Source organism: Streptomyces sp. NPDC002018, from assembly GCF_042890865.1.
GTDB lineage: Bacteria > Actinomycetota > Actinomycetes > Streptomycetales > Streptomycetaceae > Streptomyces.
Genome location: NZ_JBIASO010000026.1, coordinates 1 through 57,671, shown reverse-complemented (window position 1 = coordinate 57,671; position 57,671 = coordinate 1). Strand labels below are relative to the sequence as shown.

47 protein-coding genes and 1 riboswitch (1 of these 48 running past the window's edge) are annotated in these 57,671 nt (G+C 70.1%); of the genes, 23 read left to right on the top strand and 24 right to left on the bottom strand.

Features of this window, described 5'->3' with window-relative positions; translation table 11 throughout:
- The 3 genes from pheA to ACFYYH_RS30900 all read left to right on the top strand — a co-directional run.
- On the top strand, positions 1–800 hold the 3' portion of the coding sequence (gene pheA / locus ACFYYH_RS30910; RefSeq protein WP_388557994.1) for a prephenate dehydratase. It extends 136 nt beyond the left edge of the window; only the last 800 of its 936 coding nucleotides appear in the window; its start codon lies off the left edge, out of view; the stop codon is at positions 798–800.
- Between the two features lie 669 nt (positions 801–1,469).
- The gene (gene serS / locus ACFYYH_RS30905) at positions 1,470–2,747 is read left to right on the top strand and encodes a serine--tRNA ligase (RefSeq protein ID WP_388557991.1); all 1,278 of its coding nucleotides are present in this window, start codon (positions 1,470–1,472) and stop codon (positions 2,745–2,747) included.
- 134 nt (positions 2,748–2,881) lie between these two features.
- Positions 2,882–3,685 carry an HAD family hydrolase gene (locus tag ACFYYH_RS30900; protein ID WP_388557988.1) on the top strand — a complete coding sequence of 268 codons (804 nt, stop codon included), beginning with the start codon at positions 2,882–2,884 and terminating at the stop codon, positions 3,683–3,685.
- A 414-nt stretch (positions 3,686–4,099) separates the two neighbouring features.
- On the opposite strand, the gene ACFYYH_RS30895 is transcribed toward ACFYYH_RS30900, so the two are convergent.
- From ACFYYH_RS30895 to ACFYYH_RS30875, 5 genes are all read right to left on the bottom strand, one after another.
- Positions 4,100–4,795, bottom strand: a complete 696-nt coding sequence (locus ACFYYH_RS30895) for a hypothetical protein (protein WP_388558053.1) — start codon at positions 4,793–4,795, stop codon at positions 4,100–4,102.
- Between the two features lie 299 nt (positions 4,796–5,094).
- Positions 5,095–5,814, bottom strand: a complete 720-nt coding sequence (locus ACFYYH_RS30890) for an ABC transporter permease (RefSeq protein WP_388557985.1) — start codon at positions 5,812–5,814, stop codon at positions 5,095–5,097.
- 25 nt (positions 5,815–5,839) lie between these two features.
- Positions 5,840–6,751, bottom strand: coding sequence for an ABC transporter ATP-binding protein (locus ACFYYH_RS30885; RefSeq protein ID WP_388557982.1), 912 nt, complete (start codon positions 6,749–6,751; stop codon positions 5,840–5,842).
- Positions 6,748–7,701: an ABC transporter permease gene (locus ACFYYH_RS30880; RefSeq protein ID WP_388557979.1), complete on the bottom strand. Its 954-nt coding sequence runs from the start codon at positions 7,699–7,701 to the stop codon at positions 6,748–6,750. The genes ACFYYH_RS30885 and ACFYYH_RS30880 overlap by 4 nt, the downstream gene beginning before the upstream one ends.
- Positions 7,691–8,842: an ABC transporter ATP-binding protein gene (locus ACFYYH_RS30875; RefSeq protein ID WP_388558050.1), complete on the bottom strand. Its 1,152-nt coding sequence runs from the start codon at positions 8,840–8,842 to the stop codon at positions 7,691–7,693. Before ACFYYH_RS30875 ends, ACFYYH_RS30880 begins: the two co-directional genes overlap by 11 nt.
- A gap of 250 nt (positions 8,843–9,092) precedes the next feature.
- On the opposite strand from ACFYYH_RS30875, the gene ACFYYH_RS30870 reads away from it, so the two are divergent.
- The 4 genes from ACFYYH_RS30870 (at position 9,093) to ACFYYH_RS30855 (ending at position 13,802) form a co-directional block, all read left to right on the top strand.
- Positions 9,093–9,923, top strand: coding sequence for a M24 family metallopeptidase (locus ACFYYH_RS30870; RefSeq protein ID WP_388557977.1), 831 nt, complete (start codon positions 9,093–9,095; stop codon positions 9,921–9,923).
- On the top strand, positions 9,920–11,986 hold the full coding sequence (locus tag ACFYYH_RS30865) for an SDR family oxidoreductase (protein ID WP_388557974.1): 2,067 nt from the start codon (positions 9,920–9,922) through the stop codon (positions 11,984–11,986). Before ACFYYH_RS30870 ends, ACFYYH_RS30865 begins: the two co-directional genes overlap by 4 nt.
- Before the next feature lie 92 nt (positions 11,987–12,078).
- A complete protein-coding gene (locus ACFYYH_RS30860) occupies positions 12,079–12,972 on the top strand; it encodes a metal-dependent hydrolase (protein WP_388558047.1) in 894 nt (297 codons plus the stop codon).
- 275 nt (positions 12,973–13,247) lie between these two features.
- Positions 13,248–13,802: an RNA 2'-phosphotransferase gene (locus tag ACFYYH_RS30855; protein WP_388557972.1), complete on the top strand. Its 555-nt coding sequence runs from the start codon at positions 13,248–13,250 to the stop codon at positions 13,800–13,802.
- 115 nt (positions 13,803–13,917) lie between these two features.
- Here the strand turns inward: ACFYYH_RS30855 and ACFYYH_RS30850 are convergent, their stop codons facing one another.
- Positions 13,918–14,820 (bottom strand): LLM class flavin-dependent oxidoreductase, encoded by a 903-nt coding sequence (locus ACFYYH_RS30850; RefSeq protein WP_388557969.1) that lies wholly within the window; start codon positions 14,818–14,820, stop codon positions 13,918–13,920.
- A 22-nt stretch (positions 14,821–14,842) separates the two neighbouring features.
- Positions 14,843–15,736: a DUF72 domain-containing protein gene (locus ACFYYH_RS30845; RefSeq protein ID WP_388557967.1), complete on the bottom strand. Its 894-nt coding sequence runs from the start codon at positions 15,734–15,736 to the stop codon at positions 14,843–14,845.
- A 235-nt stretch (positions 15,737–15,971) separates the two neighbouring features.
- Between ACFYYH_RS30845 and ACFYYH_RS30840 the strand changes: the two genes are divergently transcribed.
- Positions 15,972–16,817 (top strand): Cof-type HAD-IIB family hydrolase, encoded by an 846-nt coding sequence (locus ACFYYH_RS30840; protein ID WP_388557964.1) that lies wholly within the window; start codon positions 15,972–15,974, stop codon positions 16,815–16,817.
- Between the two features lie 119 nt (positions 16,818–16,936).
- On the opposite strand, the gene ACFYYH_RS30835 is transcribed toward ACFYYH_RS30840, so the two are convergent.
- From ACFYYH_RS30835 to hisC, 5 genes are all read right to left on the bottom strand, one after another.
- Positions 16,937–18,715: a GAF domain-containing sensor histidine kinase gene (locus ACFYYH_RS30835; RefSeq protein WP_388557963.1), complete on the bottom strand. Its 1,779-nt coding sequence runs from the start codon at positions 18,713–18,715 to the stop codon at positions 16,937–16,939.
- A gap of 226 nt (positions 18,716–18,941) precedes the next feature.
- On the bottom strand, positions 18,942–22,733 hold the full coding sequence (gene cydD / locus ACFYYH_RS30830) for a thiol reductant ABC exporter subunit CydD (RefSeq protein ID WP_388557960.1): 3,792 nt from the start codon (positions 22,731–22,733) through the stop codon (positions 18,942–18,944).
- Positions 22,734–22,801: 68 nt separating this feature from the next.
- Complete coding sequence (gene cydB, locus ACFYYH_RS30825; protein ID WP_388557958.1) at positions 22,802–23,800, bottom strand: cytochrome d ubiquinol oxidase subunit II; 999 nt, start codon at positions 23,798–23,800, stop codon at positions 22,802–22,804.
- Between the two features lie 14 nt (positions 23,801–23,814).
- Complete coding sequence (locus ACFYYH_RS30820; RefSeq protein ID WP_388557955.1) at positions 23,815–25,323, bottom strand: cytochrome ubiquinol oxidase subunit I; 1,509 nt, start codon at positions 25,321–25,323, stop codon at positions 23,815–23,817.
- A gap of 343 nt (positions 25,324–25,666) precedes the next feature.
- Entirely contained in the window at positions 25,667–26,749 is a 1,083-nt protein-coding gene (hisC, locus tag ACFYYH_RS30815) for a histidinol-phosphate transaminase (protein WP_388557952.1), read from the bottom strand.
- A gap of 436 nt (positions 26,750–27,185) precedes the next feature.
- On the opposite strand from hisC, the gene ACFYYH_RS30810 reads away from it, so the two are divergent.
- From ACFYYH_RS30810 to ACFYYH_RS30800, 3 genes are all read left to right on the top strand, one after another.
- Entirely contained in the window at positions 27,186–28,298 is a 1,113-nt protein-coding gene (locus tag ACFYYH_RS30810; RefSeq protein WP_066951829.1) for a LacI family DNA-binding transcriptional regulator, read from the top strand.
- 322 nt (positions 28,299–28,620) lie between these two features.
- Positions 28,621–29,709, top strand: a complete 1,089-nt coding sequence (locus ACFYYH_RS30805; protein WP_388557949.1) for a metallophosphoesterase — start codon at positions 28,621–28,623, stop codon at positions 29,707–29,709.
- A gap of 147 nt (positions 29,710–29,856) precedes the next feature.
- Positions 29,857–30,684, top strand: coding sequence for a hypothetical protein (locus ACFYYH_RS30800; RefSeq protein ID WP_388557946.1), 828 nt, complete (start codon positions 29,857–29,859; stop codon positions 30,682–30,684).
- A gap of 182 nt (positions 30,685–30,866) precedes the next feature.
- On the opposite strand, the gene thiC is transcribed toward ACFYYH_RS30800, so the two are convergent.
- Positions 30,867–32,660, bottom strand: a complete 1,794-nt coding sequence (gene thiC, locus ACFYYH_RS30795; RefSeq protein WP_388557943.1) for a phosphomethylpyrimidine synthase ThiC — start codon at positions 32,658–32,660, stop codon at positions 30,867–30,869.
- A riboswitch (TPP riboswitch) is annotated at positions 32,653–32,799 on the bottom strand. (Overlaps the previous gene by 8 nt.)
- 71 nt (positions 32,800–32,870) lie before the next feature.
- On the opposite strand from thiC, the gene ACFYYH_RS30790 reads away from it, so the two are divergent.
- Positions 32,871–34,334: a YibE/F family protein gene (locus tag ACFYYH_RS30790; protein WP_388557941.1), complete on the top strand. Its 1,464-nt coding sequence runs from the start codon at positions 32,871–32,873 to the stop codon at positions 34,332–34,334.
- Between the two features lie 70 nt (positions 34,335–34,404).
- Here ACFYYH_RS30790 and ACFYYH_RS30785 read toward each other — a convergent pair whose 3' ends face one another.
- The 3 genes from ACFYYH_RS30785 to ACFYYH_RS30775 form a co-directional block, all read right to left on the bottom strand.
- The gene (locus tag ACFYYH_RS30785) at positions 34,405–34,839 is read right to left on the bottom strand and encodes an SsgA family sporulation/cell division regulator (RefSeq protein WP_388557938.1); all 435 of its coding nucleotides are present in this window, start codon (positions 34,837–34,839) and stop codon (positions 34,405–34,407) included.
- A 662-nt stretch (positions 34,840–35,501) separates the two neighbouring features.
- On the bottom strand, positions 35,502–35,720 hold the full coding sequence (locus tag ACFYYH_RS30780) for a DUF5326 family protein (RefSeq protein WP_388557935.1): 219 nt from the start codon (positions 35,718–35,720) through the stop codon (positions 35,502–35,504).
- A gap of 171 nt (positions 35,721–35,891) precedes the next feature.
- The gene (locus tag ACFYYH_RS30775; protein WP_388557932.1) at positions 35,892–36,209 is read right to left on the bottom strand and encodes a cupin domain-containing protein; all 318 of its coding nucleotides are present in this window, start codon (positions 36,207–36,209) and stop codon (positions 35,892–35,894) included.
- A gap of 14 nt (positions 36,210–36,223) precedes the next feature.
- Between ACFYYH_RS30775 and ACFYYH_RS30770 the strand changes: the two genes are divergently transcribed.
- From ACFYYH_RS30770 to ACFYYH_RS30750, 5 genes are all read left to right on the top strand, one after another.
- Entirely contained in the window at positions 36,224–36,604 is a 381-nt protein-coding gene (locus ACFYYH_RS30770; RefSeq protein WP_388557929.1) for a phage holin family protein, read from the top strand.
- Positions 36,597–37,184: a low molecular weight protein-tyrosine-phosphatase gene (locus ACFYYH_RS30765; RefSeq protein ID WP_388557926.1), complete on the top strand. Its 588-nt coding sequence runs from the start codon at positions 36,597–36,599 to the stop codon at positions 37,182–37,184. The genes ACFYYH_RS30770 and ACFYYH_RS30765 overlap by 8 nt, the downstream gene beginning before the upstream one ends.
- Positions 37,181–38,437 (top strand): cystathionine gamma-lyase, encoded by a 1,257-nt coding sequence (locus ACFYYH_RS30760; RefSeq protein WP_388557923.1) that lies wholly within the window; start codon positions 37,181–37,183, stop codon positions 38,435–38,437. The genes ACFYYH_RS30765 and ACFYYH_RS30760 overlap by 4 nt, the downstream gene beginning before the upstream one ends.
- A 338-nt stretch (positions 38,438–38,775) precedes the next feature.
- Positions 38,776–39,669 carry a LysR family transcriptional regulator gene (locus ACFYYH_RS30755; RefSeq protein WP_388557921.1) on the top strand — a complete coding sequence of 298 codons (894 nt, stop codon included), beginning with the start codon at positions 38,776–38,778 and terminating at the stop codon, positions 39,667–39,669.
- A gap of 52 nt (positions 39,670–39,721) precedes the next feature.
- Positions 39,722–40,201 (top strand): NUDIX domain-containing protein, encoded by a 480-nt coding sequence (locus tag ACFYYH_RS30750; RefSeq protein WP_388557918.1) that lies wholly within the window; start codon positions 39,722–39,724, stop codon positions 40,199–40,201.
- A gap of 34 nt (positions 40,202–40,235) precedes the next feature.
- Here the strand turns inward: ACFYYH_RS30750 and ACFYYH_RS30745 are convergent, their stop codons facing one another.
- Both ACFYYH_RS30745 and ACFYYH_RS30740 read right to left on the bottom strand, forming a co-directional pair.
- On the bottom strand, positions 40,236–41,840 hold the full coding sequence (locus ACFYYH_RS30745) for a globin domain-containing protein (RefSeq protein ID WP_388557915.1): 1,605 nt from the start codon (positions 41,838–41,840) through the stop codon (positions 40,236–40,238).
- 853 nt (positions 41,841–42,693) lie between these two features.
- Positions 42,694–43,335 (bottom strand): HAD family hydrolase, encoded by a 642-nt coding sequence (locus ACFYYH_RS30740; RefSeq protein WP_388557912.1) that lies wholly within the window; start codon positions 43,333–43,335, stop codon positions 42,694–42,696.
- A gap of 173 nt (positions 43,336–43,508) precedes the next feature.
- Here ACFYYH_RS30740 and ACFYYH_RS30735 point away from each other — a divergent pair, with 173 nt between their 5' ends.
- Both ACFYYH_RS30735 and ACFYYH_RS30730 read left to right on the top strand, forming a co-directional pair.
- Entirely contained in the window at positions 43,509–44,447 is a 939-nt protein-coding gene (locus ACFYYH_RS30735; protein WP_388557910.1) for a GNAT family N-acetyltransferase, read from the top strand.
- A 45-nt stretch (positions 44,448–44,492) separates the two neighbouring features.
- On the top strand, positions 44,493–44,945 hold the full coding sequence (locus ACFYYH_RS30730; protein WP_388557908.1) for a GNAT family N-acetyltransferase: 453 nt from the start codon (positions 44,493–44,495) through the stop codon (positions 44,943–44,945).
- A 48-nt stretch (positions 44,946–44,993) separates the two neighbouring features.
- Here the strand turns inward: ACFYYH_RS30730 and ACFYYH_RS30725 are convergent, their stop codons facing one another.
- On the bottom strand, positions 44,994–46,376 hold the full coding sequence (locus ACFYYH_RS30725; RefSeq protein WP_388557906.1) for a serine hydrolase domain-containing protein: 1,383 nt from the start codon (positions 46,374–46,376) through the stop codon (positions 44,994–44,996).
- A gap of 193 nt (positions 46,377–46,569) precedes the next feature.
- Between ACFYYH_RS30725 and ACFYYH_RS30720 the strand changes: the two genes are divergently transcribed.
- From ACFYYH_RS30720 to ACFYYH_RS30710, 3 genes are read left to right on the top strand one after another with little or no spacing between them, the layout of a single operon-like run.
- Positions 46,570–47,946, top strand: coding sequence for a pyridoxal phosphate-dependent decarboxylase family protein (locus ACFYYH_RS30720; protein WP_388557903.1), 1,377 nt, complete (start codon positions 46,570–46,572; stop codon positions 47,944–47,946).
- A 35-nt stretch (positions 47,947–47,981) separates the two neighbouring features.
- Positions 47,982–48,602, top strand: a complete 621-nt coding sequence (locus ACFYYH_RS30715; RefSeq protein ID WP_388557900.1) for a GNAT family N-acetyltransferase — start codon at positions 47,982–47,984, stop codon at positions 48,600–48,602.
- The gene (locus tag ACFYYH_RS30710) at positions 48,599–49,234 is read left to right on the top strand and encodes a DUF6875 domain-containing protein (protein ID WP_388557897.1); all 636 of its coding nucleotides are present in this window, start codon (positions 48,599–48,601) and stop codon (positions 49,232–49,234) included. The genes ACFYYH_RS30715 and ACFYYH_RS30710 overlap by 4 nt, the downstream gene beginning before the upstream one ends.
- A 235-nt stretch (positions 49,235–49,469) precedes the next feature.
- On the opposite strand, the gene ACFYYH_RS30705 is transcribed toward ACFYYH_RS30710, so the two are convergent.
- The 5 genes from ACFYYH_RS30705 to dnaB form a co-directional block, all read right to left on the bottom strand.
- Entirely contained in the window at positions 49,470–51,734 is a 2,265-nt protein-coding gene (locus tag ACFYYH_RS30705; RefSeq protein WP_388557894.1) for a molybdopterin cofactor-binding domain-containing protein, read from the bottom strand.
- A 7-nt stretch (positions 51,735–51,741) separates the two neighbouring features.
- Positions 51,742–52,743, bottom strand: a complete 1,002-nt coding sequence (locus ACFYYH_RS30700; RefSeq protein WP_388557892.1) for an FAD binding domain-containing protein — start codon at positions 52,741–52,743, stop codon at positions 51,742–51,744.
- Positions 52,740–53,378 carry a 2Fe-2S iron-sulfur cluster-binding protein gene (locus ACFYYH_RS30695; RefSeq protein ID WP_388557889.1) on the bottom strand — a complete coding sequence of 213 codons (639 nt, stop codon included), beginning with the start codon at positions 53,376–53,378 and terminating at the stop codon, positions 52,740–52,742. The genes ACFYYH_RS30700 and ACFYYH_RS30695 overlap by 4 nt, the downstream gene beginning before the upstream one ends.
- Before the next feature lie 115 nt (positions 53,379–53,493).
- Entirely contained in the window at positions 53,494–53,922 is a 429-nt protein-coding gene (locus ACFYYH_RS30690; RefSeq protein WP_388557887.1) for an SRPBCC family protein, read from the bottom strand.
- 256 nt (positions 53,923–54,178) lie between these two features.
- Complete coding sequence (gene dnaB, locus ACFYYH_RS30685; protein WP_388557884.1) at positions 54,179–55,657, bottom strand: replicative DNA helicase; 1,479 nt, start codon at positions 55,655–55,657, stop codon at positions 54,179–54,181.
- A 423-nt stretch (positions 55,658–56,080) separates the two neighbouring features.
- Here dnaB and ACFYYH_RS30680 point away from each other — a divergent pair, with 423 nt between their 5' ends.
- Positions 56,081–57,418 carry an MATE family efflux transporter gene (locus ACFYYH_RS30680; protein WP_388557881.1) on the top strand — a complete coding sequence of 446 codons (1,338 nt, stop codon included), beginning with the start codon at positions 56,081–56,083 and terminating at the stop codon, positions 57,416–57,418.
- The last annotated feature ends 253 nt before the right edge of the window (positions 57,419–57,671 follow it).

The following is a 57,671-nucleotide window of genomic DNA, read 5'->3' as shown; positions in this document are numbered from 1 at the left end:
ACGGCGACGCCGCCGCGGCACTCGTACCGATCGAGAACTCGGTGGAGGGCGGCGTCACCGCCACGCTCGACGAGCTGGCCTCCGGCGCGCCCCTGATGATCTACCGCGAGGTGCTGCTGCCGATCACGTTCGCCCTGCTCGTACGGCCCGGCACCGCGCTCTCCGACGTGAAGACGGTGACCGGTCATCCGGTCGCCCAGCCTCAGGTGCGCAACTGGCTGCGCACCCATCTCCCGGACGCGCTGTGGGAGTCGGCGGCCTCGAACGCGGACGGGGCGCGGCTGGTGCAGGAGGGCCGGTTCGACGCGGCCTTCGCGGGCGAGTTCGCGGCGGCCACCTACGGTCTCGAACCGCTGGTCACCGAGATCCACGACGCGGAGAACGCGGAGACGCGCTTCGTCCTGGTCGGCCGGCCCGCGCGTCCCTCCGCGCCGACGGGTGCGGACAAGACCTCGGTGGTCATCTGGCTGGGCGACGACCACCCGGGCGCGCTGCTCGAACTGCTCCAGGAGTTCGCCGTACGCGGGGTCAACCTGATGCTGATCCAGTCGCGGCCGACCGGCGCGGGGATCGGCAACTACTGCTTCGCGGTGGACGCCGAGGGCCATATCTCGGACCGGCGGGTGGGCGAGGCCCTGATGGGGCTGAAGCGGATCTGTCCCAAGGTGCGCTTCCTCGGTTCGTACCCGCGTGCGGGAGTGTCTCCGGGCGATGTGTCGACACTGCGGCCTGGAACCTCGGACACGGAGTTCATCGAGGCGGCGGAGTGGCTGGCGCGCAGCCAGGACGGCCGCGCCTGACGGCCGACCGCCGGCCCCGGGCGGTCGATCGCCGCCCCGTAGGACCCGTGCCATCTCCGTGTGGTCGCACCGCCCGTGTGCCTGTGGACATGGCGCAGAGTTATCCACAGGCTCGCTTCTCGACCTGGGGACAAGTCGACAACCGTGACCGCTCGGGTCGACAAATCGCTCCGATCGCCGACGCCCATCCACAGGCTCCCCACCGGTCCACGTCACCCCAACCCCTGCGATCAACTCGTTGGAGCGAGCAATTCCCACCCGAATGAGTGTGTGAAGCGGGTTTACGAGGGAATTCCCCGGCCCATCCTCGGCCTGCGGAAGGCTCATTTCCGCAATCCACAGATCACTCACACAGCCTGTGGATAACTTGCGTGACCCTGTGTATCACTGTGGACAACGCTCGGCAGTCCCGCCCCCAAGTCCCCTCGCGCACAAGGGGGGTGGGTCAAGCGGACGACCACCGAACGCTTCGTTCCGGCGAATCGCGGTTCCTTTATTGACCAACACGACGAACAGCGCCGAACGCAACGAACACGATGAACACGACGAACACCAGGACGCAGGTATGGAATTTGCTGACATGTTTCTCAATTGCCACAATTAGGGCAAAGAGGCACGCCTGTCGATATCGGGTGGGGCGGTGTCGGCGCGCACCGGTAGCCTGGTGGGGTGATTGACCTTCGTCTGCTCCGTGAGGACCCCGACCGTGTTCGCGCCTCCCAGCGCGCCCGTGGAGAGGACGTCAACCTTGTCGACGCCCTGCTCTCCGCCGACGAGCGGCGCAGGTCGTCCGGCGTCCGCTTCGACGAGCTGCGCTCCGAGCAGAAGTCGCTCGGCAAGCTGATCCCCAAGGCGTCCGCCGAGGAGAAGGCCGAGCTGCTCAAGAAGGCGGAGCAGCTCAAGGCCGACGTCAGGGCGGCCGACGCCGAGCAGCACGAAGCGGACGAGGAGGCCAAGCGCCTGCTCCTCCAGCTCGGCAATGTGGTGCACCCCGACGTCCCGGTGGGTGGCGAGGAGGACTTCGTCGTCCTGGAGACGCACGGCACGATCCGGGACTTCGCGGCGGAGGGCTTCGAGCCCAGGGACCATCTGGAGCTGGGCGAGTCGCTGGGCGCCATCGATGTCGAGCGGGGCGCCAAGGTGTCCGGCTCGCGGTTCTACTATCTGACGGGCATCGGCGCGCTGCTGGAACTGGCCCTGGTCAACGCGTCGATCGCGCAGGCCACGGAGGCCGGATTCATCCCCATGCTGACACCGGCGCTGGTCCGCCCGCGCGCCATGGAGGGCACGGGCTTCCTGGGCCAGGCCGCGGAGAACGTGTACCACCTGGAGAAGGACGACTACTACCTGGTCGGTACGTCGGAGGTCCCGCTCGCCGCGTACCACATGGACGAGATCGTCGAGGCCGACAAGCTGCCCCTGCGGTACGCGGGCTTCTCCCCGTGCTTCCGGCGCGAGGCCGGCACGTACGGCAAGGACACCCGGGGCATTTTCCGGGTCCACCAGTTCGACAAGGTCGAGATGTTCTCGTACATCGACCCGGCGGACGCGGAGTCCGAGCACCGGCGCCTGCTGGAGTGGGAGAAGCAGTGGCTGACCGCCCTGGGGCTCCCCTTCCAGGTGATCGATGTGGCGTCCGGCGATCTGGGGGCCTCCGCCTCGCGCAAGTTCGACTGCGAGGCGTGGATCCCGACGCAGGGCAAGTACCGCGAGCTGACCTCGGCGTCGAACTGCGACGGTTTCCAGGCCCGCAGGCTCTCCATCCGCATGCGGGACGGCAAGCAGATCAAGCCGCTGGCCACGCTGAACGGCACGCTCTGCGCCGTACCGCGCACGATCGTGGCGATCCTGGAGAACCACCAGCAGGCCGACGGTTCGGTGTGGGTGCCCGAGGTGCTGCGTCCGTATCTGGGCGGCCGTGAGGTGCTGGAGCCGATCGCCAAGTGAGCACCGGCCCCGACGCGGCGTCGTCCTCGGCGCCGCCCTCGTCCGTACCGCCGTCACCCTCGACGCCGGCTTCGTCCCCGCCTCTGTCCGCGGATCCGGCTCTGTCCGCGGATCCGCAGACGGATCCGCCGGCGGTGTCGTTCCCGTACAAGCTTGTCGCGACCGACCTCGACGGCACACTGCTGCGCGACGACGCCACGGTCTCCGTACGCACTCGCGAGGCGCTCGCCGCGGTCGCGGCGGCGGGGGCGGCACACATCGTGGTCACCGGACGCGGGGTGCCGTGGACGCGGCACATCCTGGACGACCTGGGATACGAGGGCCTCGCGGTGTGCGGCCAGGGCGCCCAGCTCTACCACGCGGGTGAGCACAGGCTGCTGACCTCGGTCACGCTGGACCGGCAGTTGGCCGGGCTGGCCCTGTCCAAGATCGAGGCGGAGACCGGCCCGCTGGCGCTGGCCGCGAGCCGGGACGGTCTGGACGGCGAGGTCCTGATCGGCCCCGGCTACCGGGTGCTCGACGGCGAGCTTCCCTCGGTCTTCATCGACGACCCGGCGGAGCTGTGGGCCGCGCCGCTCAACAAGGTGTACGTCCAGCACCCGGAGCTGGACGACGACGCGTTGACGCGGATCGCGCGGGCGACCGTCGGCGGTCTGGTGGATGTGGTGATGGCGGGCGCCGGCGTGGTGGAGATCCTGCCGCTCGGCCTGAACAAGGCCACCGGGCTCTCGCTGGCGGCGCGACGTCTCGGAGTCACGGCGGCGGACACGATCGCGTTCGGGGACATGCCCAACGACATCCCGATGTTCGCGTGGGCGCGGCACGGTGTGGCGATGGCGAACGCGCACGAGGAACTGAAGGCCGTGGCCGACGAGATCACGGCGTCGAACGACGACGACGGCATCGCGGTGGTGCTGGAGAAGCTGCTGCTCGGCTAGGGCCCTGCCTGCCCTGTCTGGTCTGGTCTGGTTGGGACTGGTCGGACAGGATCTGGGCCGGGTCCGGGGCTCCCGGGGAATGGACACATCCTCCCAGGGAGCGAACACATCACTCGGTCAATCCTCCGGGAGGGGCGGCCCGCGCGGATGCGCGCTCGAAGCGGCCGCCCCTGGGCAGCGCACCGGCGGCACACGGAGCAGTGATGGCTACTTCGGTGCCCGCGCGGTGCTGCCCTGCTGGGAACTCGACGGACTCGGAATACCGGTCGTCGCCGTGTTCCGCTCCCGGTCTTGAGGTGTGATCCGACAGGACCACTCTGCCCCGAGTCGCGACGCACCGCCACCGAATATCGGTGGCCCGGCCCACGCCCGCCAACAGAAGTGCCTTTGGCGGACGCGGACCAGGGGAAGGGATCAGCGACGCTTACGGCCCCGGCGCAGATCCCTGAGCTGATGGACGACTTCGTCCACCCTGGCGTCCACACGGTTGATGTCCGCGGACATCTCGCTCAGCCGGTTGCTGATGGCCCCCACCACCCGGTTGGTGGCTTCGAGCCGCCGGTCCAGACTGTCGAGCCGGTACGACATCCGGTTCAGGACCGGCCCCAGCTCCTGGAGCGCGACTCCGACCCCGCCGAGGCACGCCTCGACATCGGTCACGCGCCGGTCGAGGTCCACGTACCCCCTGCGCAGATCGTCCTCGGCGTCGAGGAGATACGTACGGACGCACCGCGCGATGTCGCTGTCGCGCAGCAGCATCGCGATGTTGAGCACGGCGCGGCGGGTGTAGAGGGTGAGCTGGGTAGCAGCCTGTGGATAACTTTCCCCCGCTTCGGCGCCCCATAGTGACACCATGTCACTATGAAAACGCCGCAGGTCAGAGCCTCGCAGCACGCGCATCCCGTTCTCGGCCAGCTCCGCCCGATGCCGAGCGGTCATCTGCCTGACGACGCCTGTGGATACTTCGAAGTACCGAGCCACGTCCTCGGTGCGAACGTGAACTCCGTCCGGGAGCATGGCGAGAGACTTGATCTTGTCGAGGGCATCGACGCGCCCTACGTGCTCGAAACGCAGCGTGCGCGACTCGAGCAGGGCTCCTTCTTGTGGCATGTTCATGCCTTCCACTCGTGAACCGATGATGGCCGGCCCTCTCCCCGGGCATCAGGGGTGGAGGTCGGCTCACGGTGGCTACTCACTCAATGACCGGTCCGGCTTCTGTCCGGCACCGGCAATCCCCAGATTCACGAACGCTCGACGTCACGCACTCCAGTTGCCTCCACGCGCCGTGAACAACGAGCCGATAAACGTACAGTTACGCGGCAGCCCCCCTGCCCGGCGGGCTGGGGGGCTGCCGCGTGACTCGCCTGTTCCTCAGTCTGACGGCTCCTCGCGTTACCGCTCGCGCCCGCCTACTCCTCGCCCGCGAGCTTCAGCGTCCTGAGCTTCTGGCCCGCGTACCAGGTCGCCACCACCGAGACCCCCGCCAACAGGCCCACCGCCAGCGGCAGACCGACGTCCGAGGTGATCGTGCCCCCGCCGCCGATCTTCTGGGCGAGCGCCAGCGCCCACTGCTGGACGCTGAGCGTCCGCGCGCCCGCCACCAGGCTGCCGAAGAGGGTCTCCCAGACCAGGGCGTAGACAAGTCCGATGACCACCGCGTGGCGGCTGACCGTGCCCAGCAGCAGGAAGAGCGCGCTGTACGCGATGGACGCGACGAGCGCCGCGACCGTGTACGCCACCGCGATCTGCTGGCCGTTGCCGTTGAGGATGTATCCGGCGACGAAGGTGGGCAGGGCGGAGAACGCCATGGTCACGGCGATCGCCACGATCAGTTTGGTGAATATGATCGACGACCGCTTCACCGGCTTGGAGAGCAGATAGACGATCGACCCGTCGTCGATCTCGGGTCCGATCGAGCCGGTCCCCGCGATGACACCGATCAGCGGCACCATCGTGGCGAGCGCGAAACCGCCCAGCACGTCCACCGCGACCTGGTCGTCCGCGCCATTGAGGGCACGGACCGCCGCCGCGATCACGATCAGCAGCGCGGGCAGGACGAAGAGGATCGCGGCCCGGCGCCTGCCGAGCAGGGCCCGGTAGGTGAGCCGGGCGACTGTGGGGTTGTACATGACGTCACAGCTCCTTTCAGGCCGCTCAGGCCGCTACGAGATAGGAGAAGACCGACTCGAGGGACTCGTCCGAGGGCGAGACCGTGAGCAGCCTGATGGAGTGTTCACGTGCGACCCGCGGCAGCAGCTCGGTGAACCGGCCGAAGTCGACCGCCTGGATACGCAGTGCGCCTTCGGCGAGGTCCACCTCGATACCGGCGGTCGACGGGTCGGCGATCAGGGCCGCGGCGAGCGCGCGGTCGTCACTGGACCGTACGAGGTAGCGGTGCGGCCGGTCGGTCATGAGACGGCGGATCTTGCGGAAGTCCCCGGAAGCGGCATGGCGCCCGGCCACGATCACCTCGATGTGCGAGGCGAGCTGCTCGACCTCCTCCAAGATATGGGAGGAGAAGAGGACCGTGCGGCCCGTGGCGCCCATACGCCGCAGGAGATCCATGAGCTGCATCCGCTGACGCGGGTCCATACCGTTGAACGGCTCGTCCAGAAGCAGCACGGACGGGTCGTGGACCAGCGCGGAGGCCATCTTCACCCGCTGCCGCATGCCCTTGCTGTACGTCGCGATCTTGCGGTCCTGCGCGTACTCCATCTCGACCGTGGCGAGCGCCGCGCGGGCCTCCTTGCGGCCCAGTCCGTGCAGTTCGGCGTTGGCCACCACGAAGTCGAGGCCGGTGAGGAAGTCGTACATCCCCTCGCGCTCCGGCACGATGCCGATCTGTCGGTAGACGGACTCGTTGCGCCAGATCGGCTGCCCGTCGAGGGTGACGCTGCCCGTGGAGGGGGCGAGGAAGCCCGCCATCATATTGATCAGGGTGGACTTGCCCGCGCCGTTGGGGCCGAGCAGGCCGGTGACACCGGGGCCGATCGTCATGGTGACGTCGTTGACGGCCACCACGTTGCCGAACCAGCGCGAGGTGTGCTCGATGTCGATGGTGGTCACAGCCCGACCTTCCGGTAACGGCGCATGAGAACGGCGTAGGAGCCGAGCACGAGCGCGAGGACGACCAGCAGATAGACCACGCCCACACCGGCCGAGGGCCCTGCCTCGCCGGGGAAGGCCGAGGTGGCGCCCAGGAAGGCGGTCTGTACGCCGTCGATGAGCGTGACCGGCGAGAAGAGGCCGAGCCACTTGACGGCTCCGATCGCGTCCGAACCCCAGGCGATCGCCTGGAGGGTGGAGACCGCGCCGTACGAGATGGTCAGGGTGGCGATCACGGCGGCGACCCCGAAGCCCCGGCGCGGCGTCAGGGCCGCGAGCACCAGGCCGAGCCCGCCGAAGAGCAGGGAGAGCAGCGCCACCGATACCAGCCCCTGGCCGAACCCCTCGGTCTGGTCCGCGAAGTCCATCTTGGCCAGCAGCGAGCCGGCGTAGAGGATGACGAGGGGGGCGCCGGTCAGGATGAAGAGGGCCGAAGCCATCGCTCCGTACTTCGCGAGGACGTAGTCCACACGCTCGATCGGGCGGGAGAAGTAGAGCGGCACGGTCTTGAAACGCAGGTCCCTGGAGACGGACTGGGGGGCCTGGGAGGCCAGATAGAGACCGATGACGGCCTGGGTGAAGATCGCGTAGCGCGTGTAGTCCAGGGGCAGGGTCTTGAGATTCGTCGCCACGGCGACCGCGACGATGATGGCCGCGGGCAGGCACATCACCGCGAAGAGGATCATCGGCAGGACCTTGGACTTGGCCGAGCGGCCGAGTCCGTACGCGCCGCGCAGCGACTGCGAGTAGAGCGAACGGCGCGCGTAGGCGCGGCCGAGGCGCGGTCCCTCGTAGTTGCGGTATCCGATGTTGTGGATCCGGGTCGTCCCCGCGCCGGCTCCCGTCCCGGAGCCGGTCGGGGCTCCCGCGACGGCTCCGGCCGCCGTGCCGGTCTCGGTCTCAGCGCTCATCGTCGACGCCTCCCTTCACCCTGGTGTCCTCCGTCGTGTGTCCGGACTCATGCCCGGCCCGGTGTCCGGCCTCGTGCCCGGCCCGGTGTCCCGCGTCGGGTCCGGACCGCTGTTCCGCGTGGGGTCCGGGCTGCTGTTCCGCGTCGGGTCCGGACCGCTGTTCCGCGTCGGGTCCGGGCTGCTGGGGCACGGTCCCGCCGTCCGCGGCCCGCTGGGGGCGGAAGACCTCCGCTATGTGATGGCGCCGCTGTTCCATCCGTACGAGCCCCAGGCCGAGTTCTGCGACGGTGTCGCGGACGACGTCGTAGGTCTCCTCGCCCTTGGCCTCGATCAGCAGGATGTGGCCGGCGCCGGGAAGCCCCTCCTCCATGCCCGCGTGGAGTGTCAGCCCGGCGGCGGTGAGCGACTCGCGCAGGGCGCGCGTGCCGTCGGGGTGCGCGTCCGTGTCCGTGACCTCGACCGCGAGGGTCGTGGTGATCTGCGTGAAGTCGCTGGTGGAGCTGGAGCGCAGCAGCGTACCGCCGTCGATGACGACGACATGGTCGCAGGTGCGTTCGAGCTCGCCCAGGAGGTGCGACGTGACCAGGACGGAGATGCCGAAGTCCGTGTAGACACGGCGGATCAGTCCGAGCATCTCGTCGCGGCCGACCGGGTCGAGGCCGTTGGTCGGCTCGTCCAGAAGGACCAGTTGGGGGTCGTGGACCAGTGCCTGAGCGAGCTTGACGCGCTGCTTCATACCGGTCGAGTAGCCGCCGATGGGGCGGTACCGCTCCTCGTAGAGGCCGACATGGCGCAGCGTGTCCGCGGTGCGCTCGCGGGCCGCGGTCGGGGGCAGTCCGGACATGCGCGCCATATGGACGACGAACTCGGTGGCCGAGACGTCCGGCGGCAGGCAGTCGTGCTCGGGCATGTATCCGACGCGCTCGCGGATGGCGCCGCCGCTGGTGGCGACATCGAGCCCGAGCACCGTGGCCCGGCCTTCCGTGGCGGGGGAAAGACCCAGCAGGATCTTGATCATGGTGGACTTGCCGGCCCCGTTGGCGCCCACCAGACCGGTCACACCCGGTCCGATGTCCAAGGAGAGCCGGTCAAGCGCGGTCACCCGGGGGAACCGCTTACTCAGGCCTTCTGTCGCGATCACAGTCACGTTTCGACCGTAGTGGCGAAGGCAACAGGGGGCGTCAGACCTGGCGGCTGTATCCGTGTCCCCCTCCAGATGTACGGAACCCGTAAGGGAGCCGTAAGGGCAGGAGCCAACCGGCCGGTTATCCACAGGTATGCCCGGGACCTTGACGCCGCAGTCGGCGGCATTGTCACATTCAGCGAGGAGACATACTCCAGCGTCACATGACGAACACGTACCGCACACGGGGCGGGTGGGAGGCGATGCGGTGACGGACCGACGGACGGCGGAGCTGCGGGGGTTCAGGGAGGTCCAGCGCCTGGCGTACGCGTGCGCGGAGGCCGTCGCCGCGCGGCTCGTGCCAGGGGTGACGGAGCGCGAGGCGGCGCGGATGCAGCGCGCGTGGCTGCGCGCTCGCGGGGTGCGCGACTGGTTCCACCTGCCGTTCGCGTGGTTCGGGGACCGTACGGCGTTCAGCGGCTTCCGGATACCGCTCCAGTTCTTTCCCACGCATCGCCGGCTGGAGGAGGGGATGCCGTTCATCCTCGACCTCGCACCGATCCACCGGGGATTCACGGCGGATGTCGGCTACTCGGGCTGTCTCGGTGCCCATCCCCTGCACGACCGGCTGCTCGCCGATCTGCGCGTACACCGCGAGCTGATCCTCCGGGAGGTGCGCGAGCGGCGCACGCTGCGGGAGATCTACGAGGACGTGAACCGGCTGATGGTCCGGCAGGGCTATGCCAACCGGCATCGGGCGTACCCCTTCGGTGTCATCGCCCACAAGGTCGACCGGGTGAAGGAGCGTCGCTGGTCCCCGCATGTCCTCGGGTTCGGCACCCAGTCCCTCAAGGGGCTCGTGGGCGACGCGCTCCGGGGGCACCGGGAGGGCTGGTCGCCGCTGTGGAGTCCGTACGGATTCTCCGACCACCCGCCCGCGCCGGGTCTGTGGGCGGTCGAACCCCACCTCGGACTCCGGGGTACGGGCGCGAAGTTCGAGGAGATCCTGGTGGTCACCGACTCCCGGGATCCGGAGCAGAGCGCGTTCTGGCTGGATGACGATCTGCCGCATGTGCGGCGCTGGGCGGAGGCCGTATGAGTACGGGCGCGGGGTCGGAGGCGAGCGGCGAGGAGCCGGGTACGGGGGCGGATTCGGGCGCCGCCGAGAGCGGCAGCGGCAACAGTGACAGCGGCGGCAGCAGCAGCGGCAAGGGCAGCAGCGCGGTACCGGGCCTGGAGGGTGCGCGGGAGCGCCGGGTGCGGTCGGGCGGGGTCGATCTGTCCGTCGCCGAGCTGGGCGATCCGGGGCAGCCGACCGTGCTGCTGGTGCACGGCTACCCGGACAGCAAAGAGGTCTGGTCGGAGGTCGCGGGGCGGCTCGCGAAACGCTTCCATGTGGTGCTCTACGACGTACGGGGACACGGCGGGTCGACAGCGCCGGCACCCCTGCGCGGCGGCTTCACACTGGAGAAGCTGACGGACGACTTCCTGGCGGTCGCGGACGCGGTGAGCCCGGACCGGCCGGTCCATCTCGTCGGCCATGACTGGGGCTCCGTCCAGGCCTGGGAATTCGTGACGGTGGCGCGGACCGAGGGCCGGATCGCCTCCTTCACCTCCATCTCGGGGCCTTCCCTGGACCATATGGGGCACTGGATCAAGCGGCGGGCGGCACGGCCCACTCCGCGCGGGGTGGGTCAGCTCCTCGGCCAGGGCGCCAGGTCCTGGTACGTCTACGTGCTGCACACGCCCGTGCTGCCCGAGCTGGCCTGGCGCGGTCCTCTCGGCAGGCAGTGGCCGAGGATCCTCCGCCGGGCCGAGAAGCTCCCGGGCCTGGGTTATCCGACGCCCTCTCTGCCGCGGGACGCGGCACACGGCGCCTGGCTCTACCGGGACAATGTCCGGGCCCGGCTGAGCAAGCCGCGTACCGACGCGTACGCGCACGCGCCTGTCCAGCTCATCACCCCGACCGGCGACGCCTTTCTCTCGGAACGGCTGTACGACGATCTGGAGCGGTGGGCCCCGGGGTTGGTACGGCGCACGCTGCCCGCCAAGCACTGGGTGCCCCGCACCAGACCGGACCGGGTGGCCTCCTGGATCGCTGAGTTCGTCCGGACGCACGAGAACGGGACGGCCGGGGTGGCCGGGGAGACGGGGGAGCACGGGGCAGACGCGCCCAGGACAAGCGGAAGCATCGGCCCCGGTGAGGACCCGGGTACGGGAGCGGGCGCCGGTACCGACGCCGATACGGGAGCGGATGCCGGTACGGACGCGGGTACGGGAGCGGGCGCCGGTGCGCGTCCTGGTGCCGGTACAGGAGCGGCGCGCAGCGGACCGTACGCCCACCGCTTCGGTGGCCGGCTCGTCCTGGTCACGGGTGCGGCCAGTGGTATCGGCCGGGCCACCGCCTTCGCGTTCGCCGAGGCGGGCGCACGGGTCGTGGCGGTCGACCTCGACGCGGAAGGGGCGGCCAGGACCGCCGAGCTGGCCCGGCTGACCGGAGCCCCTGAGGCCTGGGCGGAGCTGGCGGACGTCGGCGACGGGCAGGCCATGGAGAAGCTGGCGCGGAAGGTCGCCACGGAGTACGGCATCGTCGATGTCCTGGTCAACAACGCCGGAATCGGGCTGTCGGGCCCCTTCCTCGACACCACCGTCGAGGACTGGAAGAAGGTCCTGGACGTGAATCTGTGGGGTGTCATCCACGGCTGCCGCGTCTTCGGCAAGCAGATGGCCGAGCGCGGCCAGGGCGGCCATATCGTCAACACCGCCTCCGCGGCGGCCTATCAGCCCTCGAAGGCGCTGCCCGCGTACAGCACGTCCAAGGCGGCGGTGCTGATGCTCAGCGAATGCCTCCGGGCCGAGCTGGCCGGGCAGGGCATCGGGGTCTCCGCGATCTGCCCCGGTTTCGTCAACACGGGCATCACCTCCACCGCGCGCTTCACCGGTGTCTCCGCGGAAGAGGAGGAGCGGCGCAGAAAGAAGACCGCGCGACTGTACGGGCTGCGGAACTACCCGCCGGAGAAGGTCGCCGACGCCGTACTGCGTGCTGTCGTACGCAACCAGGCGGTCGTGCCGGTCACCCCGGAGGCCCGTGGTGCGCGCCTGCTGTCCCGCCTCGTGCCCGGGGCGCTGCGCGCGATCGCCCGTGTGGAGCCGCCGCTGTGAGCGCCGAGAAGCGGGCGGAGCAGGGGGAACACGCGGTGGACGAGTGGACCGGGAAGGATGGGGAGGCCGGGCGGACGGACGGTCGCCCTGTCATCGTTCCGCGCCGGGTCTCGTTCGACTGGTGCGAGACCCCTCTCCACTGGATACCGGACGAGCCCACGGCCACCCATGTCATCAATGTGCTGCATCTGCTGCTGCCCGCGGGCGAGCGGTGGTTCGTCAAGGTCTTCAAGGAGGCCCTGCCGCTGGTGACCGACCCGGAACTGCTCAAGGACGTCAAGGGGTTCATGGGGCAGGAGGCCACGCACAGCGTGCAGCACTCCTCTGTACTGGACCACCTGGCCGAGCAGCGGCTCAGCACCGAGGCGTACACCCGGCGCGTCGACTTCCTCTTCGACCGGCTCCTCGGCGAAAAGCCGCCGTGGGGCATCCCCTTCCCGGCCGGCAGATGGCTGCTCTACCGGCTGGCGTTCGTCGCCGCGATCGAGCAGTTCACAGCGGTCCTCGGCGACTGGGTGCTGCGTGCGGAGGCGCTCGACCGGGCCGGGTCCGACGAGGTCATGCTCGACCTGCTGCGCTGGCACGGCGCGGAGGAGGTCGAGCACCGCGCCGTGGCCTTCGACCTGTACGAGCACTGCGGCGGCCCGGAGCCCCTTCGCTACGCCCGCCGGGTCGGAACCATGTGTCTCACCGCGCCCGTCCTGCTGTGGCTGTGGGTCTCGGGCGCCTCCTATCTGCTCCGGCACGACCCCCGGCTCACCGGTCGGCGGCGCTACTCGCTGCGCGAGCACCACCAGGCGATCGACAAGGGACTGCTTCCCTCCTGGCGTGAGCTGGGCGCGGCGATACCGCGCTACTTCCGCCGGTCGTACCACCCCTCGCGGGAGGGCTCACCGCACACGGCCGTCGAGTACCTGGCGACCTCACCCGCCGCCCGTGCGGCGGCGGGCGCGATGGGCCGGGCGGCGCGGGAGCAGGGGCGATGAGCGTGTCCGGGACGCCCGCCCGTCCCGGACAGGACCGGGGCTGCCGCGTCGCGGTGGCCAGGGAACGGAAGCTTCGGGCAAGGGTTTTGGACGCTCTCACCTCAACTCACAGACAAAGCAGTCAAATTGATCAAATAGGCTAAACGGCACGCCCATTGTCCACAGGATCGGCAAATCCCCTGTGGATAACCCGAGTTGGCTGTGGATCAAACCTGTGAATCACGACTACATGGAAATGAGTGGCGGCACCCCGGGGCCATCGTCACGCTGGTCACATGGACGGACTACCCGACGAACGACGCACCGTGAAGGTGTCGAAGTATCTCTCCAAGCATCTGCGCCATCAGCCCGAGCGGATCGGTATCGCCCTGGACGCGAATGGCTGGGTGGCGGTCGACGAACTGATCCGCGCCGCCGCCGAGCACGGCTTCCGCATCACCCGCGCCGAACTCGACCATGTCGTGGCCGTCAACGACAAGCGGCGCTTCACGGTCGACGGCGACCGGATCCGCGCCAACCAGGGCCACACCGTCACGGTCGATCTGGAACTGCCCCCCGTGGAGCCGCCCGCGTACCTCTATCACGGGACGGTCGCCCGCCATCTCGACGCGATCCGTTCCGAGGGGCTGCGCCCGATGTTCCGCCACCATGTGCATCTGTCGCCCGACCGCGCCACCGCGACCGGGGTCGGCGCCCGCCGTGGCCGGCCCGTCGTGCTGTCGGTGGACGCGGGAGAGATGCACCGCGACGGACTGGTCTTCCATGTCAGCGCCAACGGCGTCTGGCTCACCGGCTCCGTACCACCGCCGTATCTGCGCTTCCCCGGCTGAATCCGTGCTTCCCCGGCTGACGCCCCGGCCCCGCCGCGCAGGACGGCCCGCCGCGCGCACGGCCCGTCCCCGCCGCACGGCCCGTCCCCGCCGCACGGCCCATCCGCGCCGCGCGCTACGGGCGGAGCTGCGCCGGCGCCTCGGTCGCGATCCGCTCGAAGACCCGCTGATCGGCGGCGAAGTCCGAGTCCGGGATGGGGGCGTGCACCGCGATCTCGGTGATCCCCAGTTCGGCATGCCGGCCCGCGAAGTCCACGAACGCGTCGAGTGATGTCATCGGCCCGTCCCGGTCCGGCGTGAAACCGGTCAGCAGGATCTTCTCCAGCTCGGACACCTCACGCCCGATCTCCGCGCAGGCCTTGCCGAGCCGCTCGATCTGCCCGCGAATCGCTTGCCGCGACTGTTCCGGCGTACCCGTCTCGAACAGCTTCGGATCACCCGTCGTCACCCAGGCCTGGCCGTACCTGGCGGCGAGCCTCAGCCCCCGCGGCCCGGTGGCCGCCACCGCGAAGGGCAGCCGGGGCCGCTGCACACACCCGGGGATGCCCCGCGCCTCGACCGCGGAGTAGAACGTCCCGTCACCGGTCACGGAATCCTCGGTCAGCAGCCGGTCGAGCAGCGGCACGAACTCGGCGAACCGGTCGGCCCGCTCCCTCGGCGTCCACGCCTCCTGCCCCAGCACCGTGGCGTCGAAGCCCGTACCGCCCGCGCCGATCCCCAGAGTGATCCGCCCGTCCGAGACATCGTCCAGCGTGAGCAGGTCCTTGGCGAGCGTCACCGGATGCCTGAAGTTCGGCGAGGTGACCAGAGTCCCCAGCCGCATCCGCTCGGTGACGGCGGCAGCGGCGGTGAGGGTGGGCACCGCCCCGAACCACGGGCCGTCCCGGAACGGCACGCGCCACGACAGGTGGTCGTAGGTGTACGCGGCGTGGAACCCCAGCTCGTCGGCCCGCCGCCACACCTCCCGCCCCTCGGCGGCCCAGCGGTAGATCGGCAGAATCACGGTGCTCAGACGCATGAGGACGACGATACGGCCCCGGTCACCCGCAGCCCACGGCCGGTGCGTGGAGACCGAGCAGGTGACGCATCGACTGCGCGGCGCGGACGGCCGCGTCGGCGCAGCAGTTGTTGAACAGGACATGGACCTCGCGCGCCTGCCCGGCCAGCGTGCGGATGCGCGGCGTCCACTCGGACAGTTCCTCAGGCGTGTAGGAGTGACGGAACCTCTCCTCCTTGGTGCCCGTCCCCCAGGCGCTGCTGCGGCCGTGAAAGCGCACCACCGCGAGCCGGGGGGTGGTGACCCGCGCGACCGGAGGCACGGAGGCGGGAAGTGTCTGCACCATGTCGACGGCCACGGCAGCCGCGTCCAACTCCGTCAACAGCGCCGTTGTCGCAGCGATCTGATCTTCACGCCACCACCCGGGATGGCGGAACTCCACGGCCATCGGCCACCCTGCGGCACGTTCACGGCACTGGCGCAGGAACGCCGCCGCCGGCCTCCCCGGCGCGAGCCGCCGCGGGAACTGGAACACCAGTGTTCCCAGCCGATCGGCCCGGCGCAGTGATTCAAGGGCTCCGCTGAACCGCTCCCACACCTCGTCGAGCAGACCGGGATCGGTGCCGGCCCGGCCAGGCTGCCGGGCCAGGGCCGGGCGCAGTTCGGCCGGCAGCGCGCTCGGCCGCGTCGGATGCCCGGTGAGCAGGGAGAACGCCTTCACGTTGAAGCGGAAGTCTCCGGGGGTGCGTTCCGCCCACAGGAGGCTGTTGCGGGCGCTGGGCAGGCCGTAGTAGGTGGCGTCCACTTCCACCACCGAGAACTGCGAGGCGTAGTGCCGCAGCCTGCCCTCCGCGTCGCGGTGGCCCGCCGGATACCAACCGCTGGACATCAGCGCCTTGTCCGTCCACGAGCACGTGCCGACCCTGATCTCTCCCATGCCGCCCGTCTTCCCGGCACGACGGTGCCGACGCCTGTGCGTCGCGACGGTGCCGACGCCTGCGCGTGCCGGGCGGCCCGCCGTACCACCCCCGCCACGGCAGACGGTCCTGCCCACGAGCAGCGCGGACCCGCCGCGTACGGCCCCCGCGACCGCCCTGCGACCGCCCCGGCGCCGACTCTCAGATGTGCGCCCCTCCACACGCCCGTGCACCGTCGTACGGGAGAATGGCGCGGTGACCTCGCCTACTGACTCCCCGCTTCCCGCCCGGCCCCGGCTGATCGCCACCGATCTCGACGGCACCCTGCTGCGTGACGACAAGTCCGTCTCGGACCGCACGATCGCCGCGCTCAAGGGCGCCGAGGAGGCGGGCATCGAGGTCTTCTTCGTCACCGGACGACCCGCCCGCTGGATGGATGTCGTCAGCGAGCATGTGCACGGTCACGGCATGGCCATCTGCGCCAACGGCGCCGCCGTGGTCGATCTGCACGCCGGTGGAGAGCTGCTGAAGGTCCGCCCGCTGGACCGGGAGACCGCGCTGTACGTCGTACAGACCCTGCGCGCCGCGGCCCCGGGGACGGCCTTCGCGGTCGAGATGACGAACGGCATCAACTACGAACCGACGTATCCGCCCTTCCTGGAGGACCCGGGCGCGACCGTCGCCACCGCGGAGAAGCTCCTTCAGGAGGAGTACGAGAACTTCTCGGGCCCCGTGGTCAAGCTGCTCGCCCAGCACCCGGAGCTGACGCCCGACGGATTCCTCACGCTGGCCCGTACGGCGGCCGGAGACCGCGCCACCATCACCCGTTCGAGCCCGACCGCGCTGCTGGAGGTCAGCGGCCTGGGGGTGAGCAAGGCCAGCACGCTGGCCCTCTGCTGCGCCGAGCGCGGTGTCTCGTCCGACGAGGTCGTCGCCTTCGGGGACATGCCCAACGATCTGGAGATGCTGACCTGGGCCGGGACCTCGTACGCGATGGGCAACGCCCATCCGGACGTGCTGGCCGCCGCCTCGGGACGTACGGTCACCAATAACGAGGACGGCGTCGCGGTCGTCATCGAGCAGATCCTGGCGCGGCTCTAGCTCGACGCGCCGACGCCCCACCGGTCCCAGTGGCGCCGACGACCAGCGGCGTCGGCAGCACGCCAGCGCCGACGGCACCCGCGGCACGAACGGCGGCCGGAGGCGCCCCGGCCGCCTCGTCACAGCGGCGCCTCCCAGATCACCGTCGTCCCGCCCCCGCTCTCGCCGATCCCGGGCACGCACCAGCTCGATCCGCCCAGCGACTCGGCCCGTCGCGCGAGGTTGCGCAGCCCGCTGCGCCGTCCCCCGTCCGGTATGCCCACACCGTCGTCGGCGACCGAGAGCCGCACCGCCGCGCGGCCGTCGGGAAGCCGGGCGGTGGCATCGACTACCACCGCGATACTGGTGGCCCGCGCGTGCCGGAAGGCGTTGGAGAGCGCCTCACGCAGTGCGGCGATGAGATTCCTCCCGGCCAGTTCTCCGACGGCGGCGTCGACCTGCCCGAGAAAGCTGTGGGTGGGCCTGAATCCCAGAGGCACCGCCGCCATGTTGATCTCCCGCAGCACCCGGGTGCGCACCCCGGCCGGTGCCTCCGCCGACCCCTGCTGGAGCGCGAAGATAGCCGTACGGATCTCCTGAATGGTCACGTCCAGTTCGTCGACCGCCTTGTCGATGCCCTGGTGCACCTCGGGAGCGACCGTTCCCCGCTGGGCGCTCGCCAGGGTCATCCCCGTGGCGAACAGCCGCTGGATCACCAGGTCGTGAAGATCGCGCGCGATCCGGTCCCGGTCCTCCAGGACGGCCAGCCGCTCCCGGTCGCGCTGCGCGTCGGCCATCATCAGCGCCACCGCCGCCTGGGCGGCGAACTGGTCGGCCAAGGTGCGTTCCCGCTCCCCGAAACGGCGCGCGCCCCGCGCCCGGGGCATCATCAGGGCGCCGAGCACACTGCCGTCCGCGCGCAGCGGCAGCAGCATGCCAGGACCGAAGTCCGCAGCCAGACCCGGCGACACCCGCGGATCGGTGGCGAGGTCGTCCACGAACATGGACTCCCCGGCGAGAAGGGTCCTGGCGACGGGGTTCGCGGCCGGGACGACGTCATGGCGCTTGACCGTCGGATGGTCGTCGGAGACGGCCACGACCTCCAGTGCGCCGTCCTCCGTACGCAGCAGCACCACGCCGATGACGGAATCCGCCAGCCCGCGGACCTGTTCGGCCACCACGGAGAGCGCGTCCTCCGCGTCACCGCTGGTGAGCAGGGCGGTGGTGACGGCGACCGAGCCCTCGATCCACCGTTCACGCTGTCTGGCCGCCTCGTACAGCCGGGCGTTGCCGATCGCGTTCCCGGCCTCGGTGGCGAGCACGCGCACCATCTGGAGGTCGTAGTCGCTGAACTCGCCCCCGCCGGGCCTCTCCGCCAGATAGAAGGTGCCGAGGACCTCGCCCTGGGCCCGGATGGGAACACCCAGGAACGCGCGCGCCGGAGCGGGCCCCGGGGGGAGGCCGGCGGCGCGCGGCCGGACGGTCGGTTCGTCGGTCGGGGCGGCGTTCGTACCGGCGTTCATACCGGCGATCGCATCGACGGCCGGACCGGCGGCCGGACCGAAGAACCGGACCGGCTCCGACGACCTCATCAGCGCCACGGGCAGCCCCGTCGGTCCATCGGGCCCGCGGCCGATCCACCGGGCCGTGTCCTCGTCGGCGCCATGGGTGATGACATCGGAGAAGCTCTCCCCCGTCTCGTCGAGGACCCCGATCGCGGCGAAGCGGGCCCCGGCCAGCTCGGCCGCGGTCTCACAGATCCGGTTCAGGGTGGTGTGCAGCCCCCGGCCCGTCCCGACGGAACACATCGCCTCCAGAAGCTGGGGCACGCGCGCGGTGTTCTCGGCGGACAGTCCCTCCAGACTGCCGGCGGCACGGGTGACCACGTCAAGGGGATCCAACGGCTCAGGCACTTTCATAGCCCAGAGCCTAATAATTCCGATTTGATAGGGAAAGTCCGAACGGAAGAACCGGCTCTCGCAATGGCGCTCACAACGGCGCTCGCCCACGAGCCGGTGACCGTCGGTCGCCGACGAGACGGTCACCCCGGCGCCGAGAGGCGGTCACCGTCCCTCGCCGGCAGGTCGTCACCGGCCCTCATCGGCCCTCGGCGAGAGGCCGTCACCGTCGCTCACCGGGACGCGGTCACCGGGACATGAGCAGATCCCCGGCCCGCTCACGCTCCACCATCCGCCGCAGCGGTCCCTCGCCGGCCGCCAGCTCGGCGTAGGACCCCCGCTGTACGGGACGGCCCCCGTCGAGCACGATCACCTCGTCGACCGCGTCGAGCCCCCGCAGCCGGTGCGTGATCAGCAGTGTCGTACGGCCCTCCGTCGCCTCCAGCAGATCGGCGGTCAGCGCGTCCGCCGTCGCCACGTCGAGATGCTCGGCGGGCTCGTCCAGGACCAGCACGGGGAAATCGGCGAGCAGCGCGCGGGCCAGCGCCAGCCGCTGCCGCTGACCGCCCGAGAGCCGGGCACCGTGCTCACCGACCAGGGTGTCGAGCCCGGCGGGCAGGGCGTCGACCCAGTCGAGCAGCCGGGCCCGGCCCAGGGCCTCACGCAGTTCGTCCTCGGTCGCCCCGGTACGGGCGAGCCTGAGGTTCTCCCGTACGGAACTGTCGAAGAGATGGGCGTCCTGCGCGCACAGCCCGACAGCACAACGGACCGTGTCCCCGTCGAGGGCGGCCAGATCCGTACCGCCGAGCCGGACCGTGCCCTCGCGGGCATCCAGAAAGCGCAGCAGTACCTGCGCGAGCGTGGTCTTGCCCGACCCGGAAGGCCCGACGACGGCGACCCGCTTCCCGGCGGTGAGCGTCAGATCGAAGCCGCTGAGCGCGTCCCGCCGCTGCCCCGCGTACCGCGCGGACACCCCCCGTACCTCCAGCGGGAACGGTGACACGGGAGCGGGGGCCGGCCGCTCCGGCTCCTGTACGGGAACGGGGGTGTCCAGTACCTCGCACACCCGCTCCGCGCTCCGCCCGGCCCGCTGCCGGTACCGCACGGCGAGCGGCAGCCCGGTGACCGCCTCGAACGCGGCGAGCGGGGTGAGGACGACCACGGCCAGTTCGACGCCGTCGAGACGGCCCTCGCGAACCGCCTGGACACCCACGAGGGCCGCCGCGGCCACGGTCAGTCCACAGGCCAGCGCGGAGAGTCCACCGCCGAGCGCGTCGGCGCTCGCCCCGCGTGAGGCGATGGCCGTCAGCGTGCCGTCGGCCTCACGCACCTGGCGCATACGGCTCCGCAGCGCGCCCGCGACGGTCAGTTCCGCGGTGCCCCGGAGCAGATCGGCGATCCTCGTGGCCAGGGCTCCGCGCGCCGGGGCCAGTCGCCGCTCGGCCCGGCGGGCGCGGGCGCCGCTCAGCAGGGGCACGCCCACCCCGGCGGCGAGCAGTCCGGCGGCCAGTACGGCACCGGCCTCCGGCAGCAGCCACGCGGTGAATCCGACGGCCCCCGCCCCGACCAGCAGGGCGGATCCGACCGGAAGCAGCCACCGCAGCCAGTAGTCCTGGAGTTCGTCCACATCCGCGACCAGCCGGGAGAGCAGATCCGCGCGCCGGGTCTCGCGCAGCCCGGCGGGCGCGATGCGCTCCAGCCGCCGGTACACGGAGACCCTGAGGTCGGCGAGCATCCTGAGCACGGCGTCGTGCGACACGAGGCGCTCGGCGTACCGGAAGACGGCCCGGCCGATACCGAAGGCACGGGTCGCCGTCACCGCGATCATCAGATAGAGGACGGGGGGCTGTTCGGAGGCGCGCGAGATGAGCCAGCCGGACACCGCCATGAGCCCGACGGCGGACCCGAGGGCGCAACTGCCGAGGAACAGCGCCAGGACGAAACGCCCGCGCAGCGCCCCGGCGGCGGCCCGCATCCGCGCGAGTGGATTCCCGGCCGGTCCGGCGCCCTCCGCGACCGCGGCGAAACCGTTCGGTACGGCGGCGGGGTCGGTCCCGGCTTCCTGTCGTACGGCCGGTTCGGCTCCCTCGCGAAGGGCCACCTCGTCGGCTTCTCCCCCGGCCGCCCGACCGCCGTCGCCGGTCTCCGCATCGGATTCTCCGTCGAGGGGAACCCCCTGCGCAGGCACGAAGCCGGGACCGCGTGCCCCCGTCCGCACGGCCGAGACCGCCGGCGGAACCGCCCCCACGGCCCCCGCCCGCTCCGCCGTCTCCCTCTCCCTCTCCCTCTCCGTCTCCCTCTCCGTCTGCGTCCCGGCACCGCTCGCCGACCGCTCCGGCAGCGCGATCACCCGGTCGGCCACCGCGAGCAGCGCCGGCCGGTGGACGACGAGCAGCACCGTACGGCCCACGGCCAGCCGCCGCACCGCCTCGACGATGCCCGACTCCGTCTCGCCGTCGAGCGCCGCCGTGGGCTCGTCCAGCAGCAACAGCGGCCGGTCGGCGAGAAAGGCCCGCGCCAGCGCGAGCCGTTGCCGCTGTCCGGCCGAGAGCCCGGCACCGTCCTCCCCGAGGGGGGTACGGACGCCCTGGGGGAGCGCCGCCACGAACCCGTACGCGCCCGCCTCCCGCAGCGCGTCATGGACCGCCGCGTCGTCCGCGTCCGGCCGGGCCAGCCGTACGTTCTCCTCGATCGTCCCCGCGAAGAGATACGGCCGCTGCGGAACCCAGGCGATCCGCTCCCGCCAGCGGTCCGGATCGAGGGAGGACAGATCCCGGCCGTCGACCCGTATCCGGCCCTCGTCCGGTGCGGTGAAGCCCAGCACCACCTGGAGCAGGGTGGACTTCCCCACCCCGCTCGGGCCGACCAGGGCGACGGTCTCCCCCGGCTCGACCGTCAGCGAGGCGGCGTCCAGCGAGGGTCCCGTACGGCCCTGATGGCGGACGGTCACCCCGTCCAGCTCCAGCCGCGGCGCACCAGCACCAGTACTCGCACCGCCACCGCCACCGGCACTCGCACTCGCACCGGCACCGGCACCGGCACCGGCACCGGCACCGGGAATCTCCCCCGTACCGCGCGCCGGCGCCCCGGTCTCCAGAACCGTGAAGATCTCCTCGGCGGCGGACAGCCCCTCGGCCGCCGCGTGGTACTGCGCGCCCACCTGCCGGATCGGCAGATAGGCCTCCGGCGCGAGGATCAGCACCACCAGGCCCGTGTACAGGTCCAGATCGCCATGGACGAGCCGCATCCCGATACCGACCGCCACCAGCGCCACGGACAGCGTCGAGAGCAGCTCCAGCGCGAAGGACGACAGGAAGGCGATCCGCAGCGTGCGGAGGGTCGCCCGCCGGTACTCCGAGGTGATCGCGCGGATCGACTCGGCCTGCGCCTTGGCCCGGCCGAAGACCTTGAGCGTCGGCAGTCCCGCGACCACATCCAGGAAGTGGCCCGACAGCCGGGACAGCAGCCGCCACTGACGGTCCGTGCTGGCCTGGGTGGCCCAGCCGATGAGCGCCATGAACAGCGGAATCAGCGGCAGGGTCACCACGATGACCGCCGCGGAGACCCAGTCCTCGGTGACGATCCTCGCCAGGACGGCCGCCGGCACGACCACCGCGAGCCCCAGTTGCGGCAGATAGCGCGCGAAGTAGTCGTCCAGGGCATCGACCCCGCGTGTGGCGAGCGCGATCAAGGAGCCGGTCCGTTGTTCGCTCAGCCAGCCGGGACCGAGTTCGGCCGCCCGTTCCAGCAGCCGTCCGCGCAGTTCCGACTTGACCGCGGCACTCGCCCGATGGGCCGCCAGCTCGGTCAGCCAGGACACCAGCGCGCGTCCGACGGCGACCGCGACCAGCAGTAGCAGAGGGGTGCGCAGTCCGGAACCGTCCAGCCCGCGCTGGAACGCCCCCACCACCACCTCGGCGATCAGCATCGCCTGGGCGATCACCAGCCCCGCGCCCGCCACCCCCAGCCCCACCATGGCGATCAGGAAGAAGCGGGTGGCACGGGCATACCGCAACAGACGCGGGTCGACTGGTTTCACGTGAAACACCTACTCCTGCGGCTCGGCACTCGTACGCATCGGCGGTCACGCATCGGCCGCATCGGCGGTCACGCATCGGCTATGTGGTGCGTTCCGATCCGCTTGCGGAACACCCAGTACGTCCACCCCTGGTAGAGCAGCACGACCGGCGTCGCGATACCCGCGCACCAAGTCATGATCTTCAAGGTGTACGGAGTGGAGGACGCGTTGGTCACCGTGAGATTCCACGCCGGGTCCAGCGAGGACGGCATGACATTCGGGAACAGCGTCAGGAAGAGCATCGCCACCGCGGCCACGATCGTCAGGCCGGAGAGCGCGAACGACCAGCCCTCTCGCCCCACCGCGATGGCACCGATCGCGGCGACCAGCGCCACCACGGCCACGATCAGCGCGACCAGACTCGTGCTGTCACCGTGGTCCGCCTGGGTCCAGAGCAGAAAACCGAGTGCCAGTACGGCCGTCAGCACCCCGAGTCCGACCGCCAGCTTTCTGGCCCGGATCCGGATGTCCCCCACCGTCTTGAGCGCGGCGAAGACCGTGCCGTGGAAGGTGAAGAGGGTCAGGGTGACGAGTCCGCCCAGAATCGCGTACGGGTTGAGCAGATCCCCCACGCCGCCGATGTACTCCTTGTGCGCGTCGATCTTGACGCCCCGGACGATATTGCCGAACGCGACACCCCACAGCACGGCGGGGAGCAACGAGGTCCAGAAGATGGCGTGTTCCCAGTTGCGCTGCCAGTTCTCCTCCGGCCGCTTGGCCCGGTACTCGAAGGCGACACCGCGCACGATCAGACAGACAAGGATGAGCAGCAGCGGCAGATAGAAGCCGGAGAAGAGCGTGGCGTACCACTCGGGGAAGGCGGCGAAGGTCGCGCCGCCGGCGCTCAGCAGCCAGACCTCGTTGCCGTCCCAGACCGGCCCGATGGTGTTGATGAGGACCCGCCGCTCCTTGCGGTCACGGGCCAGCAGCTTGGTGAGGACTCCGATACCGAAGTCGAACCCTTCAAGGAAGAAGTAGCCGGTCCAGAGGACGGCGATCAGGACGAACCAGACGTCGTGGAGTTCCATAGCTCCTCAAGTCCTCAGTACGAGAAGGCCATCGGACGGTCGGCGTCCGTGGGGTCGCCGCCGATCCTGGTGGGCGGATGGAGATCGGCGTCCGTCAGCTCCGGCGGGCCGGCCTTGACGTACTTGACCATCAGCTTGACCTCGATGACGGCGAGCACCGCGTACAGCAGGGTGAAGACGATCATCGAGGTGAGTACCTCGCCCTGGGAGACACCGGGGGAGACGGCGTCGGCCGTCCGCAGTACCCCGTACACGACCCAGGGCTGGCGTCCCGTCTCGGTGAAGATCCAGCCCCAGGCATTGGCGATCAGCGGGAAGAGCAGGGTCCACAGGGAGACGATCCAGTACAGCGTGGCGAACCTCGGGCTCAGCGCCTTCTTCCGGAAGAGCACGAGATGCGGCACCTCGTCCTCGCCCGTCCGCAGGGCGGGTGGCAGCAGGAACTTCTTCCGGGTCAGCCAGAGACCGAGCAGCCCGAGGGCGAAGGACGCCATTCCGAAGCCGATCATCCAGCGGAAGCCCCAGTAGGCGACCGGGATGTTGGGCCGGTAGTCGCCGGGGCCGTACTTCTCCTGCTCGGCCTTGTTGACGTCGTTGATGCCGGGGACATGCGAGCTGAAGTCGTTGTTGGCGAGGAAGGACAGCAGGCCGGGGATCTCGACGGCCACGGTGTTGTGGCCCTTCTCGACGTCTCCGTAGGCGAACAGCGAGAACGGCGCGGGCGACTCGCCCTCCCACAGGGCCTCTGCCGCCGCCATCTTCATCGGCTGCTGCTTGAACATGACCTTGCCGAGCGAGTCACCGCTCACGGCGGTGAGCATTCCGGCGATCACCACGGTGACCAGGCCGAGACGGAGCGAGGTCCGCATCACGGGTATGTGCTTCTTGCGGCGGAGATGAAAGGCCGCGATACCGACCATAAAGGCGCCGCCGACCAGGAAAGCCGCCGTCAGCGTGTGGAAGAACTGGGTGAGGGCGGTGTCCTGGGTGAGCACTTTCCAGAAGTCGGTGAGTTCGGCCCGTCCGGCTTCCTTGTTGATCCGATAGCCGACCGGGTGCTGCATCCAGGAGTTGGCCGCCAGGATGAAGTACGCGGAGAGGACCGTGCCGATCGAGACCATCCATATACAGGCCAGATGGATCTTCTTCGGCAGTTTGTCCCAGCCGAAGATCCACAGCCCGATGAAGGTCGACTCGAAGAAGAAGGCGATCAGCGCCTCGAAGGCGAGCGGTGCGCCGAAGATGTCGCCGACGAATCGCGAGTAGTCGGACCAGTTCATCCCGAACTGGAACTCCTGCACGATGCCGGTGACGACACCCATCGCGATATTGATCAGAAAGAGCTTGCCCCAGAACTTGGTGGCCTTGAGGTACTTCGGGTTCTCCGTGCGGACCCACGCGGTCTCCAGCCCCGCCGTCAGCGCGGCGAGCGAGATCGTCAGGGGGACGAAGAGGAAGTGGTAGACGGTGGTGATGCCGAACTGCCATCGCGCCAGGGTCTCCGGCGCCAGAGCGAGGTCCACGTCGTCTGTCTCCTTACATCGCCGTGGTCACAGCGGCAGCTTGTCCCTTTCACCCTGGACGTATCGCCAGGAAACGGGACACGCTTGTGAACGCGTTCACATTCACAAGCATTATGTCGCACACCCTTCCGGATCTTTACGGGGGGGGTCCCGGGGTGGCGGCCGGCCCTGGGACACACGTCGGGGCGGCCTCGAAGAGACCGCCCCGGTACGTCTCACCCCGTCCACCGCGCCGGCCCGGCCGACCACGCGGCGCCCATCCCACCCCTCGGGTGGCACCCCTCAGATGGCACCGGTCGATCCGGCGCCCCTCTGGTCGCACCGGTCGATCCGGTCCCTGCGGCTACAGCTCCTTGCGGAACGCCTCGGCCGTCTGGAGGAAGATGTCATTGGCCTCGTGCTCGCCGATCGTGACCCGTACCCCCTCGCCCGCGAAGGGCCGTACGACCACTCCGGCCGCCTCACAGGCCGCCGCGAAGTCGAGCGCGCGCTCACCGAGCCGCAGCCAGACGAAGTTGGCCTGGGTCTCGGACACGCTCCAGCCCTGGTCGACCAGCCCCGCGTGGACCCGGACACGCTCGGCGACCAGGGCCCCGACCCGGCCCAGCAGTTCGTCCTCCGCGCGCAGGGAGGCGATCGCCGCCTCCTGTGCGATCTGGCTCACACCGAACGGAACGGCGGTCTTCCGCAGCGCGGCGGCCACCGGCTCATGGGCGATCGCGAAGCCGACCCGCAGACCCGCCAGTCCGTACGCCTTGGAGAACGTCCGCAGGACGGCCACATTCGGGCGCTCGCGGTAGATCGCCACGCCGTCAGGCACCTGGGGGTCCCGGATGAACTCGCGGTAGGCCTCGTCGAGGACCACCAGTACATCTCCCGGAACACGGTCGAGGAACCGTTCCAGCTCCGCGCGGCGCACCACCGTGCCGGTCGGGTTGTTGGGGTTGCAGACGAAGATCAGCCGGGTCCGCTCGGTGATCGCGTCGGCCATCGCGTCCAGATCGTGCACCTCGCCCGGGGTCAGCGGCACCTGTATGGAGGCCGCGCCCGAGATCTGGGTGATGATCGGATACGCCTCGAAGGAGCGCCAGGCGTAGATGACCTCGTCACCGGGGCCAGACGTGGCCTGGACGAGCTGCTGAGCCACACCCACCGAACCGGTGCCGGTCGCGAGATGCGCGAGGGGCACCCCGAAGCGGTCCGCCAGCTCGTCCATCAGACCGGTGCAGGCCATGTCCGGGTAGCGGTTGAAGACCCCCGCGGCCGAGATCGCCTGCTCCATCACGCCGGGCAGCGGCGGATACGGGTTCTCGTTGGAGGACAGCTTGTACGCGGCGGGCCCCCCGCCGGACGCCGCCGGCCTGCCCGGCTTGTAGGTGGGGATGCCGTCCAGCTCGGCGCGCAGCTTGGGGCTCGTCTCACTCACCGCAGGACCTCCTCGGCCGTTCACGGGGCCGTACGACTTCGACGGCGACTTCAATGCTGTTCACCTTATGAGGATTCGCGGCTCCTGCGTAGCGGCGGCGTCCGGAGACCGTCGGACCGCCCTCGGAGGCACCCGCGGAGCACCGGCGGGACCGCCGCGGGACCCCCGTCGAGGCGGGGGCGCACGCTTTATCCGGCGCGCGCCGGTGGCTCGCGCCGTGGCGCGCGTCCCCCGTAGAGGTGAGTTGAGACCTCTTCGAGACATGGGCCCCTCGCCAGGCCCATGCGGCTCGTTGCATGGCAGAACATTGCTACACCTGTTAACTCCCTTACGTTCCAAGGCCATCAACCACCTTCAACCATGCAAAAACGTGCCTGCCCATGGGTGAATGTGCGACCGGACCCACCGCCCGCCCGAGCCCTACTATCGGCTCGCCATGACAGCAGCAGGGAAACACCAGGTGAGCCGGACGGACACATCCCGCCGGGGAAGCCGGCAAGGTCGGGCGGGCATCCGGGACGTGGCCGCCGCAGCCGGTGTCTCCATCACGACTGTCTCGGACGCGCTCAACGGCAAGGGACGGTTACCCGACGCCACGCGACGCCATGTCCGAGAAGTCGCAGAACGCCTCGGCTACCGACCGTCCGCCGCCGCCCGAACCCTCCGTACCGGCAAGTCGGGCCTCATCGGCCTGACCGTCACGACGTACGGGGATGAACCTTTCACCTTCACCGAGTTCGCCTACTTCGCCGAGATGGCCAGGGCCGCCACCTCCGCCGCGCTCGCGCGCGGCTACGCCCTCGTCATCCTGCCCGCCACCTCACGCCATGACGTCTGGGCGAATGTCGCCCTCGACGGAACCGTCGTCATCGATCCCTCCGACCACGATCCGGTCGTCACCGAACTCGTCCGCCAGGGCCTTCCCGTCGTCTCCGACGGCCGGCCCGCGGGCACCCTTCCCGTCACCGCCTGGGTCGACAACGACCACGAGGCGGCCGTCCTCGATCTGCTCGACCATCTCGCCGCGGCCGGCGCACGCCGGATCGGCCTGCTCACCGGCACCACCACGGACACCTACACCCGGCTCTCCACCACCGCCTATCTGCACTGGTGCGAACGGGTCGGCCAGGACCCGGTCTACGAGTCCTATCCCGCGCACGACCCGTGCGCCGGGGCCGTCGCCGCCGACCGGCTGCTGGCCCGCCCCGACCGTCCCGACGCCGTCTACGGGCTGTTCGACCCCAACGGCACCGATCTGCTCGCCGCCGCACGGCGGTACGGACTGCGCGTACCGGACGACCTCCTGCTCGTCTGCTGCAGCGAGTCGACCGTGTACGCCTCGACGGAACCGCCCATCACGACGCTCTCGCTCAAGCCGCGCCGTATCGGCACCGCCGTCGTCCAGCTCCTCATCGACGCCATCGAAGGGCTGGAGACGGACCGGCCGGTCGAGCAGGTCATACCGACCGAGCTGATCGTCCGGACCTCCTCCCAGCGACGCCCTCCGCGCACCACGGTCAGCGCGCCCCGCTCTCCCGCGGGCGACTGACCGCAGTCGCGGGAGGCGGAGCGGCACCGAACGGGCGGAGTACGGCAGGGCGCGCGGCCAGGGGACCGCCGGGGCAACCCGGCGACCGGTGGAATGCCCGGTGAAGGCCAGGACCTTTCGCATTTCGGGCGATCGGCGTGAAAACAGCCGCTGAACCGGAGGTGCGATCGGATTCACCACCCCTGGTGCGTCACACAGGACGAGCTGCATTCCTATGATGGGCGGACGACACCACGGACCATCCCTCACCACCGGTGGACTCACCCCCGCCGGCCGGACGGCCCGAGAGGTGTACGGCGGCACGACGGCGGTGGAGGGGTCGATGACACAGGGGGCCGGCCAGGGACCCGTGGTGCGGACGGCGACGTTGCGCGACTTCCGCGTACCGCCGTACGCACAGGTCCCCGTACAGTCCGGGCAGTCCGGCCTCGCTTCCCTGTCCGGGCACCCCGGCAACGCGGTGCCCGACGACGAGCCGCCCGAGGGCTACACCCCCACCGAGCGCGACCTTCCGGTGATCAACCGGGGGGACACGGTCCAGGTGCGGGTGGATCCCGGCGCCGAACCGTCGGGGGCCGACGGCCCCGGCCCGCTCTATGTCGTGGGCGACGTCCACGGATATCTCGACGAACTCCTTGTCGCCCTCGGGGAACAGGGACTGGTCGATCTCGACGGCCACTGGACCGCGGGCACCGCCCGTCTCTGGTTCCTCGGCGACTTCACCGACCGCGGTCCCGACGGCATCGGCGTCATCGACCTCGTCATGCGGCTCTCCGCGGAGGCGGCGGCGGCGGGCGGCTACTGCAAGGCCCTGATGGGCAATCACGAGCTGCTGCTGATCGGCGCCAAGCGGTTCGGCGACACCCATGTCAACTCCGGTGCGGGCACGGCCACTTTCCAGGCCGCCTGGCTGCTCAACGGCGGTCAGCGGACCGATATGGAGCGCCTCCAGGACGTCCATCTCCAGTGGATGTCCCGGCTCGACGCGGTGGTCGAGGAGGAGGGGCATCTGCTGGTGCACTCCGACACGACGGCCTATCTGGACTACGGATCCACGATCGAGGACGTCAACGACACGATCCATCAGATTCTCACCCGTAATGACGCGGACGAATGCTGGGATCTGTTCCGCAAGCTCACCAAACGTTTCGCGTTCCGCGACGAAGGCGGCCCGCAGGCCGTTCAGGAACTGCTCGCCAAGTACGGCGGGGAACGCATCGTCCATGGCCACAGCCCGATTCCCTATCTGCTGGGCGAAGTCGGGACCGAAGAGCCCTCGGACGGTGAGACGGACAGCGGACCGGTGGTGGAAGGGCCGCACGTATATGCCGACGGACTTGCCATCGCGATGGACGGCGGTGTGACCATGGCAGGAAAACTGCTGGTTGTCCGACTTCCCCTGGACCACTGAATCGACCCGGCGCGTTTGATTTCCGCAAAGCCCCTGTCACCCCGCGCCGGAAGAGCTCTACCATCGGTTCATCCGTAGCAGGCTCTCCTCCGTTTTCGCCAACTGCCCGCGCCACGCGGGCGAGCCGGCCCTACGGAGCATCGGGGGATGCACATGAACAGCGCTCCGCACCTGCTGAACGAGGATCGCGCGGATTTCGAGCGAATCCTCAATGACGTGCTGCGAAAAGCACATGACCGTCCGGATCTCGCGGCGGTCGGGGAGCGGCTCAACTCCGAGCAGTTGCGCACCATGGCTCTGTACGCCACAGCACCGATCGCGGCGGCGGCCGCCGCCGAGTACGAGCACTACACCAAGGTCCGCGAGGAGGCCCGCTCGCCGGGCCCTTCCGTCTCGGTCCGCGCCGTGCTGGAGCCCGACCCGGGCACGGCGGCGACGGCCGGGGCGGGGCTGACGGCTGTCATCACCGTGCTGCTTCCGGTCCTCGCCGGCACGGCCGCGGTGATCTTCCTGCTCGTCGGCTATCTCCTCAAGGCGCTCAGCCGGCCGCCCGCGTTCGCCGACAGCCTGCTCGCCGTCGGCTGGTTCTTCGCCGCCGTCACCGCGATAGGCCTCATGGCCGCCGCGGTGGGCCTGCTGATCACGGCCCTGCGCAACAGTTCGACCCAGCTTCCTGCCGAGACGCCGACGAGCGGTGAGCTGCCGGACGAGGTGGCCCGTGCGCGGGAGGCCTGGCGCCATGCCCTGCTGGAGCGGGGCATTCTGCCCTACCTGCGCGCCGCCCTGGCCGACCCGGGAGCGGATCCGGCGGCCTCGGGACCGGCCGCATCGCTGAAGCATCTGCCCAAGATCGGCTACAGCAGGCCGGACTTCAGCAGCCCGGACGAGGGAGCCACGGCCGGCCATCGTCCGAGCTTCACCAGCCCGGACTTCACCAGCCCCGACTTCGGCGGGCCGGACCACCGCCCGGAGTGACTCCCACGCCGGACAGCCGCGGTGGACAGAGGCAGCACGGCCGGAGTGAGCGGGCGACGACCGGCCGGAGCAGGCAGGCGCAGGCAGGCGCGGGACGGACCGGGTGTGTGCGCTCCGGACGGCCGGGGTGAGCGGTGGCGGTCCGACCGGGCCGCCACCGCTCCCGCACCGCGCGCCTGCGGTCAGTCCGCCAGCGGCAGATACACGCGGTTGCCGCTCGCCGCGAACTCCTTGGACTTCTCGAGCATGCCCGCCTCGATCTCCTCCGGACTCGCCTCCACGTCTCCGCCGAACCGCTCCGTGATGCTCCTGCTGATCTTCATCGAGCAGAACTTGGGCCCGCACATCGAGCAGAAGTGGGCCGTCTTCGCCGGTTCGGCCGGGAGGGTCTCGTCGTGGAACTCCCGGGCCGTGTCCGGGTCGAGGGCCAGATTGAACTGGTCCTCCCAGCGGAACTCGAACCGGGCGTCGGAAAGGGCGTCGTCCCAGGTCTGCGCCCCCGGGTGGCCCTTGGCGAGATCCGCCGCATGGGCCGCGATCTTGTAGGTGATGACACCGGTCTTGACGTCGTCCCGGTTCGGCAGACCGAGGTGCTCCTTGGGAGTGACGTAGCAGAGCATCGCCGTCCCCCACCACGCGATCATCGCCGCACCGATGCCGGAGGTGATGTGGTCGTACGCCGGAGCCACATCGGTCGTCAGCGGGCCGAGCGTGTAGAACGGCGCCTCCTCGCAAATCTCCTGCTGGAGGTCGATGTTCTCCTTGATCTTGTGCATCGGGACATGTCCCGGCCCTTCGATCATCGTCTGGACGCCCAGCCGCTTGGCGGTCGAGTTCAGCTCCCCGAGCGTGCGCAGCTCGGCGAACTGGGCCTCGTCGTTGGCGTCCGCGATGGAGCCCGGCCGCAGACCGTCACCCAGGGAGTACGTCACGTCGTAGGCCGCGAGGATCTCGCACAGCTCCTCGAAGTTCTCGTACAGGAACGACTCCTTGTGGTGCGCGAGACACCAGGCCGCCATGATCGAGCCGCCGCGCGAGACGATGCCCGTCTTGCGGCGCGCCGTCAGCGGTACGTACCGCAGCAGTACCCCGGCATGGACCGTCATGTAGTCGACGCCCTGCTCGGCCTGCTCGACGACCGTGTCCTTGTAGATCTCCCAGGTCAGTTCCTCGGCCTTGCCGTCGACCTTTTCGAGGGCCTGGTAGAGCGGCACGGTGCCGATGGGCACGGGGGAGTTGCGCAGCACCCACTCACGCGTGGTGTGGATATTGCGGCCGGTGGAGAGGTCCATGACCGTGTCCGCGCCCCAGCGCGTCGCCCAGGTCATCTTGTCCACCTCCTCCTCGATGGAGGAAGTGACCGCGGAGTTGCCGATGTTGGCGTTGACCTTCACCAGGAACCGCTTGCCGATGATCATCGGCTCGATCTCGGGGTGGTTGACATTGGCGGGCAGTACGGCGCGGCCCGCGGCGATCTCCTCGCGCACGGTCTCCGGGGACACGTTCTCGCGGATCGCGACATACTCCATCTCCGGAGTGATGTCCCCGCGCCGGGCGTACGCGAGCTGGGTCACCGCCTGTCCGCCGCGGCCCCGGCGCGGCTGGCGCGGCCGGCCGGGAAAGACCGCGTCGAGGTTGCGCAGTCCCCCGCGCGGCGCCGTGTGCTTGAGTCCGTCGTCCTCGGGGCGGACCGGCCGGCCCGCGTACTCCTCGGTGTCGCCCCGCCCGATGATCCAGTTCTCCCGCAGCGGCGCGAGACCGCGGCGTACATCGGTCTCGACGGCGGGATCGGTGTACGGCCCCGACGTGTCGTACAGCGTCACGTCCTGGCCGTTGGTGAGGTGCACCCGGCGGACCGGCACCTGGAGGTCGGGGCGCGAGCCCTGGACATATCCCTTGTGCCAGCCGATGGACCTCTGGGCCTCGATCGGATCTCCCGAATCGGAGGCAGGCGTGTGTGCGTCCTGAACGGTCATGAGACCTACTCCCTACGCCGGCATTACCCGGTAACAGGTTCAGCGGTCGGCGCAGCTCAGGGGGTCCAGGGGATACTCCCCGGGACTACACAGTCAGCGCCCTCTCAGCCCGGTGCTCCGAGCTCCCGCGTGTGCAAAAGGTGCCTCCACGCTAGCGTCATATCCGGCGTGCTGAACAGGGGGCCTTCTGCTTCTTGCGATGATCGGTCGGTGACCTCACCCCAGCAGACCCACGAATCGCATGGACACACGCACAGCCATGGCCCCGCCGCGCCGGTCTCCCAGCACCTTCGCAAGGTCATCGCCGCGGTCCTGATTCCGTTCGCGACCGCGGTGGTCGTAGGGCTGGCCGTGTTCTGGCCGGGTGGCGCGCCGGCCCACGAACGCAGCGGTGTCGGCTTCGACCGGCAGACCGAGCAGGGTCAGGTGGTCCAGATCGAGCGGGTGGACTGCAAGGACGTCAACGCCTCCCAGATCCCGTCCACCGGCGACACCTCGCAGCCCCAGGGGCGCGAGGCGGAGCAGGCGGAGAACGGTGATTGCGTCAAGGCCACGATCGAGGTGACCAGCGGCAAGGAGAAGGGCCGGACCTTCATCGAGATCGTCCAGCCTGACGCACCGCGGCAGTTTCACGTGAAACAAGGCGTCGTGGTGGCCTACGCACCCGACGCGCCCCGCGATCTCCAGTACTCCGTGACGGATGTGAACCGTAAGTTCCCCATGGCCCTGCTGGCGGGGATCTTCGCCCTGGCGGTGGTCGTGGTGGGGCGGCTACGTGGTGTCATGGCCCTGGTCGCACTCGCCGTCTCGTTCGCGGTGCTGACGCTGTTCATCCTGCCCGCGATCCTTCAGGGCTCGAATCCGCTGGTCGTGGCGGTGATCGGGGCCAGTGCGATCATGCTGCTGGCGCTCTATATGTGCCACGGTCTGACGGCCCGTACCTCGGTCGCGGTCCTCGGCACCCTGATCTCGCTGCTGCTGATCGGGCTCCTGGGATCACTCTTCATCGGCTGGGCGAGCCTGACCGGCAACACCGACGACAACACCGGGCTGATCCACGGGCTCTATCCCGGGATCGATATGAGCGGTCTGCTGCTGGCGGGTGTCATCATCGGCTCACTGGGTGTCCTCGACGATGTGACCGTCACCCAGACCTCGGCGGTCTGGGAGCTGCACCAGGCCGACCCCTCGATGGGGCCGCGTGCCCTCTACCGGGCGGGTATCCGTATCGGCCGGGACCATATCGCCTCGGTGGTCAATACGCTCGTCCTCGCCTACGCGGGCGCCGCGCTGCCGCTGCTGCTGCTCTTCTCGATCGCGCAGTCGGATGTGGGCACGGTCGCGAACAGTGAGCTGGTGGCGGAAGAGATCGTCAGGACCCTGGTGGGCTCGATCGGTCTGGTCGCATCGGTACCGGTGACCACGGCGCTGGCGGCGCTGGTGGTCTCCGCCGACCGGCCGGCGCCGGGAAACCCGCCGGTGGGCCCGTCGGAGGCCCTGCCTCCCGTACCGCCGTATCCGGCTCAGGGGAGCGTCCCGCCCTGGCCCGGGGGTCCGTCGGGCCCGGCGGGCCCCTCGGATCCGGAGGGGCCGGAGACGGCGCCCACACTGCCGGTACAGAGCGCGTCGGCGCGCAAACTGGGCGGCGGCAGGGGCCGGCGCCGCAGGAAGTAGTCCCTGCCCGGACTGCCCGGACATCGCTTTCGCCGCGAAGGATCACCCGGACGGCCCCGTTCCGCCGGGCTCAGCCGGCGTTCTCCTCGGCCAGAATCCGGCCGAGCTCCTCTTCGAGATTGCCTTCGAAGTCACCGAGCGTGCGCTCCTGGCCGAGCGGGACCAGTCGGTCCGTACGGTCGAGGAAGGCCACCAGAGGCGCGGCACTGACCCGGAAAAGGGCGTGATCGTCTCCGACCTGGAGCCTGATGTGGACGTCGGAGAGGTCCTCGGGCTCCATCGGCGCGATATGCACATCGCCGTCGCCGCTGGGCGTATTGATCCCGTCGAGCAGCAGCTCACGGCCGAAGGTCCAGGTGACAGGCGCGTCACCGGGCAGATGGAATGTCATGCGCACCGCGTAGGGATCCCTCATCTCGTAGTGGAGTTCCACCGGGATCCGGAACGCCAGCTCCTCCGAGACAAGGAAGCTCATCAGGACCTCGGCCTGCACCGACTCGCGCATCGTGTACTCCGGAGTAGATGAAAAAGTGGCTGGGAATGATCCCCGTTGATCCTCTTGACGCAATCGTCCTGTAAGCGTTAGAAGATCACAAGGAGTAAGTTTTCAGATACGGAAAGAGAAGGCGAGCGGGCTGAGCGGCGATCCGGTATCTCCGCGTCATCGCTCGACCGCCGGAAGCGGTGGCTTCCGCTCATGAAGTGGCGTGGAAACGGCCAGGGCGGCGCCGGCGGTTGATCGCCTGGGTTCTTCTGCCACGACGGAGGCCCGGCCTCGGACGCGGATCGTGCCGCGGAGGCGGATCGTGCCGCGGAGGCCGCGCCGTCCGGAGGAAAGTCCGTCGGCGGCCGACAGGCGCGGGACTGGGACTTCCGCGACACGCCTCGGGCCAGGAGCGGCACTCGCCGCACCGGACCGCTCGGAACGGGGACCGTGGTTCGCGTGGCCGTGGTTCGCGTGGCCGTGGCCAAAATCACCCCCAGGCATCCCGACGGGCGAGGGCCCGCCCGCGGGGGCCGCCCCCGCGCGCCCGCCGCACCCCTGAGGGGGACCGGGGGACGGTGGGATTCGTCACTCTAGGGGCAGGCCGCGCTCCGGGACGGTTCCTGGTTCGCCTTTCCCCCGCTCGGGCTAACGGCCGTACGGACGGCCTGTCATACCGGTTCCTACCAGTCGCCGCGCGAGGACGAGGAGGACATGAACTTCCGTACGACATAGATGAGTCCGCCGACAAGGGCCACAAAGATCAGCACCTTGAAGAGGAGTCCGATCACAAACGCGACCACGCTCATGATCAGTCCGCCGAACACGACGATGGCGATCACGGGCACCGCGATCCACTTCACCCACCAGGGCAACCCCGTGAGTAGCTCCCGAACCGCCATCGTCCTTACCTCGCTTCACCGAGTGACGCACGTATCTGCCTTGCCTCAACGATGCTAGAGGCGCGGGAACGGCGGCGGGGACCGCGAGGCCCCCGCTCTCCCCTGATCCGACCCTGACCCGGGCCCTGATACGGCCCTGAACCGGCGCTGCGCCGGCCCCGGGGGAGCCGGTCAGCTCTCGGGCGGGGAGAACACGACCATCACCCGCAGATCCTCCGTGATGTGGTGGAACTTGTGGGCCACCCCGGCCGGTACGTACACGACGCTGCCCCGGCCGACCTGGGTCGTCTCCATTCCGACGGTGATCGAGGCCCGGCCGCTCACGACGAAGTAGACCTCGTCCTGCCGGTGCGGCTGCTGCGGGTCGGTCACACCCGCGTCCAGGGCGTAGAGGCCCACGGACATATTGCGTTCCCGCAGAAACTGCAGATACGCCCCGTCGTTGGCGGCACGCTCCGCCTCCAGCTCATCCAGTCGGAATGCCTTCATGCCACGATCACACCATGAAGAATTTCGTAGTCAAGACGATCGCCAACGCGGGGGCACTGGCCGCGGCGATCTGGCTGGTCAAGGACATCACTCTGACCGGTGACAGCACCGGCAGGCAGGCCGTGACACTGGTGCTCGTCGCCCTGGTCTTCGGACTGGTGAACTTCATAGTCAAGCCGGTGGTGAAGCTCCTGACACTGCCGCTGTTCATCCTCACGCTCGGACTGATCACCCTGGTGATCAACGCCCTGATGCTGCTGCTCACCTCCTGGCTCACGGACAAGCTGGACCTGAGCTTCCATGTCGAGGGCTTCTGGACCGCCGTACTCGGCGGCCTGATCATCTCGATCGTTTCGTGGGCGCTGCACATGGCACTCCCCGACGACAATGACTGATCTCCCCCTGGCCGGCCCCACCACCGGCCCCACCACCGGCCCCACCACCGGTTCCACCACCGGCCCCGCGGCCCGCTCCACGGCCTCGCCGTACCGCGTCTGTTTCGTCTGCACCGGCAATATCTGCCGCTCGCCGATCGCCGAGTCCGTCTTCCGCGCCCGGCTGACCGAGGCGGGCCTCGACGGCCTGGTCGAGGTGGACAGCGCCGGGACCGGCGGCTGGCACGAGGGCGACGGCGCCGACCCGCGCGCCGTGGCCGTACTGGACACGCACGGCTATGAGAACGATCACACCGCACGGCAGTTCCACGCCTCGTGGTTCCCGCGTCTCGACCTGGTGATCGCGCTGGACGAAGGCCATCTGCGCGAGCTGCGGAGGCTCGCCCCCACACCCGCCGACGCCGCGAAGGTGCGGCTGCTGCGCTCGTACGACGCCGCCGCGGAGCCCTTCGACGATCTGGACGTGCCCGATCCGTACTACGGGGACATGACCGGCTTCGAGGAGTGTCTGGAACTGGTGGAAGCGGCGAGCGAAGGGCTGCTCTCCGCCGTACGGGACACGATCGAGGAGGCGGCATGAGCGGGAACGGCACGAGCGGGAACGATGCGAGCGGGAACGATGCGAGCGGGAACGGTGTGACGAACGGAAACAGCGGGGCCCCGGGGACCGGACCGAACGTCAGGGACAGCAACGGCGCCGGGGACGGCCAGACCATCGGGGACGGCACCCGAGCGGTGCGGGCCGGATTGCCCGAGCCGGTGGCGTACGAACCGACCCTGCCGGGGCCGGTCTTCGCCGCTCACTTCCATCTGCCGGGCGAACCGAAGGGCCCGTACACCTACGGCCGGGACGAGAACCCGACCTGGACCCATCTCGAACGGGCCATCGGCGAACTGGAAGCGCCGGGGCGGCCGGTCGAGACCGTCGTGTTCGCCTCCGGAATGGCCGCGATCTCGGCGGTGCTCTTCTCACAGCTCCGCGCCGGCGAGACGGTGGTCCTGCCGGACGACGGCTATCAGGCCCTGCCGCTGCTGCGCGAACGCCTTGAGGCGTACGGGGTCACGGTGCGGACGGCGCCGACCGGCGGCGACGCCCAGCTCGACGCGCTCGACGGCGCCCGGCTGCTCTGGATCGAGAGCCCGTCCAACCCCGGCCTCGATGTCTGCGACATACGGCGGCTGGTACGGAAGGCACATGACGCGGGCGTCCTGGTGGCCGTGGACAACACGCTCGCCACCCCGCTCGGCCAACGGCCCCTGGAACTGGGCGCGGACTTCTCCGTCGCCAGTGACACCAAGGGCATGACGGGCCATGGCGACATCCTGCTCGGCCATGTGACCAGCGCCGATCCCGAACTGGCGGCGGGAGTGCGGCGCTGGCGCAAGGTCGTCGGGGCGATCCCGGGGCCGATGGAGGCCTGGCTGGCGCACCGCTCGCTGGCCACGCTCCAGCTCCGCGTCGACCGCCAGTGCGCGAGCGCGCTGGTGCTGGCCGAGGCACTGCTCGAACGCGACGAGGTGAGCGGGCTGCGCTACCCCGGGCTCCCGGGCGACCCATCCTACCCCGTCGCCTCGCGGCAGATGCGGCGCTTCGGCTCCGTGGTCTCGTTCGTGCTGCCCGACCGGGAGTGGGCCGAACGCTTTCTGGCGGGGCTGCGGCTGGTGGACGACGCGACGAGCTTCGGAGGTGTACGGTCCACGGCCGAGCGGCGCGGCCGGTGGGGCGGTGACGCCGTACCGGAAGGCTTCATCCGCTTCTCCGTCGGGGCCGAGGACGCCGAGGACCTGATCGCCGATGTGCTGCGCGCCCTGGACGGGGCGGCGGCCCGCTGACATGCCGGTCACCGGAGGGGCCGATCGGACCGTGGAAGGCACCGACGCACGGGATACGGACGGGCCGGATACGGACGGGCCGCGACGGGTACCAGGAGAGAGGTCGGGACGGGGGCCGGAACGGGTACCGAGGAGGGACCACGTTCGCACAGACGGTCCGAGCCTCCCCCCTCATGGCTCGGACCGTCCCAGGTTCCACGCGCGGAGAACCACGTGCACAAGGCTAGTTGACTCTGCGTCAGTGTCCAATCACAGTAACGACAGCAACCTATCGACTTATTTATAGTTGACGGTCCGAAGAGGCCGCGGGGGCGAGGGACGGGACGGGAGAGCGGGACATGGACCTGGCTCTGCTGCGCACCTTCGTCACCGTGCACCGCGCCGGCTCCTTCACCCGGGCCGCCGCGCTGCTCGGACTCTCCCAGCCCGCCGTGACCGGGCAGATCAGAACGCTCGAACGGCAGCTCGGCCGTCCGCTCTTTCTGCGCCAGGCCCGCGGCGTGACCCCCACGACGATCGGTGACGAACTCGCGCACCGGGCGGCCCCGCATCTCGACGCGCTGATCGAGATCGCCGAGACCGGGCTCGACGAGGAGTCCGGTGTACGGACGCTCCATCTCGCGGGACCGCCGGAGTTCACCTCGCTGCGCGCGCTGCCCGCGCTCACCCCGCTCACCGCCCAGGGGCTCACGCTGCGCATCTCGTTCTTCGCCAATGCCGAGGAGACCCTGGAGGGGCTGGCCGCCGGACACCACGACCTGGCCATCACCACGGCCAGGCCCCGTGGCGGACTGCTGACCTCGACACCGCTCTGCGACGAGGAGCATGTGCTGGTCGCGGCGCCCCGCTGGGCGGCCCGGCTCGGGCCTACGGTGCTGCGCGAGGGCCAGGTGGTGCTGGAGCACCTCCCGGTGGTGGAGGTGCATGAGTCCCTGCCGCTCGTCTCCCGCTACTGGGCGTCCGTCTTCGACTCCCGGCCGGCCGCCTCGGGGACGGTGATCGCCCCCGATCTGCGGGCCGTACTGGAATGCGCGGCGGCGGGCGCAGGCCTGGCCGTGCTGCCCCGCTACCTCTGCCAGGGGGCGCTGGAGCGCGGAGAGGTGGTCGCACTCCTCGATCCGCCGGTGCCTCCCCTGCGCACTTATTTCCTGGTCGTGCGCACCGGCACACTCGCCCTGCCTCCGGTCGCGCGGGCGCACGAGTGGCTGCTGCGTGCTGCGGTGGACTGGTGACAGCGGGGCCGGAGGGCGTTTCAGAACAGGTGTCACGGGCGAACCTCTTCCCATGACCGAACGGCCCGTGGTCAAGCGCACCGCACGCGCCATCCTGCTCGACGGCGACGACCTGATCCTGATCAAACGCACCAAGCCAGGGGTGGATCCCTACTGGCTGACCCCCGGCGGCGGCGTGGAGACGACGGACGCCACCGTCGTGGACGCGCTCCACCGAGAAGTCCACGAAGAACTGGGCGCCAAGATCATCGACGTGGTGCCGTGCTTCGTCGACACCGTGGAACATATCGCCGACGCCGGCGTGACCGGTGTCAAGGTGCAGCACTTCTTCGTCTGCCGGCTGGAGTCGATGGACACCTCGCTGCGGCACGGCCCCGAGATGGACGAACCCTGCGGCGAGTACGAGATCGTCCGGGTGCCGTTCAGCCGGGTCGGAATCGCCGCCGTCCATCTCGTACCGCTCTCGCTGCGGCACTATCTGGACGGCAACATCGAAGGCGTGCGCGCGATGCACGCCCCCGACCTCGGCTGAGCGTCCCGTCCGGTCGGGCGTTCCGTCACGGCGCTCAGTTGGCGGCGGCCACCAGCTCTTCCAGGGAGTCGTGCCGGATCCGCTCGGACGGGATGCCGGACCCCTTGAGCGCGTCGAGCCCGCTGCGGATCATGCCCGGCGGACCGGAGAGATACGCGTCGTACTCGTGCCACGGGCCGTGCTCGCGCACCGCCTCGGGAAGCTGTCCCTTCAGCCCCAGGCTGGGCCCCTCGGCGACCACCGGGCGGACGGAGAGCCACGGGTGCTCGCTCTCCAGCCGCAGCATCGTCTCGATGTCGTACAGGTCCTGATCGCTGCGCGCGCCGTAGAAGACCTCGACCGGACGCCGGTGACCGTGCTCGGCGACATCCTCGACGAGCGCCTTGATGGGCGCGATACCGGTGCCCCCGCCCAGGCAGAGCAGACCGTTGTGGCTGCTGTGGTCGACGGTCATCGAACCGGCCGGCGGTCCCAGCCGGAGCACATCGCCGGGAGCGGCGTGATGGACCAGGGCGTTGGAGACCCAGCCCGCCGGGACGGCCTTGACGTGGAAGGAGAGCAGCCCGTCGGGTCGGGGCGCCGACGCGAAGGAGTAGTGCCGCCAGACCCGGGGCCACCACGGGGTCTCCAGGCTGGTGTACTGCCCGGCGAGGAAAGGATACGGCTGGTCGGGCCGGACGGTGACGACGGCGATGTCGGCGGTACGCAGCTCGTGCGAGACCACTTCGGCCTGCCACCAGGCCGGGGCGTGCAGTTCGTTCTCGGCGGCGGCGTCGATCATGATCTGGGAGATGGTCGTGTACGTCCTGACCCAGGCGCCCTCGGTCTCCTCGTCCCAGATGGCGGCGGCATAGCGGGTCAGCGCGCCGATCAGGGCCTCGCCCACGGCCGGGTAGTGCGTGGCCTGCGTGCCGTACTTACGGTGCCCCCGGCCCAACTGGCGCAGATAGCCGGTCAGGACGTCCGGGGTGTCCATGTGCTCGGCGGCGGTGAGCAGCGCCTTGAGGAGCCGGTCGCGCTGGGCGTCCATGGCCGCGGGGAAGAGACCGCGCAGATCGGGGTGGCGGACGAAGAGCAGCGCGTAGAAGTAGGAGGTGAGCTGGTCGGCTGCGGGGGCGACCTCCTCCAGCGTGCGGCGGATGAGGATCGCGTCGGGTGAGGCGTTGCGGTCCTCGGGGAAGAGGGAGGCCGCGGCCTCGGGCTCGGGCTCGGGTGCGGCCTCGGGTTCCGGTGCGGGCGCGGGCGCGGCTTCCGGTGCGGGCGCGGGCGCGGCTTCCGGTGCGGGCGCGGGCATGGGGGTGGACGGCTGGGAGGCGGGGGCTTCCGGCGGCAGCGCGCCCGGTGCCGGGGCCTCCTGCGGCAGCGGACCAGCGGTCAGGGGAACGGCGGAGCCGGTCCCGGCGGCCTCCGGCTCGGTGGCGGCGGTGGCCTGGTCGGCGGCCCGGTTGACCGGCGCGACGGCAGCGGGCGCCTCGGCGACGCGGGGCTGCGCCGCACGCTGCTCGGAGACACGCGGCTCGGAGACACGTAGCTCGGAAGCCTGTGGTGCCGGTGCGTGCGGTCCCGCGTCCGGTCCGGGGGCGGCGGCCGCCCCGGGAGCCCCCGGGGAGGCCGGGGGACGCGTCTCGGAAGGGGGCACGGGGGCGGGCCGGACAGCGGACGGCTGAACGGCGTCCGGCCGTCCGACGGCGGATCGTACGGCCGCCTCCGCTGCTGCCTGGGAGACGGGCCCCCTCGCTCTGCCGGGGTCGGCCGTCATGGCCGGGCCCTCGTGGACCTGCGGATGTCCGGCAGGTCCTTCCCCGCCCTGGGGGCCCTTGGCGCGCGGACGAAAGGCGTCGGGGACATCGTTCACCGGCGCCGGAGCGCGGGAGGCCGTATCCGTCGGCCCGTCGTGCACCGCGGGGCCCTCGCGTGGGGGCCGTGCGGGTCGGGCCGTCCCGGAACCGACCGGGCGTATGGAGGCGAGCGAGCGGCTCGGTACGCGTATTCGCTCCCGGCCGGCCGTGTCTGCCGCACCGCTCGCTGTCGCGCCTGCCGTGCCGGAGTCGCCGCGGCCCTCGCCGCTCGGCGCCCTGCGGGGAGCGAACCAACCGCCCTTCCCGCTCTCTCCGGAAGTGCCGTTGTCGGCCGACGTGGTGGTCGGAGCGTCCATGGTGTGCCTCGCCTCGAACATCTTTCGGTCGGTCTGCGCACTTCCGCTGGCCCGGAATACGCTAGCAATTCCCCGCTCGACTAGGACTGTTGACAGCCCACATTAGCCTCCACCACGCTCCTGATTCGGGCATGCTGTGGAGGAGTGTGACATTGTCCGCAGTCCCTGCCGTCGCAGCATGGCAGGGAACGTCGGAGCATGGGACAAAGAGCGTGAAGTCCGGCCATCCACACCGGATTTACCGATACGCTGCATTACTCCCGTGCCCATTCGCGGTTTCCGGCCGCGTTTCTCGCGGCGCCTCCGGGTCAGCGTATTACTCCCGTGGGCACCCCGGTCACCGCGTGGGGCATACCAGTTCATACGCCTCACGCAGATCGCCTCCGCTGTACGTGTGGGTGGCAAGCCCCGACAGATGGTGGTCCGCATTCACCGCCACCGCCCGGGGCACCGCCGCAAAGATCGCGGCGTCGGACATGGAATCACCGTACGCAACGCAGTCGTCCAGGGTTACCCCGAACTCCGCACACAGGCGGTCAGCGATCTTCACTTTCGCCGCCGGGTTGAGAATGCCGGCCCGGTCGACCGGCTCGGTGAAAGGCAGAACGGGCCAGCGGGAACCGTGGGCGGCGTGCGCGCCCCAGTCCAGGAGCCGTGAGACAAAGAAGTCGGGCGAGAGGGAAATAACGGCACAGTAATCCCCTTGGCTTCGGATATCCGCCCAGACCTCACGGATCCCGGCCAGCCAGGGCGCACCCTCGAAGGCCGCTGTGACCTGCTCAGTCGTCAGATCGGCCCAGAGGTCACGCGCCCGCACCGCGAACTCGTCGGGCGCCATCCCCCGGGAGAGAAAATCACTCTCCAGCGCGGCGATCTCGGCACTCAGCCCGAGCTGCCGGGAGATCTCCACAGCAGCGGCCGAACCACGGATGAGTGTTCCATCGAGATCGAAGAGATGCAGTCTGCGTACGCTCGCCATGTACGCCGAGGTTAGTACGTGCGGTTACTCCCGTCGTCAGACGTCCTTCTGCCGACCGCACGGCCGTGTTTCACGTGAAACACCTGAAACGACCCGCCCGCCGGGCCCTTCTCGTCGCCAACTTCCCGCAAACCGGTAGACGAACGATCATCGGCTCCGACAGCCTGATCCCCATGCCGACATCACTCTCCGTTCTGCCGATCCGCCGTCTGACCATGGGTGACCTCAGGTCCTGCGCGGACCTCGCCGAGGACCGTGGCTGGGCCAGGGAGGAGCGGAGATGGGGGCTGCTGCTGGCGGCGGGAGCCGGATACGGCATCGATGATCCCGGCGGGGCGGGGCTGGCCGCGGTCTGTGTGATCACTTCGTACGGCACCGCGTACAGCTCCCCGTTCGGCTCCGTGTCCAGCGTCTCGTACAGCTCCCCGTCCGATACCTCGGACGGCCGGAGTCTTGCCGCGATCGGCATGATGCTCGTCGCCGGCCGTCATGCCCGGCAGGGCCTCGGGCGGCGGCTGATGACCCATGTACTGCACGAGGCAGGCAACACCCCGCTCATGCTGCACGCCACGGAGTACGGCCGACCGCTCTACCGCCGGCTCGGCTTCACCGAGATCGGGGAGACGGAGACGGTCCTCGGGCGCTTCCGCTCTCCGGAGCAGGCGCCTCACGTGAGGACCCGGCCCGCTGCCGCCGACGATCTGCCGGCCATCGTGCGTCTGGACACCGAGGTCTTCGGAGTCGACCGCACCCATATGGTCGCTCGCCTCCCCGCCTTCGCGGACCGGCTCAGGGTCGCGGAGGACAGCGCCGGGCTCATCGGATACGCAGCGGTCTGGCCGACACCGGAGGCCGATGTGATCGGCCCCCTGATCGCCCGGGACACGGAGACCGCCACAGCGCTGGTCTGCTCGTTGATCGGCTCACTGACGGCCGGTTCCGGCCGGCCGGTGCGTACGGTGATCGACATACGCCATGAGGAGCTGCTGAGCTGGGTGCACGAGCACGGGCTGGAACCGGCGACCCGTACGACGACGATGGTCCATGGCATCCCGGATCTGCCCGGTGACTGGACCAGGCGGTTCGCGCCCCTCAACCTGGCGACGGGGTGATGCGCGCGACGGCCCTCCTGACACCCCGGCGTAGTCTGCGGACTCATGAGCGACCTGGAGATACGCCCGGCGGCCCCCGACGACATCCCCGCCATCGTGGCGATGCTCGCGGATGACCCGCTGGGCGCCCTGCGCGAGTCCCCCGACGATCTGGCCCCGTACACCGAGGCCTATGAGCGGCTGGCCCGTGACCCGAACCAGCGGGTGATGGTGGCCGTGCGCGAGGGCCGGGTGGTCGGAACGCTCCAGCTCACGATCGTCCCCGGCCTCTCCCGGCGCGGCGCCGTCCGCTCGATCATCGAGGGTGTACGCGTCCATGGCGATGAGCGCGGCAGCGGGCTCGGTACGCGGTTCATCGAGTGGGCGGTCGATGAATCCCGGCGCCAGGGCTGTCAGTTGGTCCAGCTCACCTCTGACGCCAGCCGTACCGACGCCCATCGCTTCTACGAACGGCTGGGCTTCACCGCCTCCCATGTGGGCTTCAAACTCCAACTCTGACCAAGGGCCCGGATGTTTGCCTGTTTCACGTGAAACATCCGGCTTGTTTCACAGAGGCAGCCCGCGCCAGCCCTGTTCGTCCACGCCACCGGGTACCTCCGCCTCGGGGTCGTACGGCTGGCGGGTGAAGACAAAGGAACCGAGGTCGAGATGGCTCACGGAACCGTCCGTCCGACGCACCGCCCGCAAGGTCTCCCCCGCGTAGTAGCCGTCGAGCCCCGTCCAGGTGCCGTCCGGCTGCACGACGAACCGTGAGCCGCGTCCTCCGCCGCGCAGCGGGTGCAGTTCCACGCCCCGGTCCGCCGTCAGCTTCAGTCCGAAGGCCTGGGTGCCCCAGTACCACGGTCCGGTCAGAGCGAGCAGCGTCTGGTCGGCCTCCGGCAGCGGACGCCAGGGCTCCGGGATCCGGGGCTCGGCATCCGCCACGATCCCGATCAGATCCGCGGCGATCACCCCGATCTGCGGTCCCGAGGTGGCATTGGCGAGCGCCACCGCGGCCACCCCGTCCTCCACGCTGATCCACAGCGAGGCGACAAAGCCGGGCAGCGACCCCGAATGCCCGGCCAGACTACGGCCGCCCTGGCGGGCCAGCTGCATACCGAGCCCATAGCCGCCGTCCCACTGCCCGGCCTCCGGCGGGGCGGACGATGTCCTCATCTCCCTGACGGTTGACGGGCTCAGGACCTTCTCGTCGCCCTCGGCGAGGAACCCGGCGAAGCGGCAGAGGTCGGCGGCGGTGGACCAGAGCTGACCGGCCGGGGCCATCAGCCCGAGATCCACGGCGGGCTCGGGCAGCATCACATCGGCCCAGGGATGCACGGCCCAGCCGCCGGCATGCGGGGCGACGGGCTGGGTGGTCGTACGGTCCATGGCCAGCGGTTCCAGAATCTCCCGTCGCAGCACCTCCTCCCAGGACGCTCCCCGCACCGCCTCGACCAGCGAGCCGAGCAGGGTGTAGCCAGGGTTGGAGTAGTGGTGGCGTCGCCCCGCGGGGTGGAGCAGGGGCCGCTCGCCGAGCACATCCGGGAGTCCCGGGCGGAGCGTGCCCGGTGTCCGCTCCCACCAGGGCGCCGGGCTCTCGGCGGCCAGTCCCGCACTGTGGTCGAGAAGCTGGGCGACCGTGACCTCCCCCACGCCCGTGCCCGGGAGGTGCTTCTCCAGGGGGTCCTGGAGATCGAGCAGCCCTTCGTCGCGCAGCCGCAGCACCAGCACGGCGGTGAAGGTCTTGGTGATCGACCCGACGCGGTACTGGGTGCCGGCATCCGGGGCGTGTCCGTCGGCACAGCTACGGGAGCCCGTCCAGACCATCCGTCCCTCACGGGCCACCGCCGCGACCAGCGAGGGCGCCCGGCCCTCGGACTGCGCGCGGGCGATGCGGTGCAGCAGGGCTCGTCGGGTACTGGGCAGGAGCTCTTCGGAAGGTGAGGTCATGCCCCACATCTACCGGTGCCGTCCCGGGGAGTCGACTTCATTTCACGGCACCGGGGTGCCTTCGCCCGGCGCGGAAGACCCCGGCACCGGGCGGGTCGACGCGCGTTGCGCGGGGCTTGCGGCCCGGCCCGTATACGTACTCCTACGTACATCCGAGTCGTACGTCCGAGTCGTGTGCCCGGGAAGGCTGACCGTGGATCTTCGTTACTGGCTGCCGCGCGCGGTGGATGTGGCCGAGCAATGGGGCGAGCGGTTCGGCCCCTTCGAGGCGCATCCGTCGCACCAGGTCGGCGACGAGGCGTTCGCCGACGCGTTCGACCGGTTCGCCAAGCGGATGGAGGACAACTACCCCTTCTTCCATCCCCGCTACGCCGGGCAGATGGTGAAGCCGCCGCATCCGGCCGCCGTCGTCGGCTATCTCACGGCGATGCTGTTCAACCCCAACAACCACGCGGCGGAGGGCGGTCCGGCGACCACCGAGATGGAGCGCGAGTGCGTCGACGCGCTGGCCGGGATGTTCGGCCTTCCCGCGCATGTCGGGCATCTCACGACGAGCGGCACGATGGCCAATCTCGAAGCGCTGTACGTGGCGCGGCGGCTGCATCCGGACCGGGGAGTGGCCTACAGCACGGAGTGCCACTACACACATGAGCGGATGTGCGAGGTACTGGGGGTCGAGGGCCACCGGGTGGCGGTCGACGCGCACGGACGCATCGATCTGGACGCCCTGGAGAGCCTGCTGAGGACGGGCCGGGTGGGCACGGTGGTGGTGACGACGGGCACCACGGGCCTGGGGGCCGTGGACCCGGTGCACGAGGTGCTGCCCCTGGCCCGGCGCTATGGGGCACGGGTGCATGTGGACGCCGCGTACGGCGGCTTCTACGCGCTGCTGGGACGGGCGGACGCGCCCGAGGGAATCGATCCCAGGCCGTGGCGGGCCGTCGCGGAGTGCGACTCGGTGGTGGTGGACCCGCACAAGCACGGGCTCCAGCCCTATGGCTGCGGAGCGGTGCTCTTCCCCGACCCGGGGGCCGCCCGGCACTTCGCGCACGATTCGCCGTACACCTACTTCACCGACGCCGAGGTGCATCTGGGCGAGATCAGCCTGGAGTGCTCGCGGGCCGGTGCCGCGGCGGCGGGCCTCTGGCTTACCCTTCAGCTCCTCCCGCTGACCCCGGACGGATTCGGCGCGATCCTCGCGGCCGACCACCGCGCGGCGCTGCGGTGGGCGGATCTGCTGGAGGCGTCGGACGCCCTGGAGCTGTACCAGCGGCCGGACCTCGACATCGTCAGCTACTTCCCGACGACCCGGCCGGCCTCGCTGTCCGCCGTCGACGCGGCGTCCGGACGTCTGCTGCGCGACGGCATGACCGCTCACCAGGAGCCGGTCTTCCTGAGTGTGCTCCGTACGGACGCGGAGGCGTTCGTACGCCGGCATCCGCGGATCATCCGCGATGCCGACACGGCACGGGTAATGCGCAGTGTCCTGATCAAGCCGGAGGCCGAGCACTATCTCGACCGCCTGCACGCCCGGGTGGAGCAGCTCGCCGTTCACGGCGAGGAGCGGTAGCGCACGGCCCCCGCACCGCCTTCCGGAGGGAACCGTTGTCCACGTCAGAAAGTCCGCCGCGTGGTGTCCCGCGCCGTCCCAGCAGGCCGGACGCCGATGAGCTGGCCGCGCTGCTGGCCGCCGCCTTCCACGACGATCCGCTGACCCGCTGGATCATTCCGGACGACCGGACCCGGGCCGGACTGCTGCCCGGCCTGTTCCGCGTCTTCGTCGACGTCTCGCACGACTACGACGGAGTGGCCCTCTCGCCCTGCGGCGACGCGGTGATGCTGTTCCTGCCGCCGGGCGCCTCGAAGGAGGTGGACGCGCGCGGGGACGAGCTGGAGCGGCGGTTCGCCGATGCCCTCGGCGAGTACGCCGGGGCGCTGGGGACCATCGTCGGGCTCCAGGCCGAGCGCCATCCGGCCGACCCGCCGCACTACTACGCGTCGTTCGCGGCGGTCCGTCCGGCGCGGCAGCGCAACGGCCTGCTCTCCGTGCTGCTCCAGGAGCTGATCGACCGCGCCGACCGGGAGGGCTGCGCGGCGTACACGGAGGCCAGTTCGCCGGGTGGTGAGACGCTCTGTCTGCGGCAGGGCTTCGTCCCGCTGGGCGGCCCCATCACCCTGCCGGACGGCGGTCCTTCGCTGCGTCCGCTGTGGCGGGACCCGCGGTGAGGGGCGACGAGCGCATCCGCTTCTGGACCGCGGCCGAGGTGGCGCGCGGCGAGGTGCCACGGGAACATCTGCCCCATCTGCGCGCGGTTCTGGAGTGGAGCGGCGACTTCCTGGTGTCCGGCCATCCCGAGCTGGGCCGGAGCGGCCCGGTGTGCCCGTACACCCAGCCCTCGCTGCGCAAACAGCTCTTCCATCTGGCGGTGCCGGACGGGACGGAGGACGCGGATCTGTCCTCGGCCGTCGGCTCGCTGCGTACCTGGTACGAGAGGCTCTCCGCCGGTCTGGACGAGGACGACCAGGAGCTGCTGACGCTGCTGCTGGTGCTGCCGGGCTTCGACCCGACGGACTCGGGCGAGCTGGACGAGCTTCAGCGCAAGGCCAAGGACGCGTTCGTGGCCGACGGACTGATGATCGGTCAGTTCCATCCGGTGTGCGAGGAACCGGGCCTGTGGAACTCCGCCTTCCGTCCGCTGCGGGCTCCCGTGCCGCTGCTGGCGGTCCGTAAGCTCCTCGTCTTCGACCTGCCCTTCCTGCTCGGCGACGATACGCACATGGACCACTATCTGCGGCGTTTCGCCCCGGACATCCCCGCCCGGGTACGCGGCCAGTTGGTCAGCCGGGTGGTGTCCTGACCCAGGGGCTCAGGGGCCCAGGGGTCCACGGACTCACCGGCCGCACGGGCCCGCCGCCTACCGCCCGTCCCGCATCCGAGACCGTCCGAGACGCTCCGAGACGCTCCGAGACGCTCCGAGACGCTCCGAGACGCTCCGAAACAGCCCAAACCGTCCGGCGCCCGCTCCCGCACCCCCGGGACGGGCGCCGGTCCCGTCGCGCGGCGGACCGGCGGCGAATCTGCGGCGAACCGACTCACTCCTCCAGGGGCGGCAGGCCGGGAAGGAGATCTTCGAGCGCGACGGGGAAGTCCCGTACGCGTACGCCGGTGGCGTTGAACACCGCGTTCGCGACCGCCGCTCCGGACCCGCAGATGCCCAGCTCACCGACGCCTTTGGCCCCCAGAGGGTTGGCCCTGCCGTCGAACCCTTCGAGGATGACGGCGTGGACCTCGGGGACATCCGCGTGGACGGGCACCCGGTACTGCGCGAGGTCCCGGTTGACGAAGGCTCCGGACCGCGTGTCCACGACCACCGCTTCCTCCAGGGCCATCCCCAGCCCCCAGATCATGCCGCCGACGAGCTGCGAGCGTGCCGTCTTGGCGTTGAGGACACGGCCCACCGAGAACACGCCCAGCATCCGCCGGAGCCGGATCTCGGCCGTGTCGGCGTCGACGCCCACTTCCGCGAAGTGCGCTCCGTAGGTGTTGATCGAATAGTCCGCGTAGTTCGGATCCTTCGCCATGGCCGTCGACCCGCCCTCCGCCTCCAGCCCCTCGGGACGGACACGCCGGACGATCTCGCCCACGGCCTCGGACACGGCGCCGATACGGACCCTGCCGTCGGAGAGGACCGCGGTGGCGGGGTCGAGGCCGTACAGCGGGGAGCGTGCGTCACCGCACGCCGCGGCCAGCAGCTTCTCGCGCAGCGCCGCACACGCGCGGTGGACGGCGGTGCTCGAATTGCCCGCACCCCACGAGGCGCCGGACCCCGCCGTCACGGGGAAACCGGAACGCCCGAGCTCGACCCGTACCCGGTCGGGAGAGAGTCCCAGCCCGTCGGCGGCGACCTGGGTCATGATCGTGTACGTCCCCGTGCCCAGGTCGGTCATGTCCGACCGGACGACGGCGGTGCCGTCCGCCGCCAGCCGGACCCGGGCCCTGGTCTCCGCCTGGGGATGCGGACGGATGGCGGAGGCGACGCCGTATCCGACCAGCCACCGCCCCTCGCGCAGACTCCCGGGTGTCACCGGGCGGCCCTTCCAGCCGAACCGGCGCGCCCCCTCGCGCAGGCACTCGACCAGACGGCGGTCGCTGAACGGCACGCCTCGTTCGGGATCCCGCTCCGGCTCGTTGCGGATCCGCAGCTCGACCGGGTCCATCGACAGCGCGTGGGCCAGCTCGTCCATCGCCCCCTCGACCGCCAGCAGTCCCGGCGCGTGGCCCGGCGCGCGGACGTCCTCGCCGCGCGGCAGGTCGAGCGCCGTCAGCCGGTGGCGCGTCGCCCGGCCGGGGGCCGCGTAGAGACTGCGTGTCGTGACGGCGGTCTGCTCGGAGTACTCCACGTCGGGGTTCGTGTGCATGGTGACGTCATGGGCGATCGCGAGCAGCCTGCCGTCCCGCCCGGAGCCCAGGCGGACGTGCTGGTGCGACGCGGGGCGCACCCCGACGAGGGGGAAGGTCTGCTGCCGGGTCAGCGCGACCTTGACCGGCTCGTTCAGCGCGCGGGCGGCGATCGCGGCCAGGATCGTCTCGGAGTGGACGCGCAGCTTGGAGCCGAATCCCCCGCCCACGTACGGGCTGGCGACATGGATCCGCTCCTCGTCCATCCGGAGCGTGCTCGCGATCGAGGTACGGGCCGAGGCCACGATCTGGGTGCTGGTGTGGACGTACAGGTCCTCGCCCCGCGGCACGGCCAGACACGCGTGCGGCTCCAGGGGCTGGGAGGACACGAACGACGTCGTGTAGTGCTGATCGACCGTGACATCGGCGGCGTCGAACTCGGCGTCGACATCGCCCACCGCGGTGTCGGGCGCCAGGCCGATCTTCATTTTCTTCGGGAGATGGGCGTACTCCAGCCGTGCGGCCAGGTCGTAGTTCCCCGGCTCGACGGCGTAGGCGACCTCGATGAGACCGGCCGCCGCCCGAGCCTGTTCGAAGGTCGTCGCGACGACGAACGCCACGGGTTCACCGTGGAAGTGGATCTCAGGGCCCACCAGGACCGGAAAGGCGCGCGGAAACTCCAGGAACGTGGTCTCGTCGCGGGTGCCCTGCGGCGGAGCGTTGTGGTGCGTCATCACCATCCGTACCCCGGGGAGCCGCTCGGCGCACGCGGTGTCGATACGCGTGATACGGCCCTTCCCGACGGCCGCGCCGACGATGAACCCGTACAGCGGCAGGCCGGCTTCCCACTGCTCGTACACATACGTGGCGCGGCCGGTGACCTTCGCCGGGCCGTCCACGCGGTCGAGCGGCTGCCCGGTCACCTCGGCTTCGGGATTCCTCAACTCAAACTCCGCCATGGGGTCCTCATCCCGCCCGGGTCGCCCGAGCCGCCCGAGCCGCCTGGTCCAGGGTGCGGCAGAGCGTGCGCCGGGCCAGCTCGATCTTGAAGTCGTTGCCGCCCCGCCCCACCGCGTCCCGCGTCGCCGCCTCGGCAGCGGAGCGATACGTCGCCATCGTGGCGGGACGGTCCCTGAGCGCGGACTCAGCCGCGACCGACCGCCAGGGCTTGTGCGCCACACCGCCGAACGCCACCCGGGCGTCCGCGACCGTTTCCCCGTCCACCAGGACGACGGCGGCCACGGAGACCAGCGCGAACTCGTAGGAGGCCCGATCGCGCACCTTCCGGTAGAGCTGTCCGCCCGGCGGGGGCGGAGGCAGGACGACACCCGTGATCATCTCGCCGGGGCGCAGGACCGTCTCGATGTGCGGAGTGTCGCCCGGCAGCAGGTAGAAGTCCCCGATGGCCACATCGCGCGCGGTCCCGTCGGCACCGAGCAGTTCGATCCGCGCCTCCAGCGCCGTCATCGCGACGGCCATGTCCGAGGGGTGGGTCGCGATACAGGCGTCGCTCGCGCCGAGGATGGCGTGCGTCCGGTTGAAGCCGCCGATCGCCGCACACCCGGACCCGGGATCGCGTTTGTTGCAGCCCGCGGTCGTGTCGTAGAAGTACGGGCAGCGGGTGCGCTGCAAGAGATTGCCGCCGACGGATGCCATATTGCGCAACTGGCCCGAGGCACCGGCGACGAGCGCCTCGGACAGGACCGGATAGGAGGTGCGCACGCGGGCGTCGGCGGACACCTCGGAGTTCGCCGCCTGCGCGCCGATCCGCAGTCCCCCGTCCGGCAGCTCTTCGATGTCCCCGAGGGGCAGCCGGCTGATGTCCACCAGATGACTCGGGTGCTCGATCTCCAGCTTCATCAGATCGAGGAGGTTGGTGCCACCGCTGATGAACGTGGCGCCGGGCCGGGACGCCGCCGCCACGGCGGCCCGTGCGTCGGTCGCGCGTTCGTAGGTGAAGGGCCTCATCCCGGGCCTCCCCCTTCGCCCCTTGCTCCTCGTCCTCCTCTTCGTTCTCTTCCTCCTGCGTCTCCCCTTCCTCCTTCGTCTCCTTCTTGGCCTTCTCCTTCCGCGACGTCCCGGATGGCCGCGGCGATATTCGGATAAGCGGCGCACCGGCAGATATTGCCGCTCATCCGCTCCCGGATCTCCTCGTCGGTCAGCTCGATCCGCGGGGAGGACACATCGGCGGTGGCATGGCTGGGCCACCCCGCCGCCACCTCGTCGAGCATGCCGACCGCCGAACAGATCTGACCGGGGGTGCAGTAGCCGCACTGGAAGCCGTCGCGCGCGAGGAAGGCGGCCTGCATGGGGCTGAGATCGCCCGGTTCCCCCATGCCCTCGATGGTCACGATCTCGTCGTCCTGGTGCATCACCGCGAGTGTCAGACAGGAATTGACGCGCCGGCCGTTGACCAGCACCGTGCAGGCGCCGCACTGGCCGTGGTCGCATCCCTTCTTGGTCCCGCTCAGCCGCAGGTGCTCCCGCAGCGCGTCGAGCAGCGAGGTACGGGGATCCACGTCGAGGGGCCAGGAGCGTCCGCCGACGCGCAAGGTGATCGCCGACAGGGGCACGGCCTCGTCCTGTTCCTGCGGCTCGCTCATCGTGTCCTCCTTCGCATCGCGCGCGCTCTCGGGCCTGCGCGCCCGGCCCCCCGCCGGCCCGCAGCCCGCAGCCCGCAGTCAGGCCCCCGGGGCCCGCGTTCCGGCGGGACGTCTGTCAGACACGAAGCCCTGTCACTGCCGTGTGCAAGGCGTCGAGACCGTCGCGGAAGATGCCGGTGAAGAGGGCGGCCGCGTCGTCGTCGCCCACCCCCACCGGGATGAACCGTGCGGACCACTGCACCTCGGCGGCCTCCTCCTGGCCAGGCAGCGTGTGCACCCGCAGGGTCGAGAGATAGCCGCTGACGGGGAAGGGCGCTTCGACGATGGAGTAGCTGTAACGCCGCTCCTGTTCGCTGAAGTCCACCATGCGTTCCATGATCAGCTCGCCCGCGCTGGTACGGAGGCGGCGGATCCGGCCGCCCTCCAGCGGGACGCTCTCGGGAATATAGGGAAGCCAGTCGGGCAGGGCGTGGAAACCGCCGATGAGCTGCCATACGCGCTCGGGGGAGGCCGGTACGACCCGGCTCACCGAAGTCGATGCCATGGTCTTCCTCCAAGAGGTGTGCCTCTGTGTGGGGGGTGACGGGCGGTGGCGGAGGTTCGAAGCGGCTCAGACCCCGCCCGGCAGCAGGGCTTCGAGGACCTAAAACCACCGTAACCCTGTCATTGCGGACGTGACACCGTGACGGAACGGGGGCCGGACTCCACCCGCCTTGCCCCACTGACCGAACCACCCGCCGACCGGCTGACCGACAGACCGGCTTCCCCCGACGTCCCCCGTGCCCGCACACCCGGACGCGTCAGGTCTGCGCCATGTCCACGAAGCGGGAGTAATGGCCCTGGAAGGCCACCGTGATCGTCGCCGTCGGGCCGTTACGGTGCTTGGCCACGATCAGGTCCGCCTCACCGGCGCGCGGGGACTCCTTCTCGTACGCGTCCTCGCGGTGCAGCAGGATCACCATGTCCGCGTCCTGCTCGATGGAGCCCGACTCACGCAGGTCGGAGACCATCGGCTTCTTGTCCGTGCGCTGCTCGGGGCCACGGTTGAGCTGTGACAGCGCGATGACCGGCAGCTCCAGCTCCTTGGCCAGCAGCTTGAGGTTTCGCGACATGTCCGAGACCTCCTGCTGGCGGCTCTCGGCGCGCTTCGAACCGCCGGACTGCATGAGCTGGAGATAGTCGATGACCACCAGCTTGAGGTCGTTGCGCTGCTTGAGACGGCGGCACTTGGCCCGGATCTCCATCATCGAGAGATTCGGTGAGTCGTCGATATAGAGCGGGGCCTGTGACACGTCCGGCATACGGCGGGCCAGCCGGGTCCAGTCCTCGTCCGTCATCGTGCCGGAGCGCATATGGTGCAGCGCCACCCGTGCCTCCGCCGACAGCAGACGCATCGCGATCTCGTTGCGGCCCATTTCGAGGGAGAAGATCACGCTGGGCAGATTGTTCTTGATGGACGCGGCACGGGCGAAGTCCAGCGCGAGCGTGGACTTGCCCATCGCGGGGCGGGCGGCGATGACGATCATCTGGCCGGGGTGCAGACCATTGGTGAGGGAGTCGAAGTCCGTGAACCCCGTCGGCACACCGGTCATCTCTCCGCTGCGCGAACCGATCGCCTCGATCTCGTCGAGCGCGCCCTCCATGATGTCGCCGAGCGGCAGATAGTCCTCGCTCGTCCGCTGCTCGGTGACGGCGTAGATCTCGGCCTGGGCGGAGTTGACGATCTCGTCGACATCCCCGTCGGCCGCGTATCCCATCTGTGTGATCTTGGTGCCGGCCTCGACCAGCCGCCGCAGCACCGCCCGCTCATGGACGATCTCCGCGTAGTACGACGCGTTGGCCGCGGTCGGCACCGACTGGACGAGGGTGTGCAGATACGAGGCCCCGCCGACCCGGGTGATCTCCCCGCGTCTGGTCAGCTCGGCCGCCACCGTGATCGGGTCGGCCGGCTCTCCCTTGGCATACAGGTCGAGAACGGCCTGGAAGACGGTCTCGTGCGCGGGGCGGTAGAAGTCGTGCCCCTTGATGATCTCCACGACATCGGCAATGGCGTCCTTGGACAGCAGCATGCCGCCGAGGACGGACTGTTCGGCGTCGAGGTCCTGGGGGGGAACCCGCTCGAAACCGGTGGATCCGCCGTCCCAGACACCGGTGTCACGGCCACGCTCGTGCTGTTCCTCGCGGCCCCGGCCCTCACCACGGCGCTGCCGGGAGACAGGCAGACGATCGCTGGGGCCGGCATCGGTCCAGGGGTCGTCCAATGGCTCGGGAATGCTCACCGGCCACCTCCTCACGTCCGCTCCGCGGACCTCGCCGTGCCACTCTTTCTACGGCACGACACTGACAAAACGAGAGGCCTGACTCCGGTTCCGGCGCGTCGGACGCCGGTCCACGGTAGGCCCCTCCGCACCGTCAGCCAATCTGGTTATCCACAGGCCATGTGGACGACCGACCAGATGCTGTGGAGAACCCCGGCGAACCTGTGCACGGACCGGGGGACAGCACTGTGGACAAAGTCGCGAAAACCCTGCCGCACCCCATCTGACCTGGCGCTTTTCCGTCCACCGGCTGTGGGGGAGAAAAACTTTCCCGACTGGACCAAGATCACGACAAACAGCGCGCAGCAGAGCCCCCACCGAGGAGTCGGGTAAGGACTCCAAGCCGCTTGCATCACTTACCTGTGGAAGATTAGATTGACCCGCATGACCCAGGCCCCTGCGGGATCCAGAACCCTACGGCGACGGCACGACCGCGAGATCGTCGCACTCGCCGTTCCCGCCTTCGGTGCCCTGGTCGCCGAGCCGCTCTTCGTGATGGTGGACAGTGCGATCGTGGGCCATCTCGGTACCCCGCAACTGGCCGGGCTGGGCATCGCGGCCGCTCTGCTCACCACCGCGGTGAGCATCTTCGTCTTTCTCGCCTACGCCACCACCGCGGCCGTCGCGAGGCGCGTCGGGGCGGGCGATCTCCAGGGCGCCATCCGTCAGGGCATGGACGGAATCTGGCTCGCGCTGCTGCTCGGTGCCGCCGTGATCGCCGTCACCCTGCCCACCGCACCCTGGCTTGTCGATCTTTTCGGAGCGTCCGACACCGCGGCTCCGTACGCCATCACCTATCTGCGGATCTCCAGCCTGGGTATCCCGGCCATGCTGGTCGTGCTGGCCGCGACCGGCGTGCTGCGCGGACTCCAGGACACCCGGACACCGCTCTATGTCGCCATCGGCGGATTCGGCGCCAACGCGGCGCTCAATGCCGCGCTGGTCTATGGCGCCGGGTTCGGTATCGCGGGCTCCGCCTGGGGCACCGTCATCGCCCAGTGCGCCATGGCCGCCGTCTATCTGGTGGTCGTCGTACGGGGAGCTCGCCGGCATGGCGCCTCTCTGCGCCCCGACTCCGCGGGGATACGGGCCAGTGCCCAGGCCGGCGTACCGCTGCTGGTCCGTACGCTCTCGCTGCGCGCGGTGCTGATGATCGCGACCGCGGTGGCCGCACGTCTCGGTGACGCGGATGTGGCCGCCCACCAGATCATTCTGTCGCTGTGGAGTCTGATGGCCTTCGCGCTCGACGCGATAGCCATAGCCGGCCAGGCGATCATCGGCCGCTGTCTCGGGGCCGGTGACACCCGGGGCGCCCGGGAGGCCTGCCGCCGCATGGTGCAGTGGGGCATCGCCTCCGGTGTGCTGCTCGGCGTTCTGATCGTGCTCGCGCGACCGCTGTTCATTCCCCTCTTCACCGGCGACCAGGTGGTACGGGACACCCTGTTGCCGGCCCTGCTGGTCGTGGCCGTCGTCCAGCCGGTCGCAGGCATCGTCTTCGTACTGGACGGCGTACTGATGGGCGCGGGCGACGGCCCGTATCTCGCCGGAGCGATGCTGGTGACCCTGGCGGTCTTCGCCCCGGTCGCGCTGCTCGTTCCCGCTCTCGGCGGGGGACTGACGGCGCTCTGGTGGGCGATGGGGCTGATGATGGCGGTCCGCATGGTGACGCTCTGGCTGCGCACACGCTCCGGCCGCTGGCTCATCCCGGGCGCCACCCGCTGAGAGGGCATTGCCCGTCGGCGCGGGGTCCCGGTGCACAGCGACTCGACTGGATGTTTCACGTGAAACATCCGGGGGTGCCCGTTTCACGTGAAACAACGGCGAGAGGGCCGCACCCTTACCGGATGCGGCCCTCTCCATGCTCTGCCGAGCGCAGCGCTTAGGACTTGTCCGGTCGATCATGTGACTGCTTCGTGTGCGGGTCGTTGGTGTGGGCATGGGGCGGGGTGATCTGAGCGATGCTGAGTGGGAGCGG

What these genes read in the sequence shown, in the direction of transcription:
- ACFYYH_RS30895 (WP_388558053.1), bottom strand. Translation starts at nt 4,795, where the DNA reads ATGCCACAAGAAGGAGCCCTGCTCGAGTCGCGCACGCTGCGTTTCGAG.
- ACFYYH_RS30890 (WP_388557985.1), bottom strand. Translation starts at nt 5,814, where the DNA reads ATGTACAACCCCACAGTCGCCCGGCTCACCTACCGGGCCCTGCTCGGC.
- ACFYYH_RS30880 (WP_388557979.1), bottom strand. Translation starts at nt 7,701, where the DNA reads ATGAGCGCTGAGACCGAGACCGGCACGGCGGCCGGAGCCGTCGCGGGA.
- ACFYYH_RS30865 (WP_388557974.1), top strand. Translation starts at nt 9,920, where the DNA reads ATGAGTACGGGCGCGGGGTCGGAGGCGAGCGGCGAGGAGCCGGGTACG.
- ACFYYH_RS30855 (WP_388557972.1), top strand. Translation starts at nt 13,248, where the DNA reads ATGGACGGACTACCCGACGAACGACGCACCGTGAAGGTGTCGAAGTAT.
- ACFYYH_RS30850 (WP_388557969.1), bottom strand. Translation starts at nt 14,820, where the DNA reads ATGCGTCTGAGCACCGTGATTCTGCCGATCTACCGCTGGGCCGCCGAG.
- ACFYYH_RS30845 (WP_388557967.1), bottom strand. Translation starts at nt 15,736, where the DNA reads ATGGGAGAGATCAGGGTCGGCACGTGCTCGTGGACGGACAAGGCGCTG.
- ACFYYH_RS30835 (WP_388557963.1), bottom strand. Translation starts at nt 18,715, where the DNA reads ATGAAAGTGCCTGAGCCGTTGGATCCCCTTGACGTGGTCACCCGTGCC.
- cydB (WP_388557958.1), bottom strand. Translation starts at nt 23,800, where the DNA reads ATGGAACTCCACGACGTCTGGTTCGTCCTGATCGCCGTCCTCTGGACC.
- ACFYYH_RS30810 (WP_066951829.1), top strand. Translation starts at nt 27,186, where the DNA reads ATGACAGCAGCAGGGAAACACCAGGTGAGCCGGACGGACACATCCCGC.
- ACFYYH_RS30805 (WP_388557949.1), top strand. Translation starts at nt 28,621, where the DNA reads ATGACACAGGGGGCCGGCCAGGGACCCGTGGTGCGGACGGCGACGTTG.
- ACFYYH_RS30800 (WP_388557946.1), top strand. Translation starts at nt 29,857, where the DNA reads ATGCACATGAACAGCGCTCCGCACCTGCTGAACGAGGATCGCGCGGAT.
- thiC (WP_388557943.1), bottom strand. Translation starts at nt 32,660, where the DNA reads ATGACCGTTCAGGACGCACACACGCCTGCCTCCGATTCGGGAGATCCG.
- ACFYYH_RS30785 (WP_388557938.1), bottom strand. Translation starts at nt 34,839, where the DNA reads ATGCGCGAGTCGGTGCAGGCCGAGGTCCTGATGAGCTTCCTTGTCTCG.
- ACFYYH_RS30780 (WP_388557935.1), bottom strand. Translation starts at nt 35,720, where the DNA reads ATGGCGGTTCGGGAGCTACTCACGGGGTTGCCCTGGTGGGTGAAGTGG.
- ACFYYH_RS30775 (WP_388557932.1), bottom strand. Translation starts at nt 36,209, where the DNA reads ATGAAGGCATTCCGACTGGATGAGCTGGAGGCGGAGCGTGCCGCCAAC.
- ACFYYH_RS30770 (WP_388557929.1), top strand. Translation starts at nt 36,224, where the DNA reads ATGAAGAATTTCGTAGTCAAGACGATCGCCAACGCGGGGGCACTGGCC.
- ACFYYH_RS30765 (WP_388557926.1), top strand. Translation starts at nt 36,597, where the DNA reads ATGACTGATCTCCCCCTGGCCGGCCCCACCACCGGCCCCACCACCGGC.
- ACFYYH_RS30760 (WP_388557923.1), top strand. Translation starts at nt 37,181, where the DNA reads ATGAGCGGGAACGGCACGAGCGGGAACGATGCGAGCGGGAACGATGCG.
- ACFYYH_RS30755 (WP_388557921.1), top strand. Translation starts at nt 38,776, where the DNA reads ATGGACCTGGCTCTGCTGCGCACCTTCGTCACCGTGCACCGCGCCGGC.
- ACFYYH_RS30750 (WP_388557918.1), top strand. Translation starts at nt 39,722, where the DNA reads ATGACCGAACGGCCCGTGGTCAAGCGCACCGCACGCGCCATCCTGCTC.
- ACFYYH_RS30740 (WP_388557912.1), bottom strand. Translation starts at nt 43,335, where the DNA reads ATGGCGAGCGTACGCAGACTGCATCTCTTCGATCTCGATGGAACACTC.
- ACFYYH_RS30735 (WP_388557910.1), top strand. Translation starts at nt 43,509, where the DNA reads ATGCCGACATCACTCTCCGTTCTGCCGATCCGCCGTCTGACCATGGGT.
- ACFYYH_RS30730 (WP_388557908.1), top strand. Translation starts at nt 44,493, where the DNA reads ATGAGCGACCTGGAGATACGCCCGGCGGCCCCCGACGACATCCCCGCC.
- ACFYYH_RS30725 (WP_388557906.1), bottom strand. Translation starts at nt 46,376, where the DNA reads ATGACCTCACCTTCCGAAGAGCTCCTGCCCAGTACCCGACGAGCCCTG.
- ACFYYH_RS30705 (WP_388557894.1), bottom strand. Translation starts at nt 51,734, where the DNA reads ATGGCGGAGTTTGAGTTGAGGAATCCCGAAGCCGAGGTGACCGGGCAG.
- ACFYYH_RS30700 (WP_388557892.1), bottom strand. Translation starts at nt 52,743, where the DNA reads ATGAGGCCCTTCACCTACGAACGCGCGACCGACGCACGGGCCGCCGTG.
- ACFYYH_RS30695 (WP_388557889.1), bottom strand. Translation starts at nt 53,378, where the DNA reads ATGAGCGAGCCGCAGGAACAGGACGAGGCCGTGCCCCTGTCGGCGATC.
- ACFYYH_RS30690 (WP_388557887.1), bottom strand. Translation starts at nt 53,922, where the DNA reads ATGGCATCGACTTCGGTGAGCCGGGTCGTACCGGCCTCCCCCGAGCGC.
- ACFYYH_RS30680 (WP_388557881.1), top strand. Translation starts at nt 56,081, where the DNA reads ATGACCCAGGCCCCTGCGGGATCCAGAACCCTACGGCGACGGCACGAC.